We start from the raw sequence: 56782 nt of genomic DNA, 5'->3' as shown, positions 1-56782 counted from the left end.
AACACCACCTTTGGCGTGTCCCGCCAGTTCCGCGCGAACTCGATCTCCGCCGGGGTGGCGTTGGGCTGCTGGTCGCCGGTCGGCCAGTAGGAGCTCATTGTCTCCCAGAGCTTGCGGCCGTACAGTGACAGGCTGCTAGCCCGCTCCTGGTCGAGCCACCACTGGAACAGTTCGTCGCTCGGCGCGCTCCAGCCGATGTCGTCGCCGGCTGCGGCGATGTAGCCGTCCAGGGTCAGATTCATGCCGTAGATCAGTTTTCGCACGGCGCCAGCCTTCCGTTTTGTCGTGGTCGAGGGGCGTCATTGAACTCTGTCGTCCCGCATATGATCGGCAGCATCCTGTCCCTCATGGAGCCACCGTAACTGCCCATGATCTGGTTGCCATAGCCTTCGGTCCGCGATTCAACTGAGCTGCCCGGTGAAGGATCCCCTATCGGACGGCCGCACCCTCGGCACGGCCGGAAAGTTTTTTGCGCATCGGTAGGCTAAACCCATGGCATTAGGGGATGCGGTGCAACCGCCGACAGTTCGGTCACACGGAGTGGTCCTCGATGCTTACGCGTTCATCAAGGGTTGGCTCATCGCCACCTCGCTCTGGGTCGGCGTGCTACTTCTCCTGGTGGCGGCAGGCTATGGTGTGCCCGCCTGGCGGGACGGCACCGACGCCGGCCACGTATGGGGCTTTTTGGGCATGGTGATTCTGTATGGCTTCGGAGTTTCCCTGGTGTTTGCGGCGCCACTGGCCTGGGTGTTGGCCTATCTTTTGCGCCCGGTCCGGAATCAATGGATCCACATCGGAGCCTTTTTCGCGGTGCCCACCCTCGTGTTCTGGCTGCTGGGAAGCGTCCTGGGCCTCGGCTGGCAGCCCTGGCTACTGATTCCCTGGGCCACCGTTGGCGCAGCGGCAGCCATCGCGCGTTGGGCAATCCGCAATGACGTCCTTGCCTCGAATTCTGCAGCTGACCCGACCTGACCGCCCGCTGCACGATCGGTTTGCGGCTACTTTCTGTCTCCTCGTTTGCCGGGGCAGGCACCCCATGTGAGGCGGCCCTAAACCGGTATCAGGTCGATGTGAATCAGAGCTGTCCCCTGGCCTTCCGTACCAGCTCCGCGATGAGTCAAGGCACAGTGTCCGACGGCTCAGCCCCACTCATCCTTAGACGCGGGGGCTGGCCTGTGGGCTGGCAGGTGCCGCCGCACTGGTCCTTATAGCCAGACGGAGCAGTCGTTCGAGAGCTGCCGAGGATCTCGCAACTTCAATTACACCGGCGGAGGATCTCGAATGAATTCGAGTCCTCTCGGATCAACAGCAGGGCTGAGAGTTCTGCGAATGAAGGGCTGCCGCGGTGGGGGATATCTCACGGCACGCGAATTGAGTCCTCAGTCCTGATTCTCGGGAAACGGAGGAGGGCCGACGATTTCGATGCCACCGTTTATCCGCCCTGATTCGCGAATGCGCTCAAAGTCCACAACGCCCGGCTTATTGCTCGAGCCGAGGGGTTCGCTGGCGCCGTCGTAGAACGCCTGCGCGCTGCCGGGGGTGTGGAGGCACAAAACACGGGTCCCGTCCTGAAGGACTTTGAACGCGTGGGGGACGCCGCGTGGTGCGATGGTTACCCCGCCCGTAGTGACCCGGTGCTCCTCTCCGTCAATGTTCATCAAGATCTCTCCGGCCAGGATGTACATGGTTTCATCCGAGTCCGGATGGGTGTGCATCGGTGTTACCTTGTCGAGAGCCATCTCGTCCTCAAACATGAGGAACGCTCCGCCGGTTTCGTCTTCCGTCGCCTTCCATGTGTGTATCCCTCCACCGAAGAACCAGCGCCTGGCCCCTTCCCCGGGTTGCAGGACGAGTGCTGATGCGGTCTTATTCGTCTCCATGGTGCTCGCCTCGATGAGTGGTAGGAAGACTTATGGGACACCTGTCCCATAACAAGACTCATGTATCATGAAGATCATGTCAAGGGCTTACGCGGACGTTGGTCGGATCGGGCAGAAGCGCCGCACGCTGGACGCTTTGATCGGGGCGGCGCGCTCTTTGGTCGCGTCCGGCGTTTCGCCGACGGTGGATGATGCGGCGCAGGCTGCGGGCATAGCGCGGAGTACTGCCTACAGGTATTTCCCCGGCCAGCGGGAGCTACTGGCGGCCGCCCACCCGGAAACGGCACGCATGTCGCTGCTGCCGGAGTCTCCGCCTCCGGGTGCGGCAGAGCGGCTGGACGCTGTGGTGGCCGAGTTCACCAGGATCATTGTTGATACCGAAGCCCAGCAGCGCACCATGCTGCGGCTTTCGCTGGAGCAGGCAGGCGGTGAAGTATCTGGCCTTCCCCTCCGGCAGGGACGGGCGATTGCTTGGATCGCTGAGGCGCTTGCGCCACTGCAGGGACAAATGACGGATCAGGACATTCATCAACTGGCCCTTGCCATCCGAAGTGCCATAGGGATCGAGTCCCTGGCATGGCTGACAGACGTTGGAGGTCTCAGTCGGGAAGAGGCCATCGACTCCATGCGATGGACGGCCCGGGCCCTTTTGGCCCACGCTCTGACGGCCGGACTTCCAACCCGCGAATAGGTTCCCGCCCTGCCAAGTCCGTTTCAGCCGTCATTGTCCCAGTTATCCGTTCGCCCGGGGGTGGCCTCGAAACCTATGCCATGCAAGACGGCACCTGCCGCCGGAAACTGCGACCTCGAGCGATCACAGTTCGCCGCCACATAGCGCCGGACTCCACACGCTGGGCCGCAACCCGCTCCCAGCGTGGTCTGCTACTTGGCGCAGGCGTCCTGAAGGGCCTTGACGGATTCGGCCGGAACCTGGTCGCCGGAGTCGGCGATCTGGCGCAGCGGGGTGGTGATCTCAGCGGGTGCACCCGCGGCTTCCGCGCTGCTGACAAGACCGCCCAGCAGTTCCTTGTCGCTGGCGCTGACCAGGCCGTTCTTCACGATGGCGCAGGCCTGCTTCTTCACTTCATTGCCGGCCGCCGCCGCAGCCTGTGACGCCCCGTCGTTGACGGCCTTTTCAGTAGCATCCTGCACTTGCCCACAGCCGGTAAGCCCGATCAAGAGGGCGGCAGCGGCAAGGGCGGCGAGACGTCGTTTCATCCACCCACCCTAACAAGCGCGGCTTGTGCCGGCCTGAGGAAAAGGGGCAAACGCCGGGCCGTAGCCCTGTGGGCACCGGCGCGCATAGGCTCGGTGAGTGGACATCGTCGAGTTCCTGACCGCACGCATTAGAGAAGACGAAGCCGCCGCCCTGAAGCTGCTCGGCGACCCCACACTTGCCGTCTCCGGCGAGTGGTATGAACGCCGCCTGCTCCGTGAGTGCGAGGCCAAGCGCCAGCTCATCGGCATCATTGAATCCGCACGCCAGTCCGTGCTGGCCACGTTGGTCAGCCAGGAACCCGCCGACGCCGGATGGGTGCCGGACGTCATCGAATGGACCACGCTCTCCCTGCACACCCTCGCGCTGCCGTATGCGGACCACCCCGAATTCCAGGCGCACTGGCGGATCGCCGGATAGTCCCGTCAGCGGTCAGCTCCTGAGATGATGACGGGTCCCGGAAACCTGCAGGAAATCTCCGCGGCCTACTCTGGTCACACCGCGGCTTCTGCGGTCCGCCAGCCGGTTCGGTTCTTGAAGGGATACCGTCATGCACCTCTTGCCCCGTGAGCAGGAAAAGCTCATGATCGTGGTCGCGGCGGATCTCGCCCGCCGCCGCCAGGCACGCGGACTGAAGCTGAACTTCCCCGAGGCCGTCGCGGTGATCAGCTACGAACTGATCGAGGGCGCCCGGGACGGCCGGACCGTTCCGGAGCTCATGAGCTACGGAACCACCATCCTTGGCCGCGACGAGGTGATGGAGGGCGTGCCGGAAATGATCCACGACGTCCAGATCGAAGCAACCTTCCCGGACGGCACCAAGCTCGTCACCGTCCACGACCCGATCCGTTAGGAGCTTCGATGATTCCGGGAGAATACGTTCTCAGTTCCGCTCCGCTGGTCATCAACGCCGGCCGTGAGGCGGTGGACGTCGCGGTGACCAACACCGGAGACCGGCCCGTCCAGGTGGGCTCGCATTATCACTTTGCCGAAGCCAACTCCGCGCTGCAGTTTGACCGGGCGGCCGCCTACGGCCGCCGGCTGGACATCCCGGCCGGCACGGCCGCGCGGTTCGAACCCGGGGACAGCAGGACCGTCCGGCTGATCGAGCTCGCGGGCAGCCGGGAAGTGTACGGCCTCAGCAACGCCGTCAACGGCACACTCCGCAAGACCGAACTCCCTGTTTCCGGACTCCACGTTCCCGAAGGGGAAGGTGACGCACAGTGAGTTTCGAGCTATCCCGCAGGCAGTATGCGGACCTCTACGGCCCGACGACGGGCGACGCCATCCGCCTGGCCGACACGGATCTGTTTCTTGAGATCGAGAAGGACCTCACCGTTTACGGCGAGGAAGTGGTGTTCGGCGGCGGCAAGGTGATCCGCGACGGCATGGGCCAGAACGGCCAACTGACCCGTGATGCGGACATTCCGGACACCGTGATCACCAACGTCGTGGTGCTGGACTACACCGGCATCTACAAGGCCGACGTCGCGCTCCGGGACGGCCACATCTTCCGGATCGGCAAGGCCGGCAACCCGCAGATCACCGACGGCGTGGACATCGTGATCGGCGCGAGCACCGAGATCATTGCGGGCGAGCGGAAAATCCTGACCGCCGGCGGGGTGGACTCGCACATCCACTTCATCTCCCCGGACCAGGTCCCCGCCGCCCTGTGCAGCGGCGTGACCACGATGATCGGCGGCGGCACCGGTCCCGCCGAAGGCACCAAAGCCACCACGGTCACCCCCGGAATATGGCACATCCAGCGGATGCTGCAGGCCGCCGAAGGGCTGCCCATCAACATCGGCCTGTTCGGCAAGGGCCACGCGTCCGCCGTCGAACCCCTGGCCGAGCAGATCCGCGCCGGCGCGATCGGGCTGAAAGTCCATGAGGACTGGGGCTCCACCACGTCCTCGATCGACACGTCGCTGCAGGTAGCGGACCAGTACGACGTCCAGGTGGCCATCCACACCGACACCCTGAACGAGTGCGGCTTCGTGGAGGACACCATCCGGGCCATCGACGGCCGCGTGATCCACACCTTCCACACCGAAGGCGCCGGCGGCGGCCACGCCCCGGACATCATCAAAATCGCCGGGTTGCCCAATGTCCTGCCGGCGTCGACCAACCCGACCCTGCCGTACACTCGCAACACCATCGAAGAGCACCTGGACATGCTCATGGTCTGCCACCATCTGAACCCGGACATCCCGGAGGACGTGGCATTCGCGGACTCCCGCATCCGCGCCGAGACCATCGCCGCCGAGGACGTCCTGCAGGACCTGGGCATCTTCGCGATCACGTCCTCGGACTCCCAGGCCATGGGCCGGGTGGGCGAGGTGATCATCCGCACCTGGCAGGTGGCGGACAAGATGAAGAAACAGCGCGGCGTCCTCAAAGACCCCCAGAGGGACGACACAGGGGATAGCGCCGCCGGCAGCCACGGCGCCCCTTCCGGCCGCGGCGCGGAGAGCGACAACTTCCGGCTCAAGCGCTACGTGGCGAAATACACCATCAACCCCGCCATCGCGCAGGGCATGGCCGACTCCATCGGCTCCGTAGAGGTCGGCAAGTTCGCCGACCTGGTGCTCTGGGACCCCGCGTTCTTCGGGGTGAAGCCGGACCTTGTGCTCAAGGGCGGCCAGATCGCCTACGCCCTCATGGGTGACGCCAACGCCTCCATTCCTACCCCGCAGCCGCGCACCATGCGGCCGATGTTCGCCGCCTATGGCAAGGCGCTGCAGCAGTCCTCCATCACCTTCCTCTCCCAGGCCGCCATCGACGCCGGGGTCCCGGCGGAGCTCGGACTGGAGAAGGTCATCCGGCCGGTGTCCGGAATCAGGAACCTCACCAAGGCGGACCTCAAGCACAACGGCGCCACCCCTGATATCGAGGTGGACCCGGAAACGTATCAGGTGAGCGTCGACGGCGAGGACGTCACCTGCGAGCCCTCAGACGTGCTGCCCATGGCGCAGCGCTACTTCCTTTTCTAGGCTTCCAGAGGAGACCACCATGATCATCGAAAAGGTCCTCGGCAACACCCACGACCTCCCTCCCGGTCCGGACCCCTACTTTGGGCTCCATCGGGAGAAGGTGGTGCTGCCCAGCGCCCAGCTGGTCAAACGCATCCAGCGCGTCACCACCGACCACGGGAAGGAACTCGGCATCCGCCTCCCCGCCGGTTCCGGGGACCTGCGCGACGGCGACATCCTGCACGTGGCCGACACCAACATGATCGTGGTGTCGGTGTTGCCCACTGACGTCCTGGTGATCGCCCCGCGCTCCATCCACGAGATGGGGATGGTGGCCCACTCCCTGGGCAACCGGCACCTGCAGGCCCAGTTCTTCGACGCGTCCTCGGAGTACGGGGCGGAGGTGATGGTCTGCCAGTACGACCACACCGTGGAGGACTATCTCAAACACGTCGGAGCGCCCCACGACCGCCAGAAGCGCGTGATGCCCATACCCTTCCGCCATGCCGAACACTCGCACTAGTTTTCTCTTCCGCGGCTGGGGCGCCGCCAGCGCTGCGGCGGGTGATAGGGGTCGTGCCCGCTTCGCGGTGCCCGCCACGCCGCGACCCCTATCACCCGCCTTCGCAGGTTCGACTGCTTGCCTTGCGTCGTGGAGCCCGTTATGACTTACCAGTTGGCGTTGCAGCAGCTGACGGATTCCGCTTTGCCTACCGGGGCGTTTGCTCACTCGCTGGGGTTTGAGACGTATGTGGAGCGCGGGCTGGTGCACGATGAGGAGTCCTTTGGGGTGTGGCTGGCGGCGTTCATTTCGCAGCAGCTGACGTACTCGGACGCCCTGGCAATCCGGTTCCTCTATGAGGACGTTCCGGTTGCCGAACTGGATGCGTTGTTGACCGCCCAGTTGTTGCCCCGGCAGTTGCGCGAGGCCAGTACCAAGATGGGCGGACGTCTACTGGAGATCGGCGCCGAGATCTTTCCGTCCGCAGATCTGGCGGAGTACCGGAAGCTGGTGGGTTCCGGCCGTGCCGCCGGGCATCAGCCGCTGGCGTTCGCCGTCGTCGCACGGTCCCTGAACGTACCGCTCCCCGAGGCCCTTGCCGCTTACCTGTTCGCCGCGGTGACGTCGTTGACGCAGAACGCCGTCCGGGCGATCCCGCTGGGGCAGAACGCCGGCCAGCGGATCCTGCGGAAGGCCGCCGACGGCGTCGCCGCCGCTATCGAGCGGATCAGTCACCTCACGCCTGATGACTTTGGGGCCGTCAGCCCGGGGCTGGAAATTTCGCAAATGCGGCACGAACGCCAGCGCGCCCGCATGTTCATGAGTTAACCGAGCTACACACGAAATATGTCTGGAGAAGAATATGTCTGAGCCCGTCAAGATCGGCATCGGCGGCCCGGTGGGTGCCGGCAAGACCCAGCTCGTGGAGCGGCTCACCCGTCACATGAGCCGGGCGATCTCCATGGCGGCCATCACCAACGACATCTACACCATCGAGGACGCCAAGATTCTCGCCGCCAACGGGATCCTGCCGATCGACCGGATCATCGGCGTTGAAACCGGCGGCTGCCCGCACACCGCCATCCGCGAAGACACGTCCATGAATACCGCCGCCATCGAGGAACTGAAGCAGCGGCACCCTGACCTGCAGGTGATCTTCGTGGAATCCGGCGGCGACAACCTCTCCGCAACGTTCAGCCCCGAACTGGTGGACTTTTCCATCTACATCATCGACGTGGCCCAGGGTGAGAAGATCCCGCGCAAGGCCGGCCAGGGCATGATCAAGTCCGATCTGTTCATCATCAACAAGACCGACCTCGCCCCCCACGTGGGCGCGGACCTGGCCGTCATGGAGCGGGACTCCAAGGAATTCCGGGGCGAGAAGCCGTTCTGCTTCACCAACCTCAAGACCGACGAGGGGCTGGACCGCGTCATCGACTGGGTGCGGCGGGACGTCCTAATGCTCGACCTGGCGCCGTGAGTGCTCCCGGGGTCAGTCCCGGCGAGCTAACCGCTGAGGCGGCGAGGCCGGATTTTGGGGCCGCGGCGTGGCGGGCACCGCGAAGCGGGCACGGCCCCAAATCCGGCGAAGCCGCTGGAGCCAACCAGAGCGCCCGGGAACCGATGGGTCAGCTCGAACTCGTGGTGGCCGAGCGTGGGCGACGTTCTGTCGCCACGCACCAGTTCCATCGGGGGGCTTTGAGGGTTTTGCGGCCGCATTACTTGGATGGCAGCGGGCAGGTTTGTTATGTGCTCGTCAATCCGGGCGGGGCGTATTTGGGGGCTGACCTGTATGTGATTGACGTGGAGGTGGCCGATGGGGCGAAGCTGCTGCTCGCCACGCAGTCGGCCACCAAGATCTACAGAACTCCGGGATCCTTTGCCGAACAGCGGATGCGGTTGCGGCTCGGGGAGGGGGCTCGGCTGGAGCTCGCCCCGGATCAGGTGATCGCCTACCGGGAGGCCAGCTACCGGCAGAATACGCACGTGACGGTGCGGCCGTCGTCGAGCCTCATCATGGCCGAAATTGTGACCCCGGGGTGGTCGCCGGACGGGGCCTCGTTCCGGTACGAGGAGCTGCGGTTGCGGACCGAGATCCGGGTCGAGTCGGAGGCGTCCGTCGGGGAGGCGGGCGGGCTGCTGGCCCTGGACAACGTGCTCATCCGGCCGCCCCTGGGCGATGTAACGGGCCTGGCGTTCATGGAGGGCTTCAGCCATCTGGGGTCGCTGATCGTCGTGGACCCGCGGGTGGACCAAGCCCTTGCCGACGAACTCCACGAGATCACGGCCGGGCTCGGCGCCCATACCGGCATCTCACTCACCGCCGCCGTGCTGGGAACGGCCGGGCTGGTGCTGAGGTCCCTCTCGAACAGCACGGAGGAGCTGCGGCGTGTTCTGGGAGCCGCCACCGCCCTGCTGCGCAAGCGCTGGTACGGCCAGGACCCGCTGGATCTGAGGAAGTACTGATGGCCGGGACCCAGCAGAGAGCCGCGCAGCCCCGGCTTCGGCCGCTGACCACCCGCCGGCGGCCTGATCACAGCCGGCGCGCCCCCTCTGCCGGCAGGACGGCGAAGACATCGGGTGCCTGCAGCCTCCGGACGGCGAAGCCGGCCAGGACCGCGGACCGGACCTGATCGGCGTCGTCCACTGGAACCAGGGCGATGGCGGAGCCGCCGAACCCGCCGCCGGTCATCCGGGCCCCGATGGCCCCGTTGGCGCGCGCGGTGTCAACGGCCAGGTTCAGTTCCGGGCAGGAGATTTCGAAGTCGTCCCGCATGGAGCGGTGGCTGGCGTCCAGCAGGTCTCCGATTGCCAGCGGCCCATGGGTCGTGAGCAGTTCCGCGGTCCGGGCGACCCGTTCGTTCTCGGTGACGATGTGCCGGACCCGGCGGAACGTCACGTCGTCGAGGATGCGCGCGGCCCGCGGCAGATCGGCGGCGTCGAGGTCGCGGAGGGCGCCGACGCCCAGGACCCGGGCGCCCCGGACGCAGGAGGCCCGGCGTTCGGCGTACCCGCCGGTGGCATGGGCGTGCGAGACCTTGGTGTCGATCACGAGGCAGAGAAGCCCGGACTCCGCCAGGCCGAGCGGCACCGGGCGCGAGCTGAGGTCGCGGCAGTCCAGGTAGACGGCGCAATCCCGGGTGCCGAGCATCGACGCGGACTGGTCCATGATCCCGGTGGGGGCGCCGACGACGTTGTTTTCGGCCCGCCGCCCGATGTCCGCCAGTTCGGCTCGGCCCAGGCCCGCTCCGGTGAGGTCGGACAGGGCCAACGCGACGGCGCATTCCAGGGCAGCGGAGGAGGACAGCCCGGCGCCGACCGGGACATCGGAGGTCACGTACAGGTCAAAGCCCTGCACCGTGATGCCGGCCCTTTCCAGCTCCCAGGCCACGCCGGCCGGGTACGCGGACCAGCCGGCCGCCTGGTCCGGAGCGAAGGTATCGAGATCGAATTCGACCGGGTCAGCGGCCGCGAACGCCGAGGCCAGCCGCACGGTGCGGTCCGCCCGGGCCGACACGGCCACGGTGGTGGAGCGGTTGATGGCGAACGGCAGGACAAGGCCGTCGTTGTAGTCCGTGTGCTCGCCGATCAGGTTGACCCGTCCCGGCGCCTGCCACACGCCGTCGGCGTCATGGCCGAAGTGGCCGGCGAAGGCGCGGGTCAGCGTGTCCGCCAGGGCCGTTCCTGCGGTGTCGGTGGTGGTCATGCCGTTCCTGTCCTGGCGTCCCGGAGCCGGGCTGCGACCTCTTCGGGAGTGGTGTCGTTGATGAAGGCGCCCATGGCGGCCTCGGAGCCGGCCAGGAACTTGAGTTTATCCGCGGCCCGCCGGGGGGAGGTGAGCTGCAGGTGCAGGTACCCGGACCGGCGCAGCACCGGGTCAAGGGGGGCCTGGTGCCAGGCGCTGATATACGGCGTCGGGCTGCCGTAGAGCCTGTCGAGGCGGCCCAGCAGGTCCGGATAGAGGACGGCGAGCTCGTCACGCTCGGCGCCGGTCAGCGCGGCGAGGTCCGGAACCTGGCGGTGCGGGACCAGATGGATTTCCAGCGGCCAGCGTGCCGCGAAGGGCACGTAGGCGCTGAAGAATTCGCCCTCGAGCACCATCCGGGCGCCGTCGGCACGTTCACTCGCTAAAATCGCCCCGGTCAGGGTGGCCGTCCCGCCCGCCGCCTCATGGAACTGCCGGGCGGCCGCGGCCATCACCGCGCTCCTCGGCGTGACGTAGGGGTAGGCGTAGATCTGGCCGTGCGGATGGTGCAGTGTCACGCCGATGTCCTGGCCGCGGTTCTCGAAACAGAACACCTGCGCCACGCCGGGCAGCGTGCTCAGGGCCTCGGTGCGGTGCGCCCAGGCGTCGATCACGGTGCGCACCCGCCGGGTGCTGAGGGCGGCGAACGTCCCGGTGTGCTCGGGCGTGAAGGCTACGACCTCGCACCGGCCGCCGGCGGTCCCGCGGGTACCCCAGCCCGGCGCTGCCGGGGCGGCGGCGAGATCCGGACCGAGCGAGGGGAAGCGGTTTTCAAACACGGCGACGTCGTAATCCGCCGGGATCTCCGAGGGCCGCGCGTCGGTGCTCGGGCACAGCGGGCACTCGTCCGCTGGCGGAAGATGCGTCCTGTGTTGCCGGTGCGCGGCGACCGCCACCCATTCCCCGGTCAGCGCGTCGTACCGGATTTCCCCGGACGGGCCACGCTCGGGAAGGTCGCGGCGGTCCCTCGACGGGCGCTGCAGGGGATGGGAAGTATCGTCGAAATACAGGAGTTCACGCCCGTCGGCGAGGCGCGTACTGGTCACCGCGGACACCGACGCCGGGGCGTCGCTGCGGCTGATGATGCTGGTCATGGGGTTCCTTCGAAAGTGAGGGGACGTGCGGTGCCCGGCCCGGAAGCAGGGGGCGGGACCGGACGGTCAGAGGGCCTGGACGTGGAGGAGCAGGGCGTGCTCCGGGTTCAGGACCGGCAGGGGCAGGCCGACGTGCTGCAGGAAGGCCCCGGTGGCAACGGCCCCGTCGTCCAGCCAGGCCGGCGGCCGGATCTGGGAGAAGGTGTGCGCGTAGTCACCGTCGAGAAGGGTAGGCAGTTCGGCCCGGACGCGGTAGTTCCGCTTCGGGTCAAGGCCCGGCAGTGAGGCCAGTCCGGGGACCTCAGCCGGGGCGGTGGCCAGGGACACGGCAGCGAACAGGGCCTCGCCGGCGTCGTGCGCAACTACACCGTGGACGCTCAGGGTGGGCTCGGCGGTGTCCGCGTTGACGCGCTTGCCGGAGTGGAGCAGTGCGCGGTGGCGCTTGTAGAGCGCGATGGCGCGGCGCAGCGTGGCCCGTTCCTCGTCCGTGGCTGCGCGGATGTCCCACTCCATGCCGAGATGGCCAAAGAGGGCGGTGATGGCGCGGAAGGAGATGTCGTGGGTGCGGGCCGTGGTGTGGCTCGTGGTGGGGCCGACATGTGATCCGACGAGTTCGGGTGGGAGGACGGCCTGGGTCCAGCGCTGGATTGTCTGGCGCTCCAGGGCATCGTTGCAGTCCGAGGCCCACACCCGGTCGGTTCGCTGCAGGATGCCGAGGTCCACGCGGGCCCCGCCGGAGGAGCAGCTTTCAATCTCCACGTCCGGGTGGGCTGCCTTGAGCGCGTCGAAGAGACGGTACGCGGCCAGCGTCTGCTCGTGGACGGACGGCCGGCCGCCGCGGCCGTGCTCGGTTAGGTCGCGGTTCTGGTCCCATTTGAGGTAGGCGATGTTGTTCTCGCGCAACAGGGCATCGAGGCGTCCGTAGATGTATTGCCAGGCCTCCGGGTTGGCGAGGTCCAGGACGTGCTGATGGCGCCAGGCGTGCGGAAGCCGGCCGCCGTCCTTGTGGGAAAGCAGCGACGGGCCCACGATCCAGTCCGGGTGCTCGCGGGCGACGTCGGAGTCCAGGTTGACCATTTCGGGTTCGACCCAGAGTCCGAATTCCATGCCGTGGCCGGTGACCGCGTCGATCAGCGGCGTGAGGCCCTCGGGCCACAGACCCTCGTCGACGTACCAGTCGCCAAGGCCCGCGTGATCGTCGCGGCGGCCGCGGAACCAGCCGTCGTCGAGGACAAAGCGTTCCACGCCGAGCCCGGCGGCCGCTTCGGCGAGTTCGAGCAGGGGCTCGAGGCTGTGGTCGAAGTAGACGGCCTCCCAGGTGTTCAGCACCACCGGGCGGACCCGGCCGGAGGTGGTGTCCACATGCTGCGGCCGGGCACGGAACCAGTGGTAGAAGGCCTCGGTGATGCCGTCCAGGCCGCGGCCGGAGTAGGCGGCGTAGAGCGACGGCGTCCGGTAGCTGCCGCCGGGGCGCAGCACCACTTCGGCGGAGCCGAGCAGCTCGGCGGCACCGAGCATGCGCCGGCCGTCCGCGAGGCTGTCGAGGTACTGCTCGTGGTTGCCGCTCCAGCCCAGGTGCGTGGCCCAGACCTGGCCTGTGCGGTTGGCGAAGCCGGCGGTCCCGGCTGCCACCAGCAGGGACGAGTCGTGGCCGGTCCGGCCGTGCCGGCCGGTGCGGACCCAGGTGCCCTGCTGGACGGCGTGCCGCTGCGGGTGGTTTTCGCGGCACCAGCGTCCGGTGAGATCGAGCAGTTCTGTGGCGTCCCGCGGCACCGGCAGCACCGTGGCGAGTTCGTCGAGCTGGTATTCGGCCGTGCCGCTGTTGGTCAGCGTGTGAGCCAGCTCCAGGAGGCCGCCGGGGTGCAGGGTGAGTTGGGAACTGACCTCGAGTCCGGCCTCGGAGTCCCGGTGGATGATCACCACCGTGCGCCCGCCGTCCTGCATCTGGGCGGCAACCACCCGCAGGGCCGGCGAGAAGTCCAGGCCGGGGCCGCCGTCGGCGTTCCGGTGCCCGCGCAGGCCCGGCCGCCCGGCCCAGCCGGAGGAGGCCTGCGGGAGCAGTCCGGCGGCGACGGGGATGTCGAGGGCGGAGTGCGGGACTGGCCCGCGGAGGATCGCCAGATCGGGGAGGTGTTCGCCGAGGTCGGCGCCCCAGTGGACGATCTCGGCCTCGCCGGAGTCGAAGGCCAGCAGGACGCTGGTGCCGGCAGAACGCAGGTGCACGGGGTGCATGGGGATTCGCTTTCGGTAGTGCGGAAGTCAGGTGCTGGTGCGCGGGATTCCGGCTCGGGGATCCCGCGCACCGGGCGCCGCCGTGGCGGGCGGCTGTGGCTTCGAACGCTTACTTGTTGAAGAGGGCGTTGACCTGGTTGTTGGCTTCGGTGAGGGAGCTGGCAGGCTTCTTGCCGGAGAGGACGGCGTCCATGGCCGGCTTCATGATGCCGTCCACCTTGGCTGCCTTATCCGCGATCGGGAACAGGAACGTGGTTCCTTCCTTGACGTGGGTGGTGAAGGCGGAGACGTCGGTGCCCTTGGCCTTGAATGCTTCGGCTGCCTTGTCGGAGGAGCTGGTGAGAGCCGGGAACACGACGCCCTTGGAGGCTACGACGTCCTGGCAGGCGGTGGAGGCGAGGTATTCGACCCACTTGATCGAGGCTGCCGGGTTCTTGGTGCCGGCCCAGACGGAATCGGCCAGGCCGTTGAACATGCTGGCGCGTTTGCCTTCGGGGCCCTTCGGGGTGGGGGCGAACGCGGTCTTCACGCCCTTGTAGCTCTTGTACTGGCCGATCAGCCAGTCACCCGTGGTGTTGATGGCAGCCTTGCCGGCGCCGAAGTTGTCCGCCAGGCTGGCGCCGACGGTGGTCTCGAGCTTGGGCATGTAGCCCTTCTCGGTCAGTCCGGCCCACCAGGCGATGGTCTCCTGGAACTTGGGGTCGTCGTAGTTGAACTTGGTGCCCCAGGGGTTCTTGTCCGTGGCGCTCCAGCCGGTGGTGGCGCTGAGGAAGCTCCACTCGGTCTGGCCCTGCCCGGAGCCGCTGCCGGCCAGGCCGAGTCCGTAGACGGCCACCTTGTTCTTGTCGAAACCTGCCTCGTCGCCGCGCACGCCGTTTTTGTCCACGGTCAGGTGCGCGATTGCCTTCTCATAGCTGCCGCCGTCCTGCGGGTTCCATTCCAGGTTGGCCATCTGCTCGGCGGTCAGGCCGGCGGAGTCCGTCATGGCCGTGTTGTAGAAGAGGCCCACGGTGTCCCAGTCCTTGGGCAGTCCGTAGCGCTTGCCGTCCTGGCCCACCCAGAGCTCGGCGAGTCCCTTGGTGTAGCTCTCCAGCTTGATGCCGTCCTTGGCCACCGCCTCGTCGAGGGAGAGCAGCTGCTTTTTCGCGGCGTATTCGGGGTACTTCGAGAGGTGGTTGGTGAAGACGTCGGGGGCGGTGCCGGCGACGAAGCCGTTGGTCAGTGTGGTCCAGTAGTCATCCCAGCCGCGCTGGGTGATCTTGACCTTGATGTCTGGGTTGGCCTTGTGGAAGTCATCGGCGCACTGTTGGTAGGCCGGGAGCTGGTTGGCGTCCCACAGCCAGTAGTTGATGTCGCCCTTGGCCTCGGTGGAGGCCGGGGCGGACCCCCCGCAGGCGGAGAGGGAGATGGCGATGGCTGCAGCGGCAGCGACGGCGCCGAGGGTCTTCTTCATGGTGGACCTTTCATGGAAGTGCTTCTTTGAGGGGAATGCTTGTTGACGGGCAGTGCTTTGAAGGGCACTGCGGGTTGGGCCGGGGTTACTTGATGCCGGAGAAGCCGATGGAGTTGACCACCCGCTTGCCGAAGGCGATGAAGAGCAGGAGGACGGGCAGGGCCGCGATCAGGGTGGCGGCCATCAGGCCGGACCAGTCGGGGGCGCCCTGCGGAGACTGGGACTTGAAGACGCCCAGGCCCACGGTGAGGACGCGGACGCTTTCGTCCTGGCCCACCAGCAGCGGCCAGAAGTACTCGTTCCACTGGCCGATGAAGGTCAGCAGCGCCAGGGTGGCCAGGGGGGCCGCGGCGTTCGGGAGCACGATCTGGAAGAAGATCCGCACGTGTTTGGCGCCGTCGAGCATGGCGGCCTCTTCCACCTCGCGGGACATGGAGAGGAAGAACTGGCGCAGGAAGAAGATGGCGAAGGGGGTCATGAACAGGAACGGCAGGGCCAGGCCGGCGAAGGTGTTGAGCAGGCCGAGGTTCTTGATCATCAGGAAGTTGGGCAGGGCTGTGAAGATTGGCGGGACCATCATGGTGGCCAGGAACAGGCCGAACACCACGTTCCGGCCCGGCCAGCGCAGCCGGGAGAAGGCGTAGGCGGCCATCGCGCTGAAGAAGACCTGCCCGGCGGTTGTGACGGTGGCGAAGATGACGGAGTTCCGCAGATACAGCCAGAAATTGATGGCGGCGCCGGAGCCGCCCTCGGCGATTGCTTCCTCGGGGCTCTGCAGCCCCAGGACCCGCTTGAAGGCGCCGAGGCTGAAGTCGGCCGGCAGCAGGTTGCTGGCGTTCGAGGCCAGGGAGGCATTGCTGGACAGTGCGGTGCGGAGCATCCAGAGGAACGGCGCGATCGTCACGACGACGGCGATGGCGACGAGGGTCCAGGCACCGACGCGGCGCCAGTTGACCGGTTTCCTGGGAGGGGGGACGCTGGAGACGGGCTTCTTACGGGAAGGGGCGGATGTAGTCATGGCTGGGGTTCCTTAGTCCAGATCCGATTCGTTGCCCTTGAGGAACTTCATCTGGACGAAGGCCACAAGAGCGAGAATGACGAAGAGAATGACGGACAGGGCCGAGGCGTAGCCGAAGTCGGATTCACCGAAGGCCTTCTGGTAGATGTACATCTGGATCACGCGGGAAGCATTGATCGGGCCGCCGCCCGTGGTCACAGCCACGGTGTCGAAGACCTGGAAGGAGCCGATCACGGTGACCACCAGGACCAGCACCAGCACTGGGCGCAGGAGCGGCATCGTTATGCTCCAGAAAGTCCGGGTCGGGGAGGCGCCGTCGAGCGAGGCGACCTCGTACACGTGGTTGGGAATGGACTGCAGGCCGGCGAAGATCAGCAGGGCGGTGTAGCCCATGTGGCGCCAGACGTTGACGCCGGCGATGGTGGGGATGGCCCATTGCTCGCTGCCGAAGAAGGCGATGCGCGGCAGGCCCATCCAGTTGATGATTTCGTTGACGATACCGAGTTGGTAGTCGAGCATCCAGAACCACAACAGCGCGACGATCACGTTCGCCACAAGGAAGGGCAGCAGCAGGGCGCCGCGGATAAGCGTGGACTTGGCGACGTTGTGCATCAGCAGGGCAAGTCCGAGCGCGATGGCGGTCTGGAAGCCGATGTTCAGTGCCACGTACTGGACCGTCACGGCCATGGCGTTCCAGAAGAGATCGTCCGCGAAGATCGCTGTGTAGTTTTGGGTGCCGATCCAGGTGGGATCCCCCAAGACGCTGTACTCGGTGAAGCTGAGGTAGACGCCGCGGATGCTCGGCACCAGGTAGAAGGCAACGAAGCCGAGCAAGGCCGGGGCGATGAAGAAGAGGGCGACCCTCAGGTCGCTCCGGGGTCGGCGCCGGCGGCGGGGGGCAGCGTTGCCCGTTCCCGGGCCGGTCGCCTTGCGGGCCAGGGCGGCTCCGCGGGCAGTTGTGGTGGTCATTGGTGGTTCCTCCGCAGTTACGTGGATGCTGTGACGTGGATTACAACTGAGGCTTGAATCTACACGAGTAACTTTCCAATGCGCAACCGTTTCTTTCATGTTTCCGGGCGGAAAATTTCTGCTCATTGTCTGCTATTGACTCGAGTAGAAACTGGTGTGAAACTTGCGTGCATGACTTTCTCACTAGGCATCGTCGGCGCCGGACAGTTTGCAGGCGCCTTCGCCAAACTCTTCGACGCCCATCCCGCGATTTCAGAAGTCCATGTCACCGACGTCCTGCCGGAACGGGCCGAGGCCCTCCGGGAGCGGCTCGGCCTGGCGGGGACCTATCCCAGCTTTGAGGCCATGCTCGACGGCGGCCTCGACGCTGTGGCGATCTTCACCCAGCGCTGGACGCACGGCCCGCTGGTGCTGCAGGCGCTCCGGGCGGGCAAGCATGTGTATTCGGCAGTGCCGATGGCCATCAGCGAGGACGAGACCGCCCGGATCATCGAGGCCGTCCGGGAGACGGGCCTGACCTACATGATGGGCGAGACAAGCTACTACAACCCCGCCACCGTCTATGCCCGCAAGCGCAAGGCTGAAGGCGCCTTTGGCCGCATCTTCTACGCCGAGGGCGACTACGTCCACGACATGGATCTCGGCTTCTACGAGGCCTACCAGTACAGCGGCGGGGAGGACTGGAAGAGCACCGCCAGCTACCCGCCCATGCTGTACCCGACCCACTCCACCGGCGGGGTGCTGGGCGCGATCGGCGGCCATGCCGTCAGCGTCAGCTGCATTGGCGTCCCCGACGAGCGCGGAGACGGTGTGTTCGACAAGGACGTCAGCATGTTCGGCAACGACTTCTCCAATGCCACCGCGCTGTTCGAGCTTTCAACCGGCGGGTCCATGCGCATCAATGAGATGCGCCGCGTCGGCTACCCCTCCCACCTGCGCGAAAGCCGCTTCCGTTTCTTCGGCACCGAAGCCAGCTTCGAGCAGCTGGCCCTGGTCAGTGTGTGGCAGGACAAGGAGTCCGTGACCGATGTCAGCGAGGAACTGGCCACCCGGGCCACGCTCGCCGCGGACGATCCGGCGCTGGCCGGCGTCGCACCGGCCCTGCGCGACGCCTTCAGCTCCGGGCTGGCCGCCGTGCACGACGCCGGCCGGCTTCCGGCCGAGTTCCGCGGACTTCACAACGGGCACGAGGGCAGCCACCACTTCCTGGTGGACGACTTCGCCACGGCCGTCGACACGGGAACGCTCCCGCCCGTCAACGCCTGGGAAGCCGCCCGCTACACGCTGCCGGGGATCGTGGCGCACGAGTCCGCCCTCCGCGGCGGGGAGCGGTTGCCCGTGCCGGACCACGGCGACGCCCCCGTTCGGCTGCCTGCGCAGGGAATCAATGAGGAAGGCTTTGCCCGGGAACTCCGGCGGTAGCATGGTCACTGTGCCACACTCGCCCGCCTCCGCCAGGCCCACGATCACCCGAAAAGACGTGGCCAGGCTGGCGGGCGTCAGCACCGCCGTCGTCAGCTATGTGGTGAACGGCGGCCCCAAGCGGGTCTCCCCGGTGACTGCTGCGAAAGTCCGCGAGGCCATCAGCGCCCTGGGGTACCGTCCGAACGCCGCGGCGAGGGCACTGAAACTTGGCTCCAGCGAGATGCTCGGCATGGTGGTCCCGGACACCACCAACCCCTTCTTCGCCACTTTGGCCCGCGCCGTGGAGGAAGCCGCGGCGGCGCGCGGCTATGCCCTGCTGCTGGCGAACTCGGGCGGATCGGCGGCCAATGAGCGCCGCCAGGTCAGGAACCTCGCGAGCCGCCGCGTTGACGGGGTCTTCCTCTCCAGCGTGCTGTTCGAACCCGACCTGACCGAGCTGGAGCATTCGGAGATCCCCGCCGTGCTGCTCAACCACAGCACCGAGGTGCCGGGCTTCAACTCGGTCGGCGTGGAGCTGCTGGAAGGCTCCCGGCGTGCCGTCGAGCACCTGGTGGGCCACGGCCACCGCAACATCGCACTGGTCATGGGCATGAACGCCGGCAATGATCTCGATGCCCGCGAGGTCGGGTGGCAGCAGGGGCTCGCGGAGGCCGGTCTCCCGGAGGGACCCATCCTGCGCTGTGACTTCGACCGGCAGGGCGGCTACCGGGCCGGGCAGCGGCTGCTTGCGGCCGCGGACCGACCCACCGCCGTGTTCGTCAGTTCCGACCTGCAGGCCGTCGGCCTGCTGCGCGCCGTGTCCGAGGCCGGGCTTCGGGTCCCCGAGGACCTGGCGGTCTTCTCCTTCGACGGCTCGGCTGAGGCGGAGTTCAGCTGGCCGCCGTTGAGCACGGTCGCGCAGCCCGTCCAGGCCATGGCCGAGGCCGCCGTCGAAGCGCTCATTGGCTTTGACGGCGTGTCTCCCACCCGGAACAGGATCTTCCCCGTGGACCTGGTCCTGCGCGCGTCCTGCGGCTGCTCGCCGGTACCCGCCGCGCCCGGGCCCGCCGCGCCGGTAGCGGCCCAGCCGGGCACGTAAGTTCCCCGCCGCGCACGTCGTTGCGGTTCCCGGCGTCGTTCCCTGCGGGCGTCACACCAGGGTCCAAATGGACTATGGTTAGCGCTAACAGGAGCCGGGGGGCGGCCGACCAGCGGGCGCCCCGTGCCCTCCTATCGTTTGATTTCACAATTTGATTCAAGCCGGTGGACGGCATCGGAACGAAAGGGGCCTCGCATGGGGAACAACAATGACCGGCGGCAGCCGCGGCTCGAAGACGTCGCAGCGCTGGCCAAGGTTTCCCACCAGACCGTCTCACGGGTGATCAACAACCACCCGAATGTCAGCACGGGAACAAAGTCCCGGGTCGAGGCGGCGATTGCCGAACTCGGCTACCGGCGCAACACGGCCGCCCGGAGCCTGGTGACCCGGCGCACCCAGACCATCGGTGTCCTCGCCTCCGAGCTCGGGCAATACGGCCCGGCGAATACCCTGCTGGGGGTCCAGCAAGCCGCCAGGGAAGCAGGGTATTTCGTGAGTATTGCCGCGATTAAGGGGGCCGCGGCGAAGGCCATTTGCGATGCGGTGCGGCACCTGACGGACCAGGGCGCGGACGGATTGATTGTGATCGTGCCGCACGACGGGACACTTCAGGTGCTCGAGGACCTGAACCTGGATCTCCCGGTGATCGTCGTCGGCGGAGCCGGAGAAGGGCGGTTGAGCGGCGCGATGGTCGACCAGAAGCTCGGCGCGCGGCTGGCCGTCGCCCATCTGATCAGCCTTGGCCACGAGCGGATCGGCCATGTCTCCGGACCGCTCGACTGGGTGGACGGCAAAGCCCGGGTTGACGGATGGCGCGAGGAGTTGGCGGAAGCCGGCCTCTCCGACGAGCTTCTGGTCGAGGGGGACTGGAGTGCGGACAGCGGGTACCGGATCGGGCAGCAGCTGGCAGAACAGCGCAGCGCCACCGCAGTGTTCGTCAGCAACGACCAGATGGCGCTCGGGCTGCTGCGGGCGTTTGGCGAGAAGGGCATCCGGGTTCCGGAAGACGTCTCCGTGGTTGGCTTTGACGACCAGCCCGAATCCGCCTACTTCATGCCGCCGCTGACCACTGTGCGACAGGACTTCGAGGAACTCGGAAAGCGCTGTATGGACCTGATACGCGCCCAGGTCGAGGGTGATGCCGCCAGTGGCGCCCTGGTGGTCAAACCTGCGCTCGTGGTGCGCGCCAGCACCGCACCCCGTCCCCGTCTCTCCTAAGGGCCGAAGCCCTCCGTTCCGGCAATACGTGCCAGGCTTCTTGACAGCATGTTTGTTAGCGCTAACAATAGGGGGGTTCGCAATGTTGCGGAACCTATTGGAGGATTTGATGGACTTCTCAGTGGACGGAACCGAAAACTTTGTCATCGGCGTGGACTACGGCACGCTTTCCGGGCGGGCCGTCGTCGTCCGGGTCCGGGACGGCAAGGAACTGGGCAGCGGGGTCTTTGAGTACCCGCATGCCGTGGTCACCGGCGAGCTTCCGAAAGACACGGCTGGGGTCGCCGGCATCCGGCTTCCGGGCGAATGGGCCCTGCAGGTGCCCAACGACTACCGCGACGTGCTCCGCCGGGCTGTGCCCGCGGCCGTCGCCGACGCCGGGATCGACCCGGCCGCCGTGGTGGGCATCGCCACCGACTTCACGGCCTGCACCATGGTCCCCGTCAAGGGCGACGGCACACCGCTGAACGAGCTTCCCGGATTCGCCAACCGCCCGCACGCCTACGTGAAGCTGTGGCGCCACCATGCCGCCCAGCCGCAGGCGGACCGCATCAACGCCCTGGCTGCGGAACTCGGCGAAAACTGGCTGCCGCGCTACGGCGGACTCATCTCCTCCGAATGGGAGTTCGCCAAGGGCCTGCAGTTGCTGGAGGAGGACCCGGAAAGCTACGCCGCGATGGACCGCTGGGTGGAAGCGGCTGACTGGATCGTCTGGCAGCTGTGCGGTAACTACGTCCGCAACGCCTGCACGGCCGGCTACAAAGGGATCTACCAGGACGGCCGCTACCCATTCAAGGAATTCCTGTCCGCCCTGAACCCGGACTTCAAGGATTTCGTCAGCGCCAAGCTGGCGCACACCATCGGCCGGCTCGGCGATGCAGCCGGCTATCTGACGGCCGAGGCCGCCGCCTGGACCGGACTGCCGGAAGGCATCGCCGTCGCAGTGGGCAACGTGGACGCCCACGTCACGGTGCCCGCAGCGAAGGCAGTTGAGCCCGGGCAGCTGGTGGCCATCATGGGAACCTCCACCTGCCACGTTATGAACGGTGCCGAACTGCGGGAAGTCCCGGGCATGTGCGGCGTGGTGGACGGCGGAATCGTCGACGGACTTTGGGGCTACGAAGCTGGCCAAAGCGGAGTGGGCGACATCTTCGGCTGGTTCACGAACAATGGCGTCCCGCCCGAGTACCACCAGGCAGCGGAAGCGGCAGGCCTGGGCATCCACGAATACCTCACGGAACTGGCCTCCCGCCAAGCCATCGGCGAACACGGCCTCATTGCCCTGGACTGGCACTCCGGCAACCGTTCCGTGCTGGTGGACCACGAACTCTCCGGCGTCGTGGTGGGTCAGACCCTCGCCACCAGGCCCGAAGACACCTACCGGGCCTTGCTGGAAGCCACGGCCTTCGGCACGCGCACCATCGTGGACGCCTTCCGCGACTCGGGAGTGCCGGTCAGGGAATTCATCGTGGCCGGCGGCCTGCTGAAGAACAAGCTGCTCATGCAGATCTACGCGGATATCACCGGCTTGCCGCTCTCCACCATCGGCTCAACCCAGGGGCCCGCCCTGGGGTCGGCCATCCACGCCGCCGTGGCCGCAGGTGAATACGCGGATATCCGTGCCGCTGCGGCTGCCATGGGATCGGAGCCCGGCAGCATCTATATTCCCATTCCGGAAAATGTTGCCGCCTACGAAAAACTCTTCCAGGAGTACCGGACGCTGCACGACTATTTCGGCCGCGGCACCAACAGCGTGATGCACCGCCTCAAGGCGATCCAGCGTGCGGCCAGGCCCTCGTTTGCTGCCACTGCGGGCGCTCCGCAGCAGAACGCCGTCCCCGCCGTCCCCGCCGTCCCCGCCGGCCCGGTCGCAGAGGAAGTGTCCGCATGAGCAACCTGCTGGAAAGCATCGCGGAGGTCCGTCGCGAGGTCTGCGAACTGCACGCCGAACTCACGCGCTACGAACTGGTGGTGTGGACGGCCGGCAACGTCTCCGCCCGCGTCCCCGGCCATGACCTGATGGTCATCAAGCCGTCCGGAGTCTCCTACGCGGACCTCACGCCCGGGAGCATGGTTGTCACGGACCTCTACGGCACGCCCGCGGAGGGCGACTGGAGCAACCCCGCGCTGTCACCGTCCTCGGACACCGCGGCGCACGCCTACGTTTACCGGCACATGCCGGAGGTCGGCGGCGTGGTGCACACGCATTCGACCTACGCCACGGCCTGGGCCGCGCGCGGAGAGGAGATCCCCTGCGTGCTGACCATGATGGGTGACGAGTTCGGTGGGACGATCCCGGTGGGCCCGTTCGCGCTGATCGGGGATGACTCGATCGGCCGCGGCATCGTGGACACCCTGGCCCAATCCAGCTCGCCGGCCGTGCTGATGCAGAACCACGGGCCCTTCACCGTGGGCAAGGATGCCCGCTCGGCGGTCAAAGCCGCCGTCATGTGCGAGGAAGTGGCACGGACCGTCCATATTTCCCGGCAACTCGGTGAACCACTGCCGATCGACCCGGCCCAGATCGACTCGCTTTATGCCCGCTACCAGAACGTCTACGGCCGCTAGGCCCACAACCAGGCCCCGAAGCCGCGTCGCCCCCAAACCATCCGCAGGAGAAAACATGTCCAACGCCAACAACACGTCCCTTGAGCAGTACGAGGTCTGGTTCCTTACCGGCAGCCAGCACCTCTATGGCGAGGACGTCCTCAAGCAGGTCGCCGCCCAGTCCCAAGAGATCGCTGACGCGCTGAACGCCTCCGCCGACGTCCCGGTGAAAATCGTCTGGAAGCCCGTGCTCACGGACTCGGACGCCATCCGCCGCACCGCCCTGGATGCCAACTCGGACGACGCCGTGATCGGCGTGACCGCGTGGATGCACACCTTCTCCCCGGCCAAGATGTGGATCCAGGGCCTGGACCTGCTCCGGAAGCCGCTCCTGCACTTGCACACCCAGGCCAACGTCGAACTGCCGTGGGCGGACATCGACTTCGACTTCATGAACCTGAACCAGGCCGCGCACGGCGACCGCGAGTTCGGCTACATCCAGTCCCGCCTCGGCATCCCGCGCAAAACCGTCGTCGGCCACGTGTCCAACCCCGAGGTGTCCCGCCAGGTCGGATCCTGGCAGCGCGCCTCGGCGGGTTGGGCGGCCGTCCGGACCCTCAAGCTGACCCGTTTCGGCGACAACATGCGCAATGTCGCCGTCACCGAAGGGGACAAAACCGAGGCAGAGTTGCGCTTCGGCGTCTCGGTCAACACTTGGTCCGTCAATGAACTCGCCGACGCCGTGCACGGCGCGGCAGAGTCCGACGTCGACTCCCTCGTCGCCGAATACGAGCGGCTCTACGACGTGGCCCCCGAACTCCGCACCGGCGGCCCGCGCCACGAGTCGCTGCGCTACAGCGCCCGGATCGAGCTTGGGCTCCGCAGCTTCCTGGAGGCCAACGGCTCGGCCGCCTTCACCACGTCCTTCGAAGACCTCGGCGCACTGCGCCAGCTGCCGGGCATGGCCGTCCAGCGCCTCATGGCCGACGGTTACGGATTCGGCGCCGAGGGTGACTGGAAGACTGCCATCCTGGTCCGGGCAGCCAAAGTCATGGGCGCCGGGCTCCCCGGCGGCGCCTCGCTCATGGAGGACTACACCTACCACCTCGTCCCGGGCCAGGAGAAAATCCTGGGCGCGCACATGCTGGAGGTCTGCCCGTCCCTGACCGCCGCCAAGCCGCGCGTGGAAATCCACCCGCTGGGCATCGGCGGCAAGGAAGATCCCGTCCGCATGGTCTTCGACACCGATGCCGGCCCCGGCGTCGTGGTGGCGCTGTCCGACATGCGCGACCGCTTCCGCCTCGTGGCCAACGCCGTCGACGTCGTGGACCTTGAACAGCCGCTGCCCAACCTGCCGGTGGCCCGTGCCCTCTGGTCGCCCAAGCCGGACTTCGCCACCTCCGCTGCTGCCTGGCTGACCGCCGGAGCCGCCCACCACACTGTGCTTTCCACCGCCGTCGGCATGGACGTCTTCGAGGACTTCGCCGAGATCGCCCAAACCGAACTGTTGAACATTGACGACGGCACCACCATCAGGGGCTTCAAGAAGGAACTCGCCTGGAACGCCGCCTACTACAAGCTTGCCGGCGGTCTGTGACCGGGGACGAATACGGGCTCCGGCACGGGGAGTACACCGCCGTCGTCGCCGCCCGCGGTGCAGCGGTGCGAACGCTGCAGTTCCGCGGGCGGGACCTGATCGTCCCGTTCCCGGCCGGCGGGCCCAACCCGGACTTCCGCGGCGTCATCGTGGCACCCTGGCCGAACCGGATTCCCGACGGGACGTACACCTTTGGCGGTGCGGACTACGAGCTCCCGGTCAACGAACCCGACCGGCAATGCGCCCTGCACGGCTTCACCCCGGAGCTGGAGTGGAGGCTGGAGTCCCGGACGGATTCCGCCGTGGAGTTCTCCTGCGCCATCGGGCCGGTGCCGGGCTACCCCTTCGCGTTGTCGATCACCGCCAGCTACCGGCTGGCCAGCGGGGGCCTGCACACTGACGTCACAGCAGCCAATGTGGGGCAGCGGTCCGCACCCTACGGGGTCTGTCCCCACCCGTATCTGCTGGCCGGGCCGGCGCCGCTGGACCAATGGAGCCTGGAGGTGCCGGCACGGACGTTCCTCGAGGTCACGCCGGACCGGCTGCTGCCGATCGCCACCCGGTCCGTTGAAGGACACGGATATGACTTCCGCGCGGCCCGCGTCATCGGTTCTACCAAGATCGACCATGCCTTCACCGACATGGTGTTCGACGGCGACGGGCAGGCACACCTCGTGGTCCGGGACCCGGGCGGGACCGGCGTCGGCATGGCCTGGGACCGCAGCTGCACCTGGCTGCAGCTCTACACCGGGGATGCTGAACCGCCGCTGCCCGGCCGGCTCGGACTCGCCGTGGAACCCATGACGTGCCCGCCGGATGCCTTCAACACCGGCACGGACCTCGTGCGGCTCGGACCCGGAGCCTCGCACCGCGCGGCCTGGCGCATCTTCGCCGCGTGAGGGTCCGGCGGCGGTCCGAAGGAGACTGGCGCCGAATGTGCGTTGACTCACATGTTTCAAGAAGCTATCTTTGACCATATTGTTAGCGATAACAATCAGCCGCAGTTCCCTTGACGGCTGAATCCCCGTTCCATTCAGACCTCCGCAATCCTCCCGCTGTTACCGCCCCGCAGGGGCACGATGACGTGCAGGACTGCGATCAGGAGCAACTTCGCGGACTTTGGGTCCGCGGAAGGAGAAAATTGTGAAGATCAGGAAACTCCTGGGCGCCGTCGCGGTTGTCCTCGCTGTGACCGTAGGGGCCACAGGCTGCGGCAGCCGGCCCGGCACGGCCGCCCCGGCCGCCAGCGCCGACGCCGCCGGTTCCCTCGTCGGGATCTCGATGCCGACGCAGACCTCGGAGCGGTGGATCGCCGACGGCAAGAACGTCTCGGAATCCTTGACGAAGCTCGGCTACAAAGCCGACCTGCAGTACGCCAATGATGACATCCCCACCCAGGTGTCCCAGATCGAGAACATGCTCACCAAGGGCGCCAAAGCCCTCATCGTCGCGGCCATCGACGGCACCACGCTGACCGATGTCCTCGCCAAGGCGAAGGAGCAGAACGTCAAGGTCATCGCGTACGACCGGCTCATCAACGGCACGCCGAACGTCGACTTCTACACCACCTTCGACAACTACACGGTGGGAGTCCAGCAGGCCACTTCGTTGCTGACCGGCCTGGGCCTTGTTGACGCCAGCGGCAAAAAGGTCGAAGGCAAGGGCCCGTTCAATGTGGAGCTCTTCGCCGGCAGCCCGGATGACAACAACGCCAACTTCTTCTGGACCGGCGCCATGGACACCCTCAAGCCGTACCTGGACGCCGGAACCCTGAAGGTGCCCAGCGGCCAGACCAAGTTTGAGCAGGCTGCCATCCTGCGCTGGCAGGCCCCCGTGGCCCAGAAGCGCATGGAGGACATTCTCACGGCCGCCTACAGTTCCGGCACCAAGCTCAATGGCGTCCTCTCCCCGTATGACGGCCTCTCCATCGGCATCATCTCGGCCCTGACGAGCACCGGCGGCTACGCCAAGGGAAGCCTGCCGATCGTCACCGGCCAGGACGCCGAAAAGGGTTCGGTGAAGTCCATCACCGCCGGCGAACAGTACTCCACGATCTTCAAGGACACCCGCCAGCTGGGAGCCCAGGCTGTGAAGATGGTCGACGGCCTCCTGAAGGGTCAGGAACCCGAGGTCAACGACACCAAGACCTACGACAACAAGGTCAAGGTCGTCCCTGCGTACCTGCTCAAGTCCGTCATCATCACGAATGAGAACTACAAGAAGGAACTCATCGACTCCGGTTACTACACGGCGGCCGACGTCAAGTAGCCACGTCGAAGGGTGGCGGGCCGCCGTCGAGTCCGGGCCGCCACCCTTTCCCGCAGACTCCTGCAGCCGCAGGACGTCTCAGGTACTACCAGTCAGTGAGAATTGGCGATGAACACACCCATTCTTCAAATGCGAGGAATCACCAAGACCTTCCCGGGCGTGAAGGCCCTCCAGGACGTCACTCTGCAGGTGAACCGCGGCGAAGTCCACGCCATGTGCGGTGAAAACGGCGCAGGGAAATCCACCCTGATGAAGGTCCTGTCCGGCGTCTACCCGCACAGCTCCTTCGACGGCGACATCCTCTTCGAAAACGAACCCTGCAACTTCTCCAGCATCAGCGACAGCGAGAAGCGCGGAATCGTGATCATCCACCAGGAGCTGGCACTGAGCCCTTACCTGTCCATCGCCGAGAACATCTACCTCGGCAATGAACAGGCCAACCGCGGCTGGGTGAACTGGCGCAAGACCAACCTGGAGGCCGCGAAACTCCTGGCCCGGGTGGGCCTGAGCGAAAACCCGGTCACCCCCGTCCAGCACATCAGCGTGGGCAAGCAGCAGCTCGTGGAAATCGCCAAGGCACTCTCGAAGGAGGTCAAGCTCCTTATCCTCGATGAACCGACGGCGGCCCTCAACGACGAGGACTCGAGCCACCTGCTGGACTTGATCCTGCACCTGAAGGGCCAGGGTGTCACCAGCATCATCATCAGCCACAAGCTCAACGAAATCCGCAAGGTTGCGGACGCCGTCACCATCATCCGCGACGGCAAGACGATCGAGACCCTCCGCCTGGGCGACGGCGAGATCACTCAGGAACGCATTATCCGCGGAATGGTGGGCCGGGACCTGGAAAGCCTGTATCCGGACCGGCAACCACAGATTGGCGAGGAAGTCCTGCGGATCGAGGACTGGTCCGTCCGGCACCCGCAGGACTACAGCCGGGTGGTGGTCAACAACGCCAGCCTCAACGTGCGCAAGGGGGAAGTGGTGGGGCTGGCAGGACTGATGGGTGCCGGCAGGACGGAGCTGGCCATGAGCGTCTTTGGACGGAGCTACGGCACCGCCACCTCGGGGAAGGTGTTCAAACACGGCACGGAAATCAACACTTCCACCGTCTCCGACGCCATCAAGCACGGCATCGCCTACGCCACTGAGGACCGCAAGCTCTACGGTTTGAACCTCATCGAGGACATCAAGCGGAACGTATCCATGGCGGCGCTGCGCAAGCTGGTCAAGGGCGGCTGGGTGGACAAGAACCAGGAAACCGTGGTGGCCAACGACTACCGGAAGAGCATGAATATCAAGGCCCCCTCGGTTGCCGCCGTCACGGGCAAGTTGTCCGGCGGCAACCAGCAGAAAGTGGTGCTGAGCAAGTGGATGTACTCCGATCCGGACGTGCTGATCCTCGACGAACCCACCCGCGGCATCGACGTCGGCGCGAAGTTTGAGATCTACACGATCATCGCGAAGCTGGCCGCGGAAGGAAAGGCGGTCATTGTGATCTCCTCCGAACTTCCCGAACTGCTGGGCATCTGCGACAGGATCTACACCCTCTCTGCCGGGCACATCACCGGCGAGGTCCCGATCGCCGAAGCATCACAGGAAACCCTCATGCACTACATGACCAAAGAGAAGGAATAGCGAACATGTCCGCCCTCCGAGAATCCCTGGGCTTCCTGACAAGCCGCCTCCGCCAGGTTGGCATCTTTGTCGCCCTGATCCTGATCGTCCTGCTGTTCCAGATCCTGACGGACGGGATCCTGCTGGAGCCGCAGAACGTCACCAACCTGGTGGTCCAGAACAGCTATATCCTGATCCTGGCCATCGGCATGGTGATGGTGATCATCGCCGGCCACATCGACCTGTCCGTCGGTTCGGTCGCCGGCTTCATCGGCGCCTGTGCCGGTGTCATGATCGTGCACTGGGGCTGGGAGTGGTGGCTTGCTATTCCGGCCTGCCTGCTGATCGGCGCGCTGGTGGGTGCCTGGCAGGGCTACTGGATCGCGTACGTCGGCATTCCCGCCTTCATCGTCACCCTCGCCGGGATGCTGATTTTCCGCGGCCTGACACTGATCGTTCTCAAAAACCAGCAGATCACGCCGTTCCCCGGCGAACTGCGGGCGCTGGGCGGCGGCTTCCTGCCGGACATTTCCGGCGGCACGTCGGTGCTGGAGTGGCTGACGGTCATCCTTGGCGTCGGCGCCACCCTGGCGCTGGTGATCCAGGCGGTCAAGGAACGCCGGATCCGCAAGAAGTTCGAACTCGAGAACGAACCGGTGGCCTGGTTCGCCACCAAGACCGCGTTCATTGCCCTGCTCATGCTGACCATCACCTTCCTGCTCGCCAGCTACCGGGGCACCCCAATCGTCCTGATCGTGCTGGCGGTCCTGGTGATCGTCTACACGGCCCTGATGAACAACAGCGTCTTCGGCCGGCACACCTACGCACTCGGCGGCAACCTGCACGCGGCTGAGCTGTCCGGCATCAAAACCAAGGTCGTCACCTTCCGGCTGTTCGTGAACATGGGCGTCCTTGCCGCACTGGCCGGCCTCGTGTTCACGGCCCGGCTGAACTCCGCCCAGCCGGCCGGCGGCACGGGCTTCGAACTGGACGCCATCGCGGCGGCGTTCATCGGCGGCGCCGCAGTCACAGGCGGCATCGGAACCGTGGCAGGGGCCATGATCGGCGGTCTCATCATGGGTGTCCTCAACAACGGCATGTCGATCCTGGGCCTCGGCACCGACTACCAGCAGCTCATCAAGGGCCTGGTGCTGCTCCTCGCCGTCGGCTTCGACATCTTCAACAAGAACCGCAGCGGCAAGGGCGGTGGGATCTCGATCATCGAGCGTCTCAAGCTGAAAACCCCGCGGCCCCCAAGAGGCCGGCCCCGGTCGGGCGTTTATTGCGGGTCTTTGCTGGGCCGCTACCGGGCCGCCGATTGCGCCGTCTGGTCCTCCGCGGCGGCGCCCGGTTCGCCGGCGATGATGGCGTCGACTTCAGCCTTCTCCTTGGCCCCCCAGGTTTCGCGGGTGTTCAGCCGGCGTGGTCGTTGCCGAGTGCGATTTTCATGGGTCTCCTTCGTGCGGGACTGAGTGCGGGACGTTCAGGCGGGGTGTTGCGGGTTTGGCTATGCCGGTACTTCATCGCGCCATGGAATCGATTCCATGGCGCCGGGGCGCGTCACGGCGACAGCGGAGGCATGGGTGGCGTGGAGCATTGCCGCAGGCAGCTCGCGGTCGCTGCCGGCGAGTGATGCGGCGAGGTAGCCCACGAACGTGTCGCCGGCTCCGGTGGTGTCCCTGGCGTCCACTTTCGTCGCCGGCACATGCACGGGACTGCCGTCAACGACGGTGAAGGATCCTTCCGCGCCGGCGGTGCACACGATGGCCGGCCTCAGGAAGGGCGGGAGCGACGTGACCAGGTCCCGGTGGTTTCCTTGGATTCCGGCCAGGCCGGTGAGGCCGGCGAGAACCTGGATTTCCTGTTCGTTCACCACCAGGAGGTCGACGTCCTCGAGCAGCGCCTCGATCTGCCGGGGGCCGGGGCGGCGTTGAGGATGACGAATGCCCCGCGATTCTTCGCGGTCCGAGCGGCCTGCCGGACCAGCGCGGTCGGGATTTCCAGCTGCAGGACCAGGACGTCGCCGGCCTGGACGGCGGCGAGTCCCGCTTCGACGTCGGCGGCGGTAAGCCCGGCGTTTGCACCCGGACTCACGATGATCTGGTTTTCGCCCTGGTCATCGACCGCGATGACCGCCGTTCCGGTGGCGGCGGTGCCGCTGACCCGAACGTGGCCGGCATCGATGCCAGCCTCGGCGAGGACCTCAAGAATCCGCCGGCCATGGGCGTCGTCGCCGACGGCGCCGGTGAACGTCACCGCGGCGCCGGCCCGGACAGGGGCGGAATTGAGGGGCGCTGCCGTCACGATGACGTTGGTCCCGGTGGAACGGAGCGCGCGCGCCTGGGCGTTGGGGTGGAAGTCCAGCTGGGTGACGGCGGCGGCCACCCTCTGGCGGGACTCGGCGGAGGTTGCCGGGTTTCCGGAGAGCACCCTGGACGCCGTGGCGGGGGAGGCGCCTGCCAGTGCCGCCACGTCCTTGATGGTGATGGATGGTCCCGTCACTGCTGCCGCCTCTCGCGCTCAAACCAAATCATGGAATCGATTCCATGGAATCGTTCACTCGCCGTGGACGGCGGCCTGGCGCTCCTCGGACCGGTTCAAATAGGCCAGCAGCAGCGCGCCGGCTTGGTCCAGGTCTCCGGCTTCCAGGGCGGTGCAGATTTCCTCGTTGTCCGGCAGGTAGCCCCGGTAGAAGTGCGCGTCCACGGTGGCCTTGTGGAAGAACAGCCGCATCTCGGCCAGCACCTGGGACATGATCGTGTCCAGCCGCCGGCTGCCTGCCAGGGCCACGATCGCGCCATGGAAATGCTGGTTGGCGCTGCCCAGGGCCTCCTCGTCATTGGCGGCGGCGGCGGCCTTGCCCTCTTCAACGGCAGCGCGGACCGCGGCCACGCGCTCCGGGCTCCCGCCGCCGCGGATCGCACTGACTTCAATGGCGCGGCGCACGGTGTAGACGTCGTGGATGTCGCCGGCCTCGAGTCTGGCCACGAAGACGCCGCGGTTGGGGTGCCGGACCACCAGGCGCTCGGCCGCCAGTTCGGCGAAGGCCTCGCGGACCGTGTTGCGGGAGACGCCCAGGTCTTCGGCGATGGTCGACTCCGTGAGCCGGGCTCCCGGCAGGAGCAGGCCCTCCGCCAGTTGCAGGCGCAGCTCGGCCGCCACCCGGTCCGCCACGGACGGGACGGCCACGCGCAGCCGCGCCGCAGCTGCGCCGAGGGCGGAGACGGCAGCTGCATCGGGAGTGGTCATAGTGCCGAATCTACACGATTGTCCCAATGTTGAATCGTCGGATTGTTGAACAATCCGTGAAATTGATGCATCCTAGTAGGGGGCTATCATGAGACGAGGATCACAAATGGCAACCATTGACCTGAACAGCGACGTCGGCGAGTCCTTTGGCCGCTGGACCCTGGGCGACGACTCGGCGATGTTCCGCTCGGTCTCCAGCGCCAACGTGGCGTGCGGATTCCATGCGGGCGACCCGAGCGTCATCCGCCGGACCTGCCGCGAGGCGATTGGCGCCGGCGTCGTGATCGGCGCCCACGTCGGCTACCGCGATCTCGCCGGCTTCGGCCGCCGCTTCCTGGACATCGACCCGATCGAACTGGCCGACGACGTCGTCTACCAGATCGGTGCCCTGCAGGCGCTGGCCGCCGTCGAGGGCGGCACGGTTAAGTACGTCAAGCCGCACGGCGGCCTCTACAACGCGATCGTCTCGCACACCGCCCAAGCGAAGGCCGTTGTCGACGCCGTGAAATCCGTTGACCCGAACCTGCCCATCCTGGGCCTGCCGGGCTCGGAAGTGCTGCGCCTGGCCGAGGCCGCCGGCCTCCGCGCGGTGACCGAAGCCTTCGCGGACCGGGCCTACAACCCGGACGGCACCCTCGTGTCCCGCACGCTCCCCGGAGCCGTGCTGGAGGACCCCGCTCTCGTCACTGAGCATGTCCTCCGGATGGCCACCGATTCCGCCATCCGCACCATCGACGGCTCCATCCTGAAAATCCGCGCCGAAAGCATCTGCGTGCACGGTGACTCCCCGGGGGCCGTCGCCATGGCCGCTGCCGTCCGCGAAGCGCTCAACGCCGCGGACATCACCACCGCCGCCTTCGTCTAGGCCGCAGCTTCACCGCTTCACACCCCGGTTCCGCCGGGACCACCCGCACTTAAACCCAAGCAACAGGCAGCACCCCGCACACCTGGAGGAAACCATGACTGCAGCACCGCATCAGGCCACCCCGGCCGCCGGCAAGAGGAAGCTCCCGCCCGGCGCCCTCAAGGCCTACGTCGCGAGCCTCACCGGCACCTCGCTGGAGTACTACGACTTCGCGATCTACTCCGTGGCCTCGGCCCTGGTGTTCCCCAAAGTCTTCTTCCCGGGCAACGACGAATTCGTCGGGCTGCTGCTGTCCTTCTCGACCTTTGCCGTGGGCTACCTCGCCCGTCCCATCGGTGGCGTGATCTTCGGGCGGCTCGGTGACAAGATCGGCCGCAAGAACGTCCTCGTGACCACCCTGCTGCTCATCGGCATCGCAACCGTGCTGATCGGCGTGCTGCCCGGCTACGCCGCCATCGGCCTGGCCGCCCCCACCATCCTGGTGCTCCTGCGCCTGGCGCAGGGAATCGGCGTTGGCGGCGAATGGGGCGGCGCCGTGCTGCTCTCGAGCGAATTCGGCGACCCCCGCAAGCGAGGCTTCTGGTCCTCCGCCGCACAGATCGGTCCGCCCGCCGGCAACCTGATGGCCAACGGCGTCCTTGCCGTGCTGGCCGCGACGCTCAGCAACGAAGACTTCCTCTCCTGGGGCTGGCGTGTAGCCTTCCTCGCCTCGGCCATCCTGGTGGTCTTCGGCCTGCTGATCCGGCTGAAGCTCGAGGAAACGCCCGTCTTCAAGGCCATCAAGGCCCACGGCGAACAGGCCCAGGCCCCCATCAAGGATGTCTTCACCAAGGAACCGCGCGCCCTCGTTTCGGCCGCCCTGTGCCGTGTCGGCCCGGACGTGCTGTACTCCCTGCTCACGGTCTTCATGGCCGTCTATGCCACCAAAGAGCTGGGCATGACCACCAGCAACGTCCTCAGCGCCATCCTGATCGGCTCCGCATTCCAGCTGGTCCTGATCCCGGCGGCGGGCGCCCTCACGGACCGCGTCAACCGCCGCCTCGTTTACGGCGTCGCCGCCGTCGGAACGGCCGCATACATCCCGCTGTTCTTCCTCATGATCCAGGGCAAGTCGGTCTTCATGCTGACCGTCGGCATTGTGATCGGACTGGCGTTCCACGCCTTCATGTACGGCCCGCAGGCTGCCTACATCACCGAACAGTTCCCGGCCCGGTTGCGCTATGCCGGCAGCTCGCTGGCCTACACCCTGGCCGGCGTGATCGGCGGCGCCGTCGCACCGCTGGTCTTCACCGCCCTCTTCGCCGTCAGCGGCAACTGGTTCCTGATCGCCGGCTACCTCGCGGTCGCCTCGATCGTGACGGTGATCGGACTGGCCATTGGGCGCAACCCGCAGCCCGAGGAAGAAGAGCGGCTCCTGCAAGATGCCCGCGCCTGAGCGGCGCGGATCCTGTTCACCGGCACAATGATTGAGGCAACTCGTGATTGAGACAGCAGGGGAACCCCTGAAGGTACAAGCCGCCGCAGCAGGCGAAACCGCAGTTCACAAGGTCCGCTCCGTGCGGGCCGTGGGGACGCGCGCGGTCCTCGCTGAGCTCTCCGGCACCCAGGACGTGCTCGCCCTGCAGGCACTGCTCCTCGAGAAACCGCTGCCGGGCCAGCAGGACATCCTGGCCGCGGCCGAGACCGTCCTGGTCAAGGCCGAGTCCCCGGCCTCGGCCCGGCGCATCGCCGCCCGCCTGATGCAGCTCGACCTCACCGCACCCGTCCAGCGCGACGGCGAGCTGGTGGTCATCGACACCGTGTACGACGGCGAGGACCTCGCCGAAGTCGGACGGCTCACCGGCCTGGGAACCGACGGCGTGATCGCCGCCCACTCCGGGCAGATCTGGACCGTGGCCTTCGCCGGCTTCGCCCCCGGCTTCGGGTACATGATCGGGGAGAACCAGCAGCTGGAAGTGCCGCGCCGCAGCTCGCCCCGCACCGCAGTTCCCGCGGGGTCCGTGGCGCTGGCCGGCAACTACTCGGCCGTGTACCCGCGCCGTTCCCCGGGCGGCTGGCAGCTGATCGGGCGCACCAACGCCAAGATGTGGGACCTGGACCGGGAGCCGCCCGCCCTGGCCGCCCCCGGCCACCGGGTGCAGTTCCGTCCGGTCCGGGATGCACTCGCGCTCGCGGCCGAGCCAGTAGCGGAGCCCGCTGTCGAGCCGGCCGCGGCGCCTGCGGCCGAGGGCACCGCGCCGGAACCGGTTGCCGGGCAGGATGTCATGGCCGGGATCCGGATCGTTTCACCGGGCCTTCAGAGCCTGATCCAGGACCTCGGCCGGGACGGCCACTCCGGGCTGGGCGTCTCCGCCGCCGGCGCGCTGGACCGGGCCTCGCTGCGCCGGGCCAACCGCCTCGTCGGCAACGCCCCCGGCGCAGCCGGCATCGAGACCGTCGCGGGCGGACTCAAGGTCCAGGCCGTGGGGGACCAGGTCCTCGCCGTCGCCGGGGCGCCGTCGGAATTGAGTATCGCGTCCGCACCGGACGATGCCGGCGATACGTGGAAGCGCACCGTGCCGGTGGCGACTCCCTTTGCGCTGCTCGACGGCGAAACGCTCAGCATCGGTGCGCCGCACAGCGGCTTCCGCAGCTACCTCGCGGTCCGCGGCGGGGTGGATGCCGCCCCGGTACTGGGCAGCCGCTCCACGGACACCATGTCCGGGATCGGTCCTGCGCCCCTGGCCGCCGGGCAGCAACTGGGCGCCGGCGGAGAAGCCGAGACGGGCGTCGTCGGAAATCCCGAACTGCAGCCGGACTACCCGGGCGCCGGGGTGACCGTCCTCGACGTCGTCCCCGGCCCCCGCGCCGACTGGTTCGATCAGGCGGCACTGGACTCCTTCACCGCCCAGGACTGGGCCGTGCTGCCGCAGTCCAACCGCGTCGGAATGCGGCTGGACGGTACGCCGCTGCAGCGCAGCCGCCAGGGCGAACTGCCCAGCGAAGGCACCGTCGCCGGCGCCCTGCAGGTCCCGCCGGAGGGCTTGCCCGTGCTCTTCCTGGCCGACCATCCGATCACCGGCGGCTACCCGGTGATCGCCGTGGTGGTCGACTCCCAGCTGGACCTCGCCGCCCAGGTCCCGATCGGCGGCAGAATCCGCTTCCGCTGGGCCGAATCCGCCACCACCGAACACCCCACCGAACACGGCACTACTGAACACGCCACCACCACAGAAGAAGCGAGTAACTGATGCGCAAGGTCCTGATCGCCAACCGTGGAGAAATCGCGGTCCGCATAGCCCGGGCCTGCGACGACGCGCAGCTGGCGTCCGTCGCTGTCTACGCCGACATCGACGCCGACGCCCTGCACGTCTCGGCCGCGGATGAGGCGTTCAGCCTGGACGGCAACTCGCCCGCGGACACGTACCTGAACATCCCCAAGCTCCTCGCCGTGGCGGCCCAGTCCGGTGCGGACGCCGTCCACCCCGGCTACGGCTTCCTCTCCGAGAACGCCGACTTTGCCCAGGCCGTCCTCGACGCCGGGCTGACCTGGATCGGTCCGACGCCGGACGCGATCCGGCTGCTCGGCAACAAGATCACGGCCCGCGACGCGGCCGTCCGGGCCGGCGCACCCCTGGTGGCCGGCAGCGACGGTCCCGTCGACACGGCGGCCGAGGCCCGCGCTTTCGCCGAAGAGCATGGCCTGCCGATCGCCATCAAGGCCGCCTTCGGCGGCGGCGGCCGCGGCATGAAGGTGGTCCGGGTCATCGACGAGGTCGAGGAAGCCTTCGACTCCGCCGTCCGGGAAGCCGTTGCCGCCTTCGGGCGGGGCGAGTGCTTCGTGGAGCGCTACCTGGACCGTCCGCGCCACGTCGAGGCGCAGGTCCTGGCGGACGCGCACGGCAACGTCGTGGTCGTCGGAACCCGCGACTGCTCCCTGCAGCGCCGGCACCAGAAGCTCCTGGAAGAGGCCCCCGCGCCGTTCCTGACCGACGAGCAGACCGCCCTGATCTACGACGCCGCCAAGGCCGTCTGCCGGGAAGCGGGCTACTCCGGCGCCGGCACGGTGGAATTCCTCGTCGCGGCGGACGGCACCGTGGCCTTCCTGGAGGTCAACACCCGGCTCCAGGTGGAGCACCCCATCACCGAGGAAACCACGGGGATCGACCTCGTCCAGGAACAGTTCCGGATCGCCGCGGGCGAGCCGCTGCGCCTGGTCGAAGACCCGGCACCGCGCGGACACGCCTTCGAGTTCCGGCTTAACGCCGAGGACGTGGGCCGCGGCTTCCTGCCCTCGCCCGGCACCATCGGCGAATTCGCCGGCCCCACCGGCCCGGGCATCCGCCTCGACACCGGCGTCCGCTCCGGGTCCTTCGTCGCGCCGCAGTTCGATTCCCTGCTCGCGAAGCTGATCGTCACCGGCGCGGACCGCCAGCAGGCCCTGCGCCGTGCCCGCCGGGCCCTCGCCGAAATGCGGATCACCGGCGTCGCCACCGTGCTGCCCTTCCACCGGGCCGTGCTGGAATCCCCGGACTTCACCTCCGAGGACGGCCTCGGGATCCACACCCGCTGGATCGAAACCGACTTCGCGGACAGCATCCCTGCCGATCCCGACTACAGCACCACCGCGCCCGACGGCGAACGCCGCACCATCACTGTCGACGTGGACGGCAGGCGCCTCGCCGTCGGCCTTCCGGTCGATCTGCTGGACGCCTGGGCCCGCTCGGGCAGTTCAGCGCCCGCCGGGGTGTCGGTAGCGTCCGACGGCGGTGCCGCCGCTGGCGACCCGGGGGAGCTGCGCGCGGACATGGCAGGGACAGTCGTGAAATGGCTCGTCGAGCCGGGAGCCGAAGTCTCGGCCGGGGACCCGGTGGTGGTCCTTGAGGCCATGAAGATGGAAACCCAGGTCTCCGCGCACCGGGACGGCACCGTCACCGACGTCCGCACCAAAGCGGGCGGGGTTGTCACGGCCGGCGCGGTACTCGCGCTGATCGGGTAGCCATTTTCCGGCAGTGTCGGGGCCGCTTCCGCCGGCGGAMGCGGCCCGTTTCCCTGCGTGTTTGGCTATCTGCGGTACGCCGCCAGGGCGGACGCCAGAGCGGTGGCGGAGCCGGGACTGCTGTCGATCCGCCAGTCTGTTTCCTTGTTGAAGTTGAACCAGACAACTGCTGTGACATCGGGCTGGGCAGCCAGATAGCTGATCAAGGCAGTGTTCCAGTCGGCTTTGGACCCGCCTTGTTCGGCAGATGAAGTCTCTGCCACGAGCACGTGTTTGCCTGGGGCAAGCCGTCTCAGTTCGGACAGGCCCGGGCCGAAGAGCTCCGATGGCCAAAGCCAGCTGCTCCAGGCTGCTGATGTACCCCAGTTGTAACCGTCGAGGGCCACTTCATCCACGTAAGCGGAGCCTGGATACAGCCCGTCGAGCGGGGTTGACCCCCAATACGGAACGTTGGGATTCCAGACCCAAGAGATGTTGGAGGCGCCGGTAGCAGCAACGACGTCATGGACGTGCCGCCACGCCGCAGCGTAATCGCCGGGTCCGTTTCCGTTGACTCCCTCAGACCAGGGGTACCAGTTGCCGTTCATTTCGTGCCCGAAGCGCACCATCACTGGATGCCCCCAGGCTGCCAGCGCCTGGCCCCACTGCCGCAAGTAGGGGTCGAAGTTGCCGGCCGTAATGCGGTCCAGGGCATAGGCCGGCTGATCGGTTCCGCCGCCCCAAGCCCAGGGCTCCCAGGTCAGCAGGGCTACGGCGCCTCGGCTGCGAACAGCATCCAGCTCCGTGATGGGCGGGCCTTGATTGAAGTCCTTGTAGGACAGAATGACCGACGGCGCCTCCCCGGCGAGGGACGCGGCCCCGTCCAATTCCGCTTGGGCCAGCGGCCCGCCGGGGGTGCCGACGCCGAAGCGCAGCGGCGAGCTGCTGATGACGGGGGGCAAAAGTTCCGCCACCGGCGCGGCCGCCACGACCGCAAAGCCCGTCGACGCCTTGACGGTGCCGGATACGGCTTGGACGTCAAGGACCGGCTGGGGCGTTTGCGGGATAACGACGTCGGCGGTGAAGCCTCCAGAGGCACTGACCTTGAAGGCGACGGAACTGGCCCCGGCGCTCACAGTTCCGGAGCCCTTCTTGGGAAAACCGGTGCCGGTGACGGTGACCGCGGTTCCGGCCGGGCCCTTGGCCGGGCTGAGGCTAAGGGACGGGGAGGCGGCCTGGGCGGGTACCGCCGCGAGGGACAGGCTGAACGCCATGAGGACAAGAACGCAGGTCAGGCTTAGCAGCGGCTTCATCGTGGCTCCTTGGCCGGGCCCCGGCCAAGCGGGGCATCCTGACGGAACGCGGCTTGCCTACGGAAGCCACAATATCCAGTATCCGTCAGGACGGTTCCGCTCCGGGGTCAAACGAAGCAGGAGATCCCGAGGATTGTCCAAGGATTCCGCTCAGTCGCGCAGCGGGGACTTTGACAGGATCCAGGTGTTCGTCCCGTCCTGGCGCTTGAATGTCACGGTGGTGACCAGGGCGCGAATAAGGGCGAGCCCGCGCCCTGATTCAGCCTCGCCGTCGGGCATGGCGGCGTCAGTGTCAATGGGGTCGGGGCAGACGGCATTGAAGGCACTGACCCGGGCCTCCAGCCTGACGGACGTAGCGCTGATGTCGACCCCGAGTTCCACGGGCTTCGTGGATTCGGGAACGGCGTGCTGCACCACATTGCTGGCAGCTTCGATCACGGCCGTGGCGAACGTCATGCGGTCCAGGTCCGGAACGAAGGAAGCGTCATCCCACAGTTTGTCGAGCTCGGTATGCACGGCCTCGATGGCTTCCGGAAGTGCCGTCTGGCGGAGCGTCCGCCGGGCGAGAATGTCAGTCATCCCCGAAAGCTTCAGCCGCGGAGGGGTACGACGTCAGGACTTTGTCCATGCTCGTAAGGCCCAGGACCATTTGAACCTGGGGCTGGACGGCCGCGATCCGAAGGTCGCCGCCGGCTTGCCGCGCGGCCTTGAGGCACCCGATGAGCGCTCCAAGCCCGGACGAGTCCATGAACCCTGTCGCTTCGAGGTTGATCACGATCCGGGCCGAGCCCGAAGCGACAACTTCCGCCACCATTTCCCGCAGTTTCGGCGCCGACACCATGTTGAGCCGGCCGGCGGCTGTTATCTCGGCGTAGCTGTCTTTCACTTCATAGCTCAGGTCCACGGAGGGCCCTTTCGGTGGAGGTCTCGTTGCTGGTGTCGGGGTCATCGCCGGAACCGCCGGCAGAGTATCCGCGGTACAGGACGGCCCGCACCAGGATGCTCATGACGATCAGGTCAAACACCACCCAGAATACGTTGACGAGTGTGCCGATCGGCTCGGACATTCCGGCAACGAGCCGCCCAATCCCAACAACCGACGCGATGAACAGTACGACCGACACGGCGATCTGTGGGCCGATCAGGCTCCATCGTGGACCTCCAGACTGGCGGTCCTTGGGCGTGACGGCGAAGCCGAGGGGATGCCCGAACCAGACGTTCCGGGCCGCCGTCGTACATGCTTTGATCCAGGTGGGGAACAGGGCGAGGCTGTACTGCTGACCGCGCCAGGTGGGGATGCCTCTGCCGGCAACGGCAAAGAGGAGCTGGTTGACCACCATGAACGGAATGAATCTCAGGAAGAAGTCGGCGCTCAGGCTGGTGACGGGCAGGATCCCGAAGAGCAGGTAAATGATCGGCGCGGCGAAGTAGACGACGGCGGCGAAGCCGCTGAGGTAGGTCCACATCGTTGCGAAGTACATAAGCCGCTGGCCCAGCTTCAGCCCGCGCTGAAGGAGCGGGTTCTCCCGCAGAAACACCTGGATGGTGCCCTGGGCCCAGCGCAGGCGCTGGGTCAGCATGGTGCCGATGTCTTCCGGTGCCAGCCCGTAGGCCAGGACCTCGTGGTGGTAGACGCTTTGCCATCCCATGGCGTGCATGCGCATGGAAGTCGCCATGTCCTCCGTCACGGAGATCGTGGCCAGCGGCATGACCGGCTGGGCCTCGTCGGTCCGTTCCACCGATAACGCGTCCAGCACCGCCTGCACGGACTCGATTGCCCCAAGGGGAGACCAGTCCCTGGCCGCCATGCGCTGCACTGCATCATCGGTCACCACGGGCACTCCGGCGTCACCGAGCTCCACCGGCGCCATCGCGGCAATTTCCTTCAGGTCGGCCTGAAGGGCGGACACATCGGCCAGCACCAGTGCCTGGACGGCCTGGTCCACCCGGCGTCGTGCCCGGTACGTGATTTCGCTGAGTGAGTCGCCGGCGTCGAGCCGGTGGCGGGCCTCTTCGGTTGCCGCTTCGACCTCGTCGAGGGTGTGCTGAATCAGCAAGGATTCGCCGGTTGACGCTTTGCGTGCCTTGCGGATAGCCGCCCGGGATGCGCTGAGGGCGCGCCGGATACTCTTCTCGGTTTCCTTGACGTACCCCGACAGTCCCAGCTGCATGAGGGCCTCCCTGCGGAGGATGGCGTTGGAGCCGCAAAAAAAGGCAGCGTTCCAGCCGTCCTTGCCCTGCTGGATGGGGCCGTAGAACAAGGGTGCCTGGCTGCCCAGGGGATCGTCGGCCGGGACGTTGCTGAAATATTGGGGCGTCTGGACGAGGGCGACTTTGCGGTTGTTGAAGTAGCCCAGGGTCTTGTCCAGAATGTCCGGTTCGGGGATCTGATCCGCGTCGAGAATGAGCAGGAACTCGCCCTCGGTTTGCATCAGGGCGTTGTTCAGATTCCCCGCTTTCGCGTGCCGGGGCATCCCGCTCCATTCCGCGCTTCGGGTCACGTACCCCAGTCCGCTCGCCGCGGCCAGTTGCCGGAGCGCGGGCCTGTCACCATCGTCAAGTATCCAGGTGCTGTGCGGGTGCCGGATCTTTTGGGCGGCAAGCGCCGTCGTCATCACCAGCTCCAGCGGCTCGTTGTACGTCGTAATGAAAACGTCAACCGTGGCGTCCGCGGGGGCCGGTGCCGGCGTAGTGCGGGACTTTAGCCGCCAGACTGTCATTCCGAAGAGCAGCACGTCGATCAGGCTGTAGGTCTCGGCGGCGACCAGCGGCACGGCGATCCACGACGCGTCCCAGTTCAGTGACGCCAGCCAGCGCCAGGCCACGTAGTTGACGCCGGCCAGCAACGTCAGGAGCACGAGGAGCCGTACCCCGAAGAGCTGCACGGCGCTCCCGGAGCGTTGCTGTGGCGCGTCGGCGCCGTCCGGGTCTGGGCAGCGCGGCGTCTCGGTCACGCGAGCGTCCTTTCGCGAGGGGTGAGTGGGCATCCTGCCGGGCCTCGGTGCGGCACCCAGGGCAGGCGCACTTAGTCGGATTCTGGTTCGCGCTGGAGCAGGACCGCAGTGATGTCGTCCAGGATGCCTTGTTTTCCCCGCCGGTCGCAGAGTTTCTTCACGGCGGTGTCCGGATGATCCTGCCCCTGGCGGCTGTCCAGGGCTGCGGCGAGACGGCCGAGGTCACCGCCGTGCAGGTCCAGGAGGCCGTCCGTCGGAACCAGGAGGGCATCGCCCGGGGCGAGCCGGAAGGTGTGCGTTTCCCAGCTTTGCCCGGGTATCAGGCCCAGTGGCGGCCCCGTCGGGGACAGGCGTTCAATCGTGAAGTCGGAACGGAGGATATAGCTCAGTCCCTGGCCGGCGTCCGCATAGTGGCCTGTGCCGGTTGCAGGGTCGATCAGCGCGTGGAACACCGTGGCATAGGAGCCCACACGGGCCAAGGTATCGTCGAGGCTCCCCGACACGTCCTCGAAGATTCGGGACGGCCCGGCTTCCCAGCCGGTGTGGGCGAAGGCGGACCGGACGGTGCCGGCCACGATTCCCGGACCGATGCCTTTGCCCATGGCGTCGCCGACGGTAATGCGGAACTGGCCGGCCGCGGTCATGCCGAGCTCGTAGAAGTCACCGCTAAGCCCGGAGGCAGGGTAAAAGCAGGTGCCCAGCGAGTAGCCGGCCGGTGCAGGGGGAGTGGGCGCAAGCAGGGCCCGTTGCACCCGGGCTCCGTTGTCGATGTCCCACGAAAGGTTCATTTCGCGCTGGATGATCTCAGTGAGGTCCTCGAGGATCTTCTGCTGCTCTGCGCTGAATACCCGGGGCGCCTGGTCGATGATGCAGAACGTTCCGACATGCGTGCCGCCGGGCCCGGTGAGGGGATGGCCCGCGTAGAACTGGATATGGGGATTGCCGGTCACGAGCGGGCTCTGCCGGAAGCGTTCGTCGGTGAGGGCGTTCTCCACGATCATGGTTCCCGAGGACTTGATCGCCTCGGTGCAGAACGTGTCACGCCGCTCCGACTCGCGGGCGAGCGGACCGACGAAAGATTTCAGGAATTGCCGGTCCTCGGCGATCAAGGAAATGCTGGCCGCACTGACACCGAAAAGCCCCTGAGCGAGCCGCGTGATCCGGTCGAAGCGCTCCTCCGAGGGTGTGTCCAGAAGGCGGGTTCTGGAAAGGTCCTCCAACCGCGCCCACTCCGGGGCTTCAGCCCCGCTGAGGCGCGATTCGGATTGGTAGCCCGTGCTTGTCATACGTCCTTCACACATCTGAGGCGATTGAGCCCAACGAGGCCTGTACGGCCGTTCGACGTGGGCGTCCGCTGTCCTCGCGGCGGGCTCCCACCCTTCGATCGAGCTTCCCGCCAGTCAGCGGGACCCGGTCACGGCAACCCTACCGTCGATCCGTGTTCAGGGCGTTGTCACGTCTTAAACGAGCCCGTATAAGGCAGTCTCCGGCCGGACAACCTCCACAACGGGAACGGCCGGGCACGCTGGGGAGCGTGCCCGGCCGTGTGTCCGGTGTTTGTGGTTGTTGCCCGGTCAGGTCCGTGACTCTGAGAGGGCCGGAGCGGCCTGGACCTGGTGGGCGGGTGGCTGGGCGCGGCGGTTGAGCCACATTTCGAAGACGTCGCTGGTGTGCCACTCGAAGGAGGCGAGCACCGGGGTGCCGTTGATGTCGTAGTCGACCTCGTCGAAGTAGAGCAGCGGGACGCCTTCGTTGACCTGGAGCTGTGCGGCCTCAGGGGGTCCGGCGAGGACGGGGAGCAGCTTGGCCCGCCCGTTCCGGACGCCGTAGTTGAGGGTCTCGAGCAGGTCGAACAGGGACGGGCCGAGGTTGGACCGGGCCGCTTGGGGCACGAGGGCCAGAGGGACGCGGTCGAGGCTGTAGACGACGGGCCGGGCATCGGCGAACCGGACCCGTTCGACGATGACGACCTCGGCCCCGCGGTCCAAGCGGAGCCGGGCCCGGTCGCCGTCATCGGCGGGTACCACGCGCTGGGAGATGATCCGGATGCTGGGGGTGAACCCGGCGGCCTGAATCATCGCGGTGTAGCTGACGTTCAGGTCCAGCGCGTGGCGCTGCGGCACCCTGGTGACGTAGGTGCCTTTGCCATGGAGGCGGGAAAGGTACCCGGCGTCGATCAATGCCCGGTAGCCTTCGCGGACCGTGGCGCGGCTCACCGCGAACTTCACCGACATTTCGTCCTCGTTGGGGAGCCGGTCGCCGACGTTATACGTGCCGTTGCTGATGAGCTCGGTGAGTTCATCTCGAACCTGTTCTGCAAGATTTGGCCGGCGACCTGACATGGTGTCCTCCCTGGGGCAATAAATCCAGTGTACTGGCGGTGCGGGTTCTGGTTAGACGCGGGCGCCGGCGGCGGCGTCGGCGTAGGACAGGGCGGTGCGGACCTGGGACACGACGTCCTTTTCGCCGGGGAGCTTGCCGTCGAAGATGGCCGCGCCGATGGTGAAGCCCCAGACGCCGGCTTCGGCGAGACCGCGGATCTGGTCCTCGTTGACGACCGAGCCGGCAGCGATGGTGGGCCCATCGACAACGCGGGCGACGGAGGCGGTGAGTTCCAGCGGATCGACGGTGGCGTGGCGGTAGGCGAGCAGGTCCACGCCGTGGACGCCCTCGAGCTTGGAGAGTTCGGCGGCGTGCGCGGTGATCTCCTCGATGGTGCCGAGCAGTGCGCTGGGGTGCCCGGCGACGCGGCCGGGGAAGGGGGCGAACTTGATTCCGGTGCCGGCGAGCTTCTCGACGGCCTCGGCGGCGAACTTGCCGCCCACGATCCAGTCCACGCCGGCGGCGATGGCGGCGTCGATGGAGTCCATCTCGTCAGCCTTGTCGACCGAGACCACCTCGAGGTAGACCACCAGGTCCGCGGCGTGCGCGGCGGCGGTCAGCTCACGTGCCTTCTCGGCGGTGGCGCCGACGTCCTTGAAGCCGATGTGGCGCAGCCCGGTGTCCTTGACCTGCTCGAGGACCTCCAGGGCGTTGTCGACGGTGCGGTCGTTGTGGGTGAGCATGAAGATGAATTCAGACATTGTTCTTGTTCTTTCGCTTGTGGTGGGTGGTGCCGGGTGGGTGGTGCCGGGTGGGTGCTGCTGCTGGTGGGGTGGTGCGTGTGTGGGTCAGGCGGGGAGGAGTCCGCGGACGTCGTCCAGGACGTGGGTGGGCAGGATGCCGGAGGCGGCGAGGTGGTCATCGGTGGTCGCCCCGGACATCACCAGGGCCGAGGCCATGCCGGCATTCAGGCCCATGGCGACGTCGGTCAGGAGCCGGTCCCCGACCATCACGGCCTCGTGGGCCGGGACGCCGAGGCGGTGCAGGAAGGCGTTGGCCATGTGGACGCTGGGTTTGCCGACGATCGCTTCGGCGCGTCCGCCGGTGCAGGCCTCGATGGCCGCAAGCATCGCGGCACAGTCGGGCAGGCCGCCGTCGGGGGTGGGGCAGTACGGGTCGGGATTGGTGGCCACGATCACGGCGCCGGCCTTCACGGCCTGGTAGGCGCGGGTGAGTTTGTCGTAGTCGAAGGTCCGGTCGAAGGAGACCACCACGACGTCGGTCTGGGCCGGGTCCTCGGTCAGGGTGAACCCGGCGCCGCGCAGCGATTCGATCAGGACCGGTTCGCCCACGGCCAGGACACGGGCCCCGGGGTGGCGGCCGGCGAGGTACAGGGTGAGCGCGTCGAGTGCGGAGATTACGTCCTGGGCCTGGGCCGGGATGCCGAGCCGGGTCAGCTTCGCGGCGTAGGCCTCGGCGGTCTCGAGCGGCTTGTTGGTCACGAAGACCACCCGGGCCCCGGAGTCGCGCAGCGCCGCCACGACGGTGTCCGCGCCCTCGATCAGGTCATCGCCCAGATACAGCGTGCCATCCAGGTCGAAGGCGTAGCCCCGGTAGAGCGGGGCCGCTTCGCGGCGGCCGGTTTCTTTGGCCAGTAGTTCAACGGGCATCGTTGCCCTCCTTTCGGCCCCTTGCGGGGCACAATACAAGTCTAACGTTAGACGTCTAACGACTCAAGTCGATGACCCGCCGGGCGGTCGGCCAGATCAGCCTGGCGGGCTGGCCGGGCTGTCGGGCTTTTTGGTGGGGCTGGGTTGGTCAGGCGTCCGCGGTGAGGGCCTGGTCGGTGAGGGCGAGTTCTTCTTCGGCGGTGTAGTTGCCGACGCGCTTGCGGCCGACGGCGAAGTAGTAGGCCATGAACAGGGCCACCATGATCACGGCGATGACGAACGCGAGGGGGAAGCTGACCAGGGCTGCGGGGATCAGGATCCCGGCCAGGATCAGTGCGATCCACATCGTGACGCGTCCACCGCGTGCCTTGTAGGGGCGGTGCAGGTCGGGGCGCTTCTTCCGCAGCACCAGGGCTGCAGCCATCATCAGCATGTAGGACACGGCCGCGACGAGCACGGAGAGAGTGACCAGGACCGGGATGGCGTCCGGGAGGATGGTGGCGCCCAGGATGACGAAGACGAAGCCGATGACGCCGGGGACGATCAGCGAGCCGACCGGTGCGTGATGCTTGTTGAGCTTGGACAGTGATGCCGGCAGGTAGCCTGCGCGGGACAGGGCGAAGGTCTGGCGTGAGTAGGCGATCACGATCGCGTGGAACGAGGCGACCAGGGCGGCGAGGCTGAAGATCGCGATCACCGGGACGATCCAGGTCTGGGATCCCACGACGTTGGACAGGGCCACGGTCAGCGGGGCTGCTGCGCCGGGGAAGTCGGACCCGCCGACGCCGGCGGCGACGGTGAGGGTGCCGAGGCCGATCACGGCGAGGGTGATGAAGGCCATGATCAGGGCCTTGGGGATGTCCTTGGCCGGGTTCTTGGTCTCTTCGGCAGCCATGGGGAGGCTTTCGATGGCGAAGAAGAACCATGCGGCGAGCGGCAGGGTGGCCCAGAGGCCGCCGATGCCGTTGGGCAGGATGGCTCCGCCCGAGTAGGCGTTCAGGTTATCCAGTGACATCTTCGGCGCACCGATCACCATGAAGACAATGAGGCCGACGACCGCGACGGCGGTGAACACGAATTCGATCTTCATCGAGTTGCCGGCGCCCAGGAGATGGACCACGGTCGAGCCGATGTAGAGGACTGCGGCGCTGACCAGGACCGGCACGTCGGGGAAGAGGACCTGCACGTAGGCGCCGACGGTCAGCGCCACCGCCACCGGGGCAAACACGAATTCCAGAAGGACGCTGACTCCGGCGAGGTAGCCCCAGACCCGGCCCAGTGCTGTGCGGACGTAGGCGTAGGCTCCGCCGGCGTGGGGTACTGCTGCGGACAGTTCGCCGATCACGGTTGAGAGGCCGGCGTAGAGCAGGCCCATGATCGCGATTGCGATTAGGTAACCCCAGTAGCCAGTGAGGCCCAGGCCCGCGTTCCAGCCGTAGTAATCACCGGAGATCACGGCGCCGACGCCGATGCCCCAGAGCAGGACGGGCCCTGCAACCTTGTGAAGATTCTTCTTCTTGTGCTCCGCCTGCACTGGCGAAATTGTGGCTTGTGACACTGACCTGCTCCTTTGCGGGTTGTATCCATCATCGGCGCCACGGGAGGTGGGCCGTCTGATGTTTGACGAGGAAGCCGCGGGATTGCTCCGGTGGCTGGGTGCCGGGCTGAAATCAGCGCTCCGGGACCGGGTGTTACGAAGGGGTGTTACGAACGGCCGCCGCGGGGGCGGCGGGCCTGGCTTTTCTCTGGCGTCATCGGCAGGGAAAATGTCCGGAAGGGGCTTTCGCGACCTTGTTCATCAAGCATACCAAGTCGTTAGACGTCTGACAAGAGTAAGTTTGTGTTGTTTTCCGGGACGGTTAGGCGTGCAGGCCGGCCGCCGCGCGGGCGGCAGGAACTGCCCTTTTCATGACAGCATCTGCAGAGGCGTCATCGGGTACGGAGATCGCTTCCCGCTGGAGGCGCACGAATTCCTGATAGCGCTCCAGTTCGTCGTCGACGTCTTGCGCAGTCCAGTCCAGGGCCGGGGCCACGGCCCTGGCAACCTCGGACGCGGCTTCTTCCCCGAAGTCCTTGGATTCAATGGAAATACGCAGGCGGCGCTCAAGGACGTCCTCCAAATGCAGGGCCCCCTCGTGCGTCACCGCGTACAGCGCTTCAGCCAGAAGGGCGCCGCCGCCGCCGCAGATCTCCAGCCCGAGCACCCTGTTCTCGGCCACAGGCTTCAAGACTTCAGTGGCCATGTTTCCGTATCGACCGACCAGGCGGGCTGCGTGGCTGGACGGCAGTCCGAGGGTTTCGAGCATGTAGGCGCAGACGCTTTCAATCTCGGCGGCAACGAAGTTTTCGCCACCGAGGAGGGGCAGGTCCAGTGTTTGTGAGGGGCGGGCAGTGCTTCGCCCCCGTGTCGCGGCGTCCACAGCGTCCTTTGCCATGACCCTGTAGGTGGTGAGTTTGCCGCCGGCGATCACCGCGATGCCCTCGTGGGGCACGTCAACGACGTGTTCCCTGCTCAGCTGCGCGGTCGAGCCTGCCTTGCCTTTCACGAGCGGGCGGAGTCCGGCGTAGACACCGAGGATATCGTCGTGGACGATCGGGACCTCGAGCACCTTGTTGACGTGATCGAGCAGGTACTGGACGTCCGCGGAGGTGGCGGAGGGATTCGTTTTTCCCAGGTCCCATGGCGTGTCGGTGGTGCCGATGATCCAGTAGTTGCCCCAGGGGATGACGAAAAGGACACTTGCCCCTGCCCGCAGGATCAATCCCATGGTGGACGGGAAGCGATCACGGTCGACGAGGATATGAACCCCCTTGGACATGGTGACTTCGACTGCCGAGTCGACGCCGATCATGGTTTGCGATTCTGCGGTCCACACACCCGTTGCGTTGATGATGGAGCGGGCCCGCACCTCGAACCGCTCACCCGTCTCTTCATCCGAGACGAGTACTGTGTGGTCCGCGCTGCCGGTGCCGGGCATGATCTCCACTGCGCCGGCGCGATTCATCGCATGGACGCCCCGTGACACCGCAGTGCGCACGATCGTTGCGACCAGCCTGGCGTCATCGACCTGGGCATCAAAGTAGCTGATGCCCCCACGGCATGCAGCACGGTTCAGGCCGGGCAGTTCAGCCCTGACGCGCTTGCGGCTGAGGTGGCGGTGCAGTCCGACGCCCGGGTGGCGGCCGCCGGCATAGCTGAACAGGTCATACAGGGCCATCCCGGCCCCCACATAAAACCGCTCAGCCAGCGGCGCGGTGACGGGGTAGAGGAACGAGACAGGCCTGACGAGGTGGGGTGCGATTGTGCGCAGGAGAAGGCCGCGCTCCACAAGGGCCTCCTTGACCAGCTTGAAGTTGAGCTGCTCAAGGTAGCGGATTCCGCCGTGCACCAGCTTGGAGGACCGGCTGGAAGTGCCGCTGGCCCAGTCGCTCTTCTCGATAATGCCGACCGTAAGTCCCCGCGATGCCGCATCGAGGGCAGCGCCGGCGCCGACAACGCCGCCGCCAATAACAAGCACGTCGAGTACTTGCGACTTCATCGCAGCGCGGGCTGCTTCGCGTTGCGCAGTGTTGAGTCGCCCGGTTCCGGGGGAAGTGGCGGTCTTGCTCATTGTGGCCTCCATGGGTCTGCCTGCCTTTCGTGGCCAGGCTTCATCAGCATCAAATGTCATTAGACCTCTGACGAATAAAAGTTGGTGTTGTTTGTTTGGGAATTGGTTTCGCGTGCGGTGAGGCCCGGCGTTTACAGTCCGGCGCCGATCCGTTCCGCTTCGGCGAGGGCGGCCAGGACGTCGGTCTTCGTCCACGCTCCGGTGAGGTAGGCGAGGTCGGCGATGTTGAAGCGGTTGCGCATGAGGTGGCAGTTCGTGAGCGCCCAGATGACGTCGTCTTCCTTGCTGGGGTTTTCCAGTTCGGAGAAACGGGTGGGCGCGCCGGCGGCGCGGAGCGCCGCGACGATTGCTTCCGGTTCGCCCAGCAGGCCCGAGAGCACCTCGGCGTGCGCCGGCCAGGTTGCGGCGGCGTCGCGGATTTTGGCGCCGGCGTCGACGGTACGGAGGTGTTCGAGTTTCTTGGAGTAGTCGGACCAGCACTCGTTGCTCGTGGAGCCGGCCTCGTCCATCCAGTCGAAGGCCTCCCGGACGGTGCGTTCGGCGTCGTCCGGCTCGGGGAGCCGGACGGTGCCGAGGCTTCCGGTGCGGAGCTTCTCGTTCATGTTCCGCCAGAGGATCGCGACGACGACGGTCGCGACGCCGACCTGGGCGCCGTGGTGGGCGGTTGCGGTGCCGCGGGCGGTGTTGGCCATGTCCAGCAGGTGGCTGATGACGTGTTCCATGCCGGAGGACGGGGAGGTTTGTCCCGCGACGCCCATCGAAATGCCCGACAAGGTCACGAACTTGGCCAGCGTCGACAAGGACTCCGGGTCGGAGGTCCCCACGCCGGGGGCAAGGCCCAGGAGTTCGGCGCCGTGGCGGCGGGTCATGGTCGCGGCCTCGGCGGAGTAGCCGCGGTCCATCTCGACGAGGGAGGACAGGTACCAGTCCGCGGGGGCGGTGAACATCGAGATCATGTCGCCGAGTCCGGAGCGGTTCAGCAGTGCCGGCGCCCCTTCCAGGACGTTGCTGTCGACCACGAGTGCGCTGGGCCAGCCGGAGTGGGCGGTGCGCTTGACGCCGTTGATCAGCAGCACGGACTGGTCATCGGCGAAGCCGTTGACGGAGGCGGCGCTTTGCACGACGACGTGCGGCCGGGTCCCGGCGGCGACCTTGCCGATGTCGCACAGGGTGCCGGAGCCGATGGTGACGATGACGTCCGCGCCGGCACAGCCGGCGGTCGCAGCGCTCACGGTGGTCTCGTCGGCGTGGACGTGGCCCGGGAGGGCCACGGTGGTGACCGTGCCGAGGGTTTCCAGGAGGGCCGTGACGGCGGGCTTGAGGTAGGTACCCGAGCCGGTGGTGTAGACGTCCTCGTCGGTCAGGACGGCGATGCTGTTATGGGCCGGGAGGGCGGCGACGATGTCGTGGACGGAGTCCAGCACGTCGGCGCCGATGACGACCTGGTCGAGGCCGACCAGGGGGTGGGAGAGGTAGCGGTCGAGGTCAGACGAGAGCGTCATGGCGTGTCACTTTCTGCGGGATGGATTCGACGGCGTCGAAGAGGGAGCGGTAGTCCTGGTAGGCCATTTCAAGGGCCTCGGCATGGGCAGGGTCGGGGTCGATACTGATCGGGTCGAGTTCGACCACGGCATCGACGGCGGATTCGAGGCTGGCGAAGGTGCCGGCGGCGACGGCGGCGAGCAGTGCCCCGCCGGTGGCGCTGGTCTCCTCGGTGAGCACCTTCTGGATCGGGGTATTGCAGAGCGTGGCCTTCGCCGAGAGCCACAGCGCGGAGCGGGCCCCGCCGCCGACGACCCGGACCGACTGGGCCAGGCCCATCGCATCAATCCGGTCGTAGATGTCACGGAACGCGAAGCAGTTCGCCTCGATGATCGCCCGGGCCATGTCGGTGGAGTCGTGGTTCATCGACAGCCCGGCGAACGTCCCGCGCAGGGAGTCGTTCCACCGGGGCGCCATGGAGCCGGTCAGTGCCGGGATGAAGCGGACCCCGCGGGCGCCGGGCTCTGAGCGGGCGGCGCGGTCGAAGAACTCCTGCTGGCTGACGCCGAGGACGTTCTGGGCAAACCACAGCGTGTTGCCGCCCGAGACGAAGCCGGGGTTCTCGATCAGGTAGGTGCCGTCCACGGCGTGCGCGTGGGTCTCGACGAGTTTGGTCTCGTCGAAGACCGGGACGGCGCTGGAGACGCCGACCGGTTCGGCCGTGCCGAGGATATCGACGACCACCCCGGGCCGGACCCCGCCGGCGCCCAGGCATGCGGCGTGGTCATCGCCGGTGCTGACCACAACGGCGCAGCCCGTGGTCAGCCCCAGCGCCGCAGCCGCCTCCGCGGTCAGGGTCCCGGCGACGTCGGTGGCGCGGCCGATCTCCGGAAGCTTGGCCCGGTCCAGCCCGGCGGCGTCGATGAGTTCATCGCTCCAGTCCCGGGTCACTACGTCATAGAGCAGCGAGGACGAGGAATTCGCGTGGTCCTGGATCGAACGGCCGGTCATCCATGCGACAGCGTAGCCCCCGACCGAGGGCAGCGACGCGGCCCGCCGGTACACCTCGGGCTCGTTGTCGGCCAGCCACATCAGCTTTGGTCCGGTGTGGCTGGCGTCCAGGTTCAGCCCCGTCCGGGCGAACAGCCAGTCCGGATCGATCGCGTTCCCGAGCCGGGCAACCTGTTCGGTGGCGCGCCGGTCCAGCCAGATAATGGCCGGCCGCAGCGGGCGCATGTCGGCGTCCACCGGCACGACGCCGTCCACCTGGCTCGAGAGCCCGATATGGGTCACCTCGCCCGGCTTCACGCCGGTCCGGGCCAGCACGGCCCGGACGCTGGAGGCAATCCCGTGCCGGTAGTGCGCCGGATCCTGCTCTGCCCAGCCGCTGTGCGGGTGCGCCATCGCATACCCGCTGCTTGCGGTCGCGACGATCACGCCCTCCGGCGACATCAGCACCGCCTTCGCGCTCTGCGAGCCAAGATCACAGCCAATTACATATCCCAATGAAATACTCCTTTGTATCCCAGTGGCCTTCCCCCGAAGCCATCACCATCTGCGTAAGTCGTCAGACGTCTAATAACTAGATTACGGGTGCGGCTCCCGGTCGTCAACCCCCGCCGATGTCCTTCCGGCACGAGCACCCCCGTCGAGGTCCCCGGCCTCGCTTGCGTCACGAGCCGCTGGCCCGGGGTGCAGCCGTCAAGGACGTTGTCAAGGGCCGGCCGCGGTCTGGTCGCCGATTGGCGCAGAGCCTAGAATCGGGCTAGGCGCACCGGGCCAAGGCACCGGCCGGACACGCCCGCCGGAGATCACGTCCATGTTCCAGCGGTGCCGATAGGGGAGGCCCGCCATGGCGGTCGTCAACAGGCCCAACAGTTCGCTGCCGCGGGAACGCGCGTCCGGTGGGGGGTCCTGACCGCTATGGACACCACGGGAAAACTTGAAATGGAACAAAAGTACGACGCCGGGACCTCTGCGGCGCTGCCGGATCTGCAGGAAATCGAAGGTGTGGACCACGTCGCGGAGCCTGTGACGGATCAGCTTGAGGCTGTGTACTTCGATACCCCGGCCCTGGTCCTCGCGGCGCGGCGCATTACCCTGCGGCGCCGCACGGGCGGGGCGGACGAGGGCTGGCACCTCAAGCTTCCCGCCGGGGCCGACCAGCGGGAGGAGATCCATGCGCCGCTGGGGCAGCCGGAGACCGTTCCGGAAGAACTGTCCGACCATCTGCAGGTCCTCATCCGGGGCGACGAACTCGAGCCCGTCGCCCGGCTGAGTACGCGGCGCACCACCTACCGGCTTTACGGGCCGGGCGGTGAGCATTTGGCCGACTTCGCCGACGACCACGTTCATGCCGAGGCCCTGCGGCCGCAGGGGCCGGCCGTCGACTGGCGTGAATGGGAGCTCGAACTCGTCCACGGCACAGCGGAGCTCTTTGAGGCTGCCGCCGCAACTCTGACGTCTACCGGAGCCGGCCACTCCGCTTTTCCTTCCAAGATCGCCCGTGCCCTGGGCGATGCCTGGCCGGCCGAGTTCAGTCCCCGGACTCCAAAGCCCCGGAAGAAGGGACCGGCAGTCGACGTCGTGACCGCCTATTTAGACGCGCGGATTGGCGACTTCATCGCCAATGATCCGGGTGTGCGGATGGGCACGCCGGATGCCGTCCACAAGATGCGGTCCGCGACCCGCCGGGCGCGCTCCGCCCTGGCCACCTACCGCAAACTCTTCAACCGCTCAGCGGTGCGGGAACTCCAGGCTGAACTGAAGTGGCTGGGCCAGATCCTGGGGCCGGCCCGCGATGCCGAAGTCATGCTGGAGCGGCTTCGCCAGCACATCCTGGAGCTCCCGGAAGAACAGAGGTCCGGCCTCTTGGCCCAGATGATCGATCAGGAGCTGGTCGCAGCCCACGACGCGGGCTACAGAAACGTCCTGGAGACCCTCCGGACTGGCCGCTACTTCCGTCTCCTGGGCTCCCTGGAGGACTTCCGGGACAACCCGCCTGCCAAGCCACGCGCCTTCCGGCCCGCGCGCAAGGTGACGGCCAAGCTGGTCAACAAGGCCGCGAAGCGGGTGGAGCGTGCCCGGAAGGCCGTCAAAGGCTCGGCCGACGCCGCGCGCGACACAGCGCTGCACGAGGTCCGAAAAGACGCCAAGCGCCTCCGCCACGCGGGTGAGTCGGTCCTGGAGATCCACGGCAAGCGCGCCGCCAAACTCACCAAAGCGGCCGGACGGCTCCAGACAGTACTCGGCGACCATCAGGACAGCGTCATGGCGACCGACCTCCTGCGCAGACTCGCGGCCACCCCGGACCGGCCCGCCGATGCCGACCTCGGCTTCGAGGGTTTGCTGGAGATGGAAGAACGCATTGCCCGGAAGACGGAGAACAAAGCCCGCAAGGCAGGGAAGAAGCTTCGCCGCTTGCGGCTGCGACCCTGATCCTGGACGCGTCGAGCGTCGGGTTAATGGCCGGACAGGCTGCCGGCCATTGCGGAAACTCTGCCGCGATCCCTGCGGTACATGGCGGAGTGCTCGAGGAAATCCTCCCGTCCGGTGGCCGCAGCGCGGCCGTCCGTCAGCTCTGCCAGTTCGTCCAGCCTGGCCGCGAGGGTTTGGAACACTTGCACGTGTCCGAAGCTGACACCGTACGCGTCAATGAGGGCATCCAGGCGGGACAGCCGCTGCTGCTCTTCGGGAGCCCCGGGGCCGCCGTTTTCCCCCAGCGGCACGAGCCGGTACGCGAGGTAGGCAAAGTCCCAGATTCGTGGTCCCGGCGAGGCCGTGTCGAAGTCGATGAGCGCGGTTAGCCGCCCATCGGCAAACACCATGTTGTACGGCGCGGCGTCGTTGTGGCACACGACTTCTGCGGGTTGGTGAGTGGGCAGTTGCCACGAGAGATCCGCCCGGGCCAGTCCGACGCTGGCGTCGTGAATGCGGCGGAGCAGGGCTCCGGCGTCGCGCAGAACGGAAGGATCCCAAATCCAGTCGGGCAACGGGTATTGTGCTGCATCGCCGTCGATGAAGCTGAGGACCTCGCGGCCATGGTCGTCCGTGCCCAGTGCCTGGGGGACCTCAGTGACGCCAGCATGCCGAAGGGCTTCGAGGAGCGAATGGACGGCCGGCGTCCACGGCCCCGCGGTCCGGCGCACCGTTCGGCCGACCCGCGTGACGAGAGTCGAATTACCTCCGGTCAGAACTTCTTCTTCGTCCATCCGCCCAAATCTACCCCCGTCGACCTTTGCCCAGGACCGGGGGAGCGGAAGACCCGTCCGGTCTCCAACGGCCTGGACGGTGGCGTCGACTGCGTCACTTTGTGCCCCTCCGAAGTTGGACCGTGACTTTCCACCGCCAGCGGGCGCATCCGTGTCAGGATCAGTCATGACCGACCGCCTGATGCTCCTCGACACCGCGTCGCTGTACTTTCGCGCGTTCTACGGCGTGCCCGACACGATCCGCCGCGCCGACGGCACCCCGGTGAACGCTGTTCGCGGGCTGCTCGACATGATCGCACGGCTCACCACCGACTACGGTGCGACGCATCTCGTCGGGTGCTGGGACGACGATTGGCGCCCGCAGTGGCGGGTAGACCTCATCCCGAGCTACAAATCGCATCGGGTCGCCGAGGAGGTGGCAGGCGCCCCCGATGTGGAGGTGGTGCCGGACGCGCTCGAGGCGCAGATTCCGATGATCCGCCGCGTGCTCGAGCTCGCCGGCATCGCCGTCGTCGGGGCTGCCGACCACGAGGCCGACGACGTCATCGGCACCTACGCCAGCCACGCCGACCTTCCGGTCGACGTGGTGACGGGCGACCGCGACCTCTTCCAGATTGTCGACGACGCCCGTCAGGTGCGGGTGGTCTACACCGCGCGCGGCATGAGGAACCTCGAAGTCCTGACCGACGCCGACGTCGTCGGCAAGTACCGTGTGCTGCCCGTGCAGTATGCCGACTACGCGACCCTGCGCGGCGACACCTCCGACGGGCTGCCAGGCGTCGCCGGCATCGGCGAGAAGACCGCCGCGTCGCTGCTCGGCGAGTACGGCACGCTCGATGCGCTGCTCGCGGCTGCCGCGGACGCAGGGAGCGGGCTGTCCACCGCAGTGCGGTCCAAACTCGCCGCGGCGGCGGACTACCTCACGGTCGCGCCCACCGTCGTGAAGATCGTGAGGGACCTGGAACTGCCGACGCTCGAGGAGGCAGGCGCGCGGCTGCACCCTGTCTCCGGCGGTTCGCGGGCCGAGCTTGAGCGTCTCGCCACAGAATGGAACCTCGGCGGTTCGGTCGGCCGGCTCCTTGAGGCATTCGACCTGCGTCGTTAGGGAAGTCCCCGGGGCGTGTGGGCAAATGCCGGGGCGGAGGTGCGATCCGGACCGCACCAAATGGCCCCCGCTTTCCACGGTTCCGTCCCTACAATTAAGTGTGGCCTCCATGGCATTCACGTCGCGGGGGCGACATAACTAAGGAGGTTCATCATGGGCCTGGGTGACAAGATCCACAATGCCGCCGAGAAACTCATGCCGCCGAGAAACTC

The 56782-nt window shown here is 67.1% G+C and carries 51 protein-coding genes (1 of these 51 cut by a window edge); 26 read left to right on the top strand and 25 right to left on the bottom strand.

Going from position 1 to position 56782, the window contains the following annotated elements; all coding sequences use genetic code 11:
* Positions 1-263, bottom strand: partial view of a dihydrofolate reductase family protein gene (locus tag AC1D0A_RS15775; RefSeq protein ID WP_476942773.1) — the beginning only. 301 nt of this gene lie to the left of the window's left edge; 263 of the gene's 564 nt are visible here — the first part of the coding sequence; the start codon lies at positions 261-263; the stop codon falls past the left edge of the window.
* Between the two features lie 229 nt (positions 264-492).
* On the opposite strand from AC1D0A_RS15775, the gene AC1D0A_RS15770 reads away from it, so the two are divergent.
* Positions 493-972 (top strand): hypothetical protein, encoded by a 480-nt coding sequence (locus AC1D0A_RS15770; protein WP_156945220.1) that lies wholly within the window; start codon positions 493-495, stop codon positions 970-972.
* Positions 973-1379: 407 nt separating this feature from the next.
* On the opposite strand, the gene AC1D0A_RS15765 is transcribed toward AC1D0A_RS15770, so the two are convergent.
* Positions 1380-1880 (bottom strand): cupin domain-containing protein, encoded by a 501-nt coding sequence (locus AC1D0A_RS15765; protein WP_028278214.1) that lies wholly within the window; start codon positions 1878-1880, stop codon positions 1380-1382.
* 67 nt (positions 1881-1947) lie between these two features.
* Here AC1D0A_RS15765 and AC1D0A_RS15760 point away from each other — a divergent pair, with 67 nt between their 5' ends.
* The gene (locus AC1D0A_RS15760; RefSeq protein WP_476942772.1) at positions 1948-2571 is read left to right on the top strand and encodes a TetR/AcrR family transcriptional regulator; all 624 of its coding nucleotides are present in this window, start codon (positions 1948-1950) and stop codon (positions 2569-2571) included.
* A gap of 191 nt (positions 2572-2762) precedes the next feature.
* On the opposite strand, the gene AC1D0A_RS15755 is transcribed toward AC1D0A_RS15760, so the two are convergent.
* Entirely contained in the window at positions 2763-3098 is a 336-nt protein-coding gene (locus tag AC1D0A_RS15755) for a hypothetical protein (RefSeq protein ID WP_476942771.1), read from the bottom strand.
* 97 nt (positions 3099-3195) lie between these two features.
* Here AC1D0A_RS15755 and AC1D0A_RS15750 point away from each other — a divergent pair, with 97 nt between their 5' ends.
* The 8 genes from AC1D0A_RS15750 (at position 3196) to AC1D0A_RS15715 (ending at position 9036) form a co-directional block, all read left to right on the top strand.
* The gene (locus tag AC1D0A_RS15750; RefSeq protein WP_028278211.1) at positions 3196-3516 is read left to right on the top strand and encodes a DUF6221 family protein; all 321 of its coding nucleotides are present in this window, start codon (positions 3196-3198) and stop codon (positions 3514-3516) included.
* Between the two features lie 130 nt (positions 3517-3646).
* Entirely contained in the window at positions 3647-3949 is a 303-nt protein-coding gene (locus tag AC1D0A_RS15745) for an urease subunit gamma (protein ID WP_223914842.1), read from the top strand.
* 8 nt (positions 3950-3957) lie between these two features.
* On the top strand, positions 3958-4323 hold the full coding sequence (locus AC1D0A_RS15740; RefSeq protein WP_476942770.1) for an urease subunit beta: 366 nt from the start codon (positions 3958-3960) through the stop codon (positions 4321-4323).
* Entirely contained in the window at positions 4320-6089 is a 1770-nt protein-coding gene (ureC, locus tag AC1D0A_RS15735; RefSeq protein WP_476946262.1) for an urease subunit alpha, read from the top strand. The genes AC1D0A_RS15740 and ureC overlap by 4 nt, the downstream gene beginning before the upstream one ends.
* Before the next feature lie 19 nt (positions 6090-6108).
* The gene (gene ureE, locus AC1D0A_RS15730) at positions 6109-6591 is read left to right on the top strand and encodes an urease accessory protein UreE (RefSeq protein WP_476946261.1); all 483 of its coding nucleotides are present in this window, start codon (positions 6109-6111) and stop codon (positions 6589-6591) included.
* Positions 6592-6732: 141 nt separating this feature from the next.
* On the top strand, positions 6733-7398 hold the full coding sequence (locus tag AC1D0A_RS15725; protein WP_243178183.1) for an urease accessory protein UreF: 666 nt from the start codon (positions 6733-6735) through the stop codon (positions 7396-7398).
* Between the two features lie 34 nt (positions 7399-7432).
* Positions 7433-8050 carry an urease accessory protein UreG gene (gene ureG / locus AC1D0A_RS15720; RefSeq protein WP_243178184.1) on the top strand — a complete coding sequence of 206 codons (618 nt, stop codon included), beginning with the start codon at positions 7433-7435 and terminating at the stop codon, positions 8048-8050.
* A 269-nt stretch (positions 8051-8319) separates the two neighbouring features.
* Complete coding sequence (locus tag AC1D0A_RS15715; RefSeq protein ID WP_476946260.1) at positions 8320-9036, top strand: urease accessory protein UreD; 717 nt, start codon at positions 8320-8322, stop codon at positions 9034-9036.
* Between the two features lie 67 nt (positions 9037-9103).
* On the opposite strand, the gene galK is transcribed toward AC1D0A_RS15715, so the two are convergent.
* The 6 genes from galK to AC1D0A_RS15685 form a co-directional block, all read right to left on the bottom strand.
* Positions 9104-10276, bottom strand: coding sequence for a galactokinase (gene galK / locus AC1D0A_RS15710; RefSeq protein ID WP_476946259.1), 1173 nt, complete (start codon positions 10274-10276; stop codon positions 9104-9106).
* On the bottom strand, positions 10273-11409 hold the full coding sequence (gene galT / locus AC1D0A_RS15705; protein ID WP_476946258.1) for a galactose-1-phosphate uridylyltransferase: 1137 nt from the start codon (positions 11407-11409) through the stop codon (positions 10273-10275). The genes galK and galT overlap by 4 nt, the downstream gene beginning before the upstream one ends.
* Positions 11410-11475: 66 nt before the next feature.
* Positions 11476-13641: an alpha-galactosidase gene (locus tag AC1D0A_RS15700; RefSeq protein WP_476946257.1), complete on the bottom strand. Its 2166-nt coding sequence runs from the start codon at positions 13639-13641 to the stop codon at positions 11476-11478.
* A 109-nt stretch (positions 13642-13750) separates the two neighbouring features.
* Complete coding sequence (locus AC1D0A_RS15695; protein ID WP_243178189.1) at positions 13751-15094, bottom strand: ABC transporter substrate-binding protein; 1344 nt, start codon at positions 15092-15094, stop codon at positions 13751-13753.
* Between the two features lie 85 nt (positions 15095-15179).
* Entirely contained in the window at positions 15180-16112 is a 933-nt protein-coding gene (locus tag AC1D0A_RS15690) for a carbohydrate ABC transporter permease (RefSeq protein WP_459383508.1), read from the bottom strand.
* Between the two features lie 12 nt (positions 16113-16124).
* Positions 16125-17081: a carbohydrate ABC transporter permease gene (locus AC1D0A_RS15685; RefSeq protein WP_476946256.1), complete on the bottom strand. Its 957-nt coding sequence runs from the start codon at positions 17079-17081 to the stop codon at positions 16125-16127.
* 171 nt (positions 17082-17252) lie between these two features.
* Between AC1D0A_RS15685 and AC1D0A_RS15680 the strand changes: the two genes are divergently transcribed.
* The 10 genes from AC1D0A_RS15680 to mmsB all read left to right on the top strand — a co-directional run bounded on the left by AC1D0A_RS15680 (position 17253) and on the right by mmsB (position 30303).
* Complete coding sequence (locus tag AC1D0A_RS15680; RefSeq protein WP_476946255.1) at positions 17253-18503, top strand: Gfo/Idh/MocA family protein; 1251 nt, start codon at positions 17253-17255, stop codon at positions 18501-18503.
* 1 nt (position 18504) lies between these two features.
* The gene (locus AC1D0A_RS15675; protein WP_243178193.1) at positions 18505-19584 is read left to right on the top strand and encodes a LacI family DNA-binding transcriptional regulator; all 1080 of its coding nucleotides are present in this window, start codon (positions 18505-18507) and stop codon (positions 19582-19584) included.
* Positions 19585-19779: 195 nt separating this feature from the next.
* Positions 19780-20802 carry a LacI family DNA-binding transcriptional regulator gene (locus AC1D0A_RS15670; protein WP_243178194.1) on the top strand — a complete coding sequence of 341 codons (1023 nt, stop codon included), beginning with the start codon at positions 19780-19782 and terminating at the stop codon, positions 20800-20802.
* Between the two features lie 109 nt (positions 20803-20911).
* A complete protein-coding gene (araB, locus tag AC1D0A_RS15665) occupies positions 20912-22693 on the top strand; it encodes a ribulokinase (protein WP_476946254.1) in 1782 nt (593 codons plus the stop codon).
* Positions 22690-23370 carry an L-ribulose-5-phosphate 4-epimerase gene (locus AC1D0A_RS15660; RefSeq protein WP_243178196.1) on the top strand — a complete coding sequence of 227 codons (681 nt, stop codon included), beginning with the start codon at positions 22690-22692 and terminating at the stop codon, positions 23368-23370. The genes araB and AC1D0A_RS15660 overlap by 4 nt, the downstream gene beginning before the upstream one ends.
* Before the next feature lie 55 nt (positions 23371-23425).
* Complete coding sequence (gene araA, locus AC1D0A_RS15655; protein WP_476946253.1) at positions 23426-24946, top strand: L-arabinose isomerase; 1521 nt, start codon at positions 23426-23428, stop codon at positions 24944-24946.
* Complete coding sequence (locus tag AC1D0A_RS15650) at positions 24943-25845, top strand: aldose 1-epimerase family protein (protein ID WP_476946252.1); 903 nt, start codon at positions 24943-24945, stop codon at positions 25843-25845. The genes araA and AC1D0A_RS15650 overlap by 4 nt, the downstream gene beginning before the upstream one ends.
* Before the next feature lie 244 nt (positions 25846-26089).
* Complete coding sequence (gene chvE, locus AC1D0A_RS15645; protein WP_476946251.1) at positions 26090-27214, top strand: multiple monosaccharide ABC transporter substrate-binding protein; 1125 nt, start codon at positions 26090-26092, stop codon at positions 27212-27214.
* Between the two features lie 108 nt (positions 27215-27322).
* On the top strand, positions 27323-28852 hold the full coding sequence (gene mmsA / locus AC1D0A_RS15640; RefSeq protein WP_476946250.1) for a multiple monosaccharide ABC transporter ATP-binding protein: 1530 nt from the start codon (positions 27323-27325) through the stop codon (positions 28850-28852).
* A 5-nt stretch (positions 28853-28857) separates the two neighbouring features.
* Positions 28858-30303 (top strand): multiple monosaccharide ABC transporter permease, encoded by a 1446-nt coding sequence (gene mmsB, locus AC1D0A_RS15635; protein WP_476946249.1) that lies wholly within the window; start codon positions 28858-28860, stop codon positions 30301-30303.
* 35 nt (positions 30304-30338) lie between these two features.
* Here the strand turns inward: mmsB and AC1D0A_RS15630 are convergent, their stop codons facing one another.
* The 3 genes from AC1D0A_RS15630 to AC1D0A_RS15620 are packed head-to-tail and all read right to left on the bottom strand — an operon-like array spanning position 30339 to position 32080.
* Positions 30339-30704, bottom strand: coding sequence for a PfkB family carbohydrate kinase (locus AC1D0A_RS15630; protein ID WP_476946248.1), 366 nt, complete (start codon positions 30702-30704; stop codon positions 30339-30341).
* Positions 30701-31333 (bottom strand): PfkB family carbohydrate kinase, encoded by a 633-nt coding sequence (locus tag AC1D0A_RS15625; RefSeq protein WP_476946247.1) that lies wholly within the window; start codon positions 31331-31333, stop codon positions 30701-30703. Before AC1D0A_RS15625 ends, AC1D0A_RS15630 begins: the two co-directional genes overlap by 4 nt.
* A gap of 54 nt (positions 31334-31387) precedes the next feature.
* Positions 31388-32080 carry a GntR family transcriptional regulator gene (locus AC1D0A_RS15620; RefSeq protein ID WP_476946246.1) on the bottom strand — a complete coding sequence of 231 codons (693 nt, stop codon included), beginning with the start codon at positions 32078-32080 and terminating at the stop codon, positions 31388-31390.
* Between the two features lie 106 nt (positions 32081-32186).
* Here AC1D0A_RS15620 and AC1D0A_RS15615 point away from each other — a divergent pair, with 106 nt between their 5' ends.
* The 4 genes from AC1D0A_RS15615 to AC1D0A_RS15600 all read left to right on the top strand — a co-directional run bounded on the left by AC1D0A_RS15615 (position 32187) and on the right by AC1D0A_RS15600 (position 37923).
* Positions 32187-32945, top strand: a complete 759-nt coding sequence (locus tag AC1D0A_RS15615) for a LamB/YcsF family protein (RefSeq protein ID WP_476946245.1) — start codon at positions 32187-32189, stop codon at positions 32943-32945.
* Positions 32946-33039: 94 nt separating this feature from the next.
* On the top strand, positions 33040-34380 hold the full coding sequence (locus AC1D0A_RS15610) for an MFS transporter (protein WP_476946244.1): 1341 nt from the start codon (positions 33040-33042) through the stop codon (positions 34378-34380).
* A 46-nt stretch (positions 34381-34426) separates the two neighbouring features.
* On the top strand, positions 34427-36175 hold the full coding sequence (locus AC1D0A_RS15605; RefSeq protein ID WP_476946334.1) for a 5-oxoprolinase subunit B/C family protein: 1749 nt from the start codon (positions 34427-34429) through the stop codon (positions 36173-36175).
* Entirely contained in the window at positions 36175-37923 is a 1749-nt protein-coding gene (locus AC1D0A_RS15600; protein ID WP_476946243.1) for an acetyl/propionyl/methylcrotonyl-CoA carboxylase subunit alpha, read from the top strand. The genes AC1D0A_RS15605 and AC1D0A_RS15600 overlap by 1 nt, the downstream gene beginning before the upstream one ends.
* Before the next feature lie 65 nt (positions 37924-37988).
* On the opposite strand, the gene AC1D0A_RS15595 is transcribed toward AC1D0A_RS15600, so the two are convergent.
* From AC1D0A_RS15595 to AC1D0A_RS15540, 12 genes are all read right to left on the bottom strand, one after another.
* Positions 37989-39215, bottom strand: a complete 1227-nt coding sequence (locus tag AC1D0A_RS15595) for a glycosyl hydrolase (protein ID WP_476946242.1) — start codon at positions 39213-39215, stop codon at positions 37989-37991.
* Positions 39216-39365: 150 nt separating this feature from the next.
* The gene (locus tag AC1D0A_RS15590) at positions 39366-39794 is read right to left on the bottom strand and encodes an ATP-binding protein (protein ID WP_243178209.1); all 429 of its coding nucleotides are present in this window, start codon (positions 39792-39794) and stop codon (positions 39366-39368) included.
* Positions 39787-40119: an STAS domain-containing protein gene (locus AC1D0A_RS15585; RefSeq protein WP_243178210.1), complete on the bottom strand. Its 333-nt coding sequence runs from the start codon at positions 40117-40119 to the stop codon at positions 39787-39789. Before AC1D0A_RS15585 ends, AC1D0A_RS15590 begins: the two co-directional genes overlap by 8 nt.
* On the bottom strand, positions 40103-42100 hold the full coding sequence (locus AC1D0A_RS15580; RefSeq protein WP_476946333.1) for a glycosyltransferase family 2 protein: 1998 nt from the start codon (positions 42098-42100) through the stop codon (positions 40103-40105). The genes AC1D0A_RS15585 and AC1D0A_RS15580 overlap by 17 nt, the downstream gene beginning before the upstream one ends.
* Before the next feature lie 140 nt (positions 42101-42240).
* Positions 42241-43455: a PP2C family protein-serine/threonine phosphatase gene (locus AC1D0A_RS15575; protein ID WP_476946241.1), complete on the bottom strand. Its 1215-nt coding sequence runs from the start codon at positions 43453-43455 to the stop codon at positions 42241-42243.
* A gap of 288 nt (positions 43456-43743) precedes the next feature.
* Positions 43744-44511, bottom strand: a complete 768-nt coding sequence (locus AC1D0A_RS15570; RefSeq protein WP_243178212.1) for a GntR family transcriptional regulator — start codon at positions 44509-44511, stop codon at positions 43744-43746.
* A 51-nt stretch (positions 44512-44562) separates the two neighbouring features.
* Complete coding sequence (locus tag AC1D0A_RS15565) at positions 44563-45252, bottom strand: hypothetical protein (RefSeq protein ID WP_476946240.1); 690 nt, start codon at positions 45250-45252, stop codon at positions 44563-44565.
* An 87-nt stretch (positions 45253-45339) separates the two neighbouring features.
* On the bottom strand, positions 45340-46161 hold the full coding sequence (locus AC1D0A_RS15560; RefSeq protein WP_043436900.1) for an HAD-IIA family hydrolase: 822 nt from the start codon (positions 46159-46161) through the stop codon (positions 45340-45342).
* A 148-nt stretch (positions 46162-46309) separates the two neighbouring features.
* Complete coding sequence (gene eat, locus AC1D0A_RS15555) at positions 46310-47719, bottom strand: ethanolamine permease (protein ID WP_028278167.1); 1410 nt, start codon at positions 47717-47719, stop codon at positions 46310-46312.
* A 301-nt stretch (positions 47720-48020) separates the two neighbouring features.
* A complete protein-coding gene (locus tag AC1D0A_RS15550) occupies positions 48021-49772 on the bottom strand; it encodes a glycerol-3-phosphate dehydrogenase/oxidase (RefSeq protein WP_476946239.1) in 1752 nt (583 codons plus the stop codon).
* A gap of 131 nt (positions 49773-49903) precedes the next feature.
* Complete coding sequence (locus AC1D0A_RS15545) at positions 49904-51274, bottom strand: iron-containing alcohol dehydrogenase (RefSeq protein ID WP_459383527.1); 1371 nt, start codon at positions 51272-51274, stop codon at positions 49904-49906.
* On the bottom strand, positions 51258-52760 hold the full coding sequence (locus tag AC1D0A_RS15540) for a xylulokinase (protein ID WP_476946238.1): 1503 nt from the start codon (positions 52758-52760) through the stop codon (positions 51258-51260). Before AC1D0A_RS15540 ends, AC1D0A_RS15545 begins: the two co-directional genes overlap by 17 nt.
* A gap of 441 nt (positions 52761-53201) precedes the next feature.
* Here AC1D0A_RS15540 and AC1D0A_RS15535 point away from each other — a divergent pair, with 441 nt between their 5' ends.
* Positions 53202-54692 (top strand): CYTH and CHAD domain-containing protein, encoded by a 1491-nt coding sequence (locus AC1D0A_RS15535; protein ID WP_476946237.1) that lies wholly within the window; start codon positions 53202-53204, stop codon positions 54690-54692.
* A gap of 23 nt (positions 54693-54715) precedes the next feature.
* On the opposite strand, the gene AC1D0A_RS15530 is transcribed toward AC1D0A_RS15535, so the two are convergent.
* The gene (locus tag AC1D0A_RS15530; protein ID WP_476946236.1) at positions 54716-55465 is read right to left on the bottom strand and encodes a phosphotransferase enzyme family protein; all 750 of its coding nucleotides are present in this window, start codon (positions 55463-55465) and stop codon (positions 54716-54718) included.
* A gap of 166 nt (positions 55466-55631) precedes the next feature.
* Between AC1D0A_RS15530 and AC1D0A_RS15525 the strand changes: the two genes are divergently transcribed.
* Positions 55632-56570, top strand: a complete 939-nt coding sequence (locus AC1D0A_RS15525) for a 5'-3' exonuclease (protein WP_476946235.1) — start codon at positions 55632-55634, stop codon at positions 56568-56570.
* Positions 56571-56782: the final 212 nt, after the last annotated feature.

The organism is Arthrobacter sp. P1_D4, from assembly GCF_056406115.1.
This window is presented reverse-complemented; position numbering and strand designations above follow the sequence as displayed.

Bases quoted from the DNA above. Each gene is read 5' to 3' on its own strand.
- AC1D0A_RS15770 (WP_156945220.1), top strand. From the start codon at position 493: ATGGCATTAGGGGATGCGGTGCAACCGCCGACAGTTCGGTCACACGGA.
- AC1D0A_RS15765 (WP_028278214.1), bottom strand. From the start codon at position 1,880: ATGGAGACGAATAAGACCGCATCAGCACTCGTCCTGCAACCCGGGGAA.
- AC1D0A_RS15760 (WP_476942772.1), top strand. From the start codon at position 1,948: ATGAAGATCATGTCAAGGGCTTACGCGGACGTTGGTCGGATCGGGCAG.
- AC1D0A_RS15755 (WP_476942771.1), bottom strand. From the start codon at position 3,098: ATGAAACGACGTCTCGCCGCCCTTGCCGCTGCCGCCCTCTTGATCGGG.
- AC1D0A_RS15745 (WP_223914842.1), top strand. From the start codon at position 3,647: ATGCACCTCTTGCCCCGTGAGCAGGAAAAGCTCATGATCGTGGTCGCG.
- AC1D0A_RS15740 (WP_476942770.1), top strand. From the start codon at position 3,958: ATGATTCCGGGAGAATACGTTCTCAGTTCCGCTCCGCTGGTCATCAAC.
- ureE (WP_476946261.1), top strand. From the start codon at position 6,109: ATGATCATCGAAAAGGTCCTCGGCAACACCCACGACCTCCCTCCCGGT.
- AC1D0A_RS15725 (WP_243178183.1), top strand. From the start codon at position 6,733: ATGACTTACCAGTTGGCGTTGCAGCAGCTGACGGATTCCGCTTTGCCT.
- ureG (WP_243178184.1), top strand. From the start codon at position 7,433: ATGTCTGAGCCCGTCAAGATCGGCATCGGCGGCCCGGTGGGTGCCGGC.
- galK (WP_476946259.1), bottom strand. From the start codon at position 10,276: ATGACCACCACCGACACCGCAGGAACGGCCCTGGCGGACACGCTGACC.
- galT (WP_476946258.1), bottom strand. From the start codon at position 11,409: ATGACCAGCATCATCAGCCGCAGCGACGCCCCGGCGTCGGTGTCCGCG.
- AC1D0A_RS15700 (WP_476946257.1), bottom strand. From the start codon at position 13,641: ATGCACCCCGTGCACCTGCGTTCTGCCGGCACCAGCGTCCTGCTGGCC.
- AC1D0A_RS15695 (WP_243178189.1), bottom strand. From the start codon at position 15,094: ATGAAGAAGACCCTCGGCGCCGTCGCTGCCGCTGCAGCCATCGCCATC.
- AC1D0A_RS15690 (WP_459383508.1), bottom strand. From the start codon at position 16,112: ATGACTACATCCGCCCCTTCCCGTAAGAAGCCCGTCTCCAGCGTCCCC.
- AC1D0A_RS15685 (WP_476946256.1), bottom strand. From the start codon at position 17,081: ATGACCACCACAACTGCCCGCGGAGCCGCCCTGGCCCGCAAGGCGACC.
- AC1D0A_RS15680 (WP_476946255.1), top strand. From the start codon at position 17,253: ATGACTTTCTCACTAGGCATCGTCGGCGCCGGACAGTTTGCAGGCGCC.
- AC1D0A_RS15675 (WP_243178193.1), top strand. From the start codon at position 18,505: ATGGTCACTGTGCCACACTCGCCCGCCTCCGCCAGGCCCACGATCACC.
- AC1D0A_RS15670 (WP_243178194.1), top strand. From the start codon at position 19,780: ATGGGGAACAACAATGACCGGCGGCAGCCGCGGCTCGAAGACGTCGCA.
- araB (WP_476946254.1), top strand. From the start codon at position 20,912: ATGGACTTCTCAGTGGACGGAACCGAAAACTTTGTCATCGGCGTGGAC.
- AC1D0A_RS15660 (WP_243178196.1), top strand. From the start codon at position 22,690: ATGAGCAACCTGCTGGAAAGCATCGCGGAGGTCCGTCGCGAGGTCTGC.
- araA (WP_476946253.1), top strand. From the start codon at position 23,426: ATGTCCAACGCCAACAACACGTCCCTTGAGCAGTACGAGGTCTGGTTC.
- mmsA (WP_476946250.1), top strand. From the start codon at position 27,323: ATGAACACACCCATTCTTCAAATGCGAGGAATCACCAAGACCTTCCCG.
- mmsB (WP_476946249.1), top strand. From the start codon at position 28,858: ATGTCCGCCCTCCGAGAATCCCTGGGCTTCCTGACAAGCCGCCTCCGC.
- AC1D0A_RS15620 (WP_476946246.1), bottom strand. From the start codon at position 32,080: ATGACCACTCCCGATGCAGCTGCCGTCTCCGCCCTCGGCGCAGCTGCG.
- AC1D0A_RS15615 (WP_476946245.1), top strand. From the start codon at position 32,187: ATGGCAACCATTGACCTGAACAGCGACGTCGGCGAGTCCTTTGGCCGC.
- AC1D0A_RS15610 (WP_476946244.1), top strand. From the start codon at position 33,040: ATGACTGCAGCACCGCATCAGGCCACCCCGGCCGCCGGCAAGAGGAAG.
- AC1D0A_RS15600 (WP_476946243.1), top strand. From the start codon at position 36,175: ATGCGCAAGGTCCTGATCGCCAACCGTGGAGAAATCGCGGTCCGCATA.
- AC1D0A_RS15595 (WP_476946242.1), bottom strand. From the start codon at position 39,215: ATGAAGCCGCTGCTAAGCCTGACCTGCGTTCTTGTCCTCATGGCGTTC.
- AC1D0A_RS15590 (WP_243178209.1), bottom strand. From the start codon at position 39,794: ATGACTGACATTCTCGCCCGGCGGACGCTCCGCCAGACGGCACTTCCG.
- AC1D0A_RS15575 (WP_476946241.1), bottom strand. From the start codon at position 43,455: ATGACAAGCACGGGCTACCAATCCGAATCGCGCCTCAGCGGGGCTGAA.
- AC1D0A_RS15570 (WP_243178212.1), bottom strand. From the start codon at position 44,511: ATGTCAGGTCGCCGGCCAAATCTTGCAGAACAGGTTCGAGATGAACTC.
- AC1D0A_RS15565 (WP_476946240.1), bottom strand. From the start codon at position 45,252: ATGTCTGAATTCATCTTCATGCTCACCCACAACGACCGCACCGTCGAC.
- AC1D0A_RS15560 (WP_043436900.1), bottom strand. From the start codon at position 46,161: ATGCCCGTTGAACTACTGGCCAAAGAAACCGGCCGCCGCGAAGCGGCC.
- AC1D0A_RS15550 (WP_476946239.1), bottom strand. From the start codon at position 49,772: ATGAGCAAGACCGCCACTTCCCCCGGAACCGGGCGACTCAACACTGCG.
- AC1D0A_RS15545 (WP_459383527.1), bottom strand. From the start codon at position 51,274: ATGACGCTCTCGTCTGACCTCGACCGCTACCTCTCCCACCCCCTGGTC.
- AC1D0A_RS15535 (WP_476946237.1), top strand. From the start codon at position 53,202: ATGGAACAAAAGTACGACGCCGGGACCTCTGCGGCGCTGCCGGATCTG.
- AC1D0A_RS15530 (WP_476946236.1), bottom strand. From the start codon at position 55,465: ATGGACGAAGAAGAAGTTCTGACCGGAGGTAATTCGACTCTCGTCACG.
- AC1D0A_RS15525 (WP_476946235.1), top strand. From the start codon at position 55,632: ATGACCGACCGCCTGATGCTCCTCGACACCGCGTCGCTGTACTTTCGC.